The sequence below is a fragment of the Thalassovita gelatinovora genome, assembly GCF_001458355.1.
GTDB classification, from domain to species: domain Bacteria; phylum Pseudomonadota; class Alphaproteobacteria; order Rhodobacterales; family Rhodobacteraceae; genus Thalassobius; species Thalassobius gelatinovorus.
Window position 1 is genome coordinate 226553 of sequence record NZ_CYSA01000025.1, and the last position, 56709, is coordinate 283261.

At 60.7% G+C, this 56709-nt stretch carries 57 protein-coding genes (1 of these 57 running past the window's edge); 17 read left to right on the forward strand and 40 right to left on the reverse strand.

Annotated features, from left to right (window positions below; all coding sequences use genetic code 11):
* Positions 1–27: 27 nt before the first annotated feature.
* Complete coding sequence (locus tag TG4357_RS13380) at positions 28–1041, reverse strand: Hint domain-containing protein (protein WP_058263397.1); 1014 nt, start codon at positions 1039–1041, stop codon at positions 28–30.
* A gap of 181 nt (positions 1042–1222) precedes the next feature.
* Between TG4357_RS13380 and TG4357_RS13385 the strand changes: the two genes are divergently transcribed.
* Positions 1223–2002 (forward strand): SDR family oxidoreductase, encoded by a 780-nt coding sequence (locus tag TG4357_RS13385; protein WP_058263398.1) that lies wholly within the window; start codon positions 1223–1225, stop codon positions 2000–2002.
* A gap of 54 nt (positions 2003–2056) precedes the next feature.
* On the opposite strand, the gene TG4357_RS13390 is transcribed toward TG4357_RS13385, so the two are convergent.
* Complete coding sequence (locus TG4357_RS13390; RefSeq protein ID WP_058263399.1) at positions 2057–2539, reverse strand: MarR family winged helix-turn-helix transcriptional regulator; 483 nt, start codon at positions 2537–2539, stop codon at positions 2057–2059.
* Positions 2540–2755: 216 nt separating this feature from the next.
* Between TG4357_RS13390 and ectA the strand changes: the two genes are divergently transcribed.
* The 9 genes from ectA (at position 2756) to TG4357_RS13435 (ending at position 10336) form a co-directional block, all read left to right on the forward strand.
* Positions 2756–3286, forward strand: coding sequence for a diaminobutyrate acetyltransferase (ectA, locus tag TG4357_RS13395; RefSeq protein ID WP_082644150.1), 531 nt, complete (start codon positions 2756–2758; stop codon positions 3284–3286).
* A 57-nt stretch (positions 3287–3343) separates the two neighbouring features.
* Positions 3344–4630: a diaminobutyrate--2-oxoglutarate transaminase gene (gene ectB / locus TG4357_RS13400; RefSeq protein ID WP_058263401.1), complete on the forward strand. Its 1287-nt coding sequence runs from the start codon at positions 3344–3346 to the stop codon at positions 4628–4630.
* 5 nt (positions 4631–4635) lie between these two features.
* A complete protein-coding gene (locus TG4357_RS13405) occupies positions 4636–5037 on the forward strand; it encodes an ectoine synthase (protein WP_058263402.1) in 402 nt (133 codons plus the stop codon).
* Between the two features lie 4 nt (positions 5038–5041).
* The gene (locus TG4357_RS13410) at positions 5042–6466 is read left to right on the forward strand and encodes an aspartate kinase (RefSeq protein ID WP_058263403.1); all 1425 of its coding nucleotides are present in this window, start codon (positions 5042–5044) and stop codon (positions 6464–6466) included.
* Positions 6467–6654: 188 nt separating this feature from the next.
* Complete coding sequence (locus TG4357_RS13415; RefSeq protein ID WP_058263404.1) at positions 6655–7737, forward strand: ABC transporter ATP-binding protein; 1083 nt, start codon at positions 6655–6657, stop codon at positions 7735–7737.
* A 179-nt stretch (positions 7738–7916) separates the two neighbouring features.
* The gene (locus TG4357_RS13420; protein WP_058263405.1) at positions 7917–8129 is read left to right on the forward strand and encodes a twin-arginine translocase TatA/TatE family subunit; all 213 of its coding nucleotides are present in this window, start codon (positions 7917–7919) and stop codon (positions 8127–8129) included.
* A gap of 4 nt (positions 8130–8133) precedes the next feature.
* Positions 8134–8586 carry a Sec-independent protein translocase protein TatB gene (tatB, locus tag TG4357_RS13425; protein ID WP_058263406.1) on the forward strand — a complete coding sequence of 151 codons (453 nt, stop codon included), beginning with the start codon at positions 8134–8136 and terminating at the stop codon, positions 8584–8586.
* Positions 8583–9503: a twin-arginine translocase subunit TatC gene (tatC, locus tag TG4357_RS13430; RefSeq protein WP_058263407.1), complete on the forward strand. Its 921-nt coding sequence runs from the start codon at positions 8583–8585 to the stop codon at positions 9501–9503. Before tatB ends, tatC begins: the two co-directional genes overlap by 4 nt.
* A gap of 53 nt (positions 9504–9556) precedes the next feature.
* Complete coding sequence (locus TG4357_RS13435; protein ID WP_058263502.1) at positions 9557–10336, forward strand: ATP-binding protein; 780 nt, start codon at positions 9557–9559, stop codon at positions 10334–10336.
* A gap of 61 nt (positions 10337–10397) precedes the next feature.
* Here TG4357_RS13435 and TG4357_RS13440 read toward each other — a convergent pair whose 3' ends face one another.
* From TG4357_RS13440 to TG4357_RS13600, 33 genes are all read right to left on the reverse strand, one after another.
* Entirely contained in the window at positions 10398–12068 is a 1671-nt protein-coding gene (locus TG4357_RS13440) for a ribonuclease J (protein ID WP_058263408.1), read from the reverse strand.
* A complete protein-coding gene (locus tag TG4357_RS13445) occupies positions 12065–12844 on the reverse strand; it encodes a type III pantothenate kinase (protein ID WP_058263409.1) in 780 nt (259 codons plus the stop codon). Before TG4357_RS13445 ends, TG4357_RS13440 begins: the two co-directional genes overlap by 4 nt.
* Positions 12845–12855: 11 nt before the next feature.
* On the reverse strand, positions 12856–13605 hold the full coding sequence (locus tag TG4357_RS13450; protein WP_058263410.1) for a biotin--[acetyl-CoA-carboxylase] ligase: 750 nt from the start codon (positions 13603–13605) through the stop codon (positions 12856–12858).
* Positions 13606–13738: 133 nt separating this feature from the next.
* Complete coding sequence (gene nuoN / locus TG4357_RS13455; RefSeq protein WP_058263411.1) at positions 13739–15178, reverse strand: NADH-quinone oxidoreductase subunit NuoN; 1440 nt, start codon at positions 15176–15178, stop codon at positions 13739–13741.
* A 17-nt stretch (positions 15179–15195) separates the two neighbouring features.
* Complete coding sequence (locus TG4357_RS13460) at positions 15196–16743, reverse strand: NADH-quinone oxidoreductase subunit M (RefSeq protein ID WP_058263412.1); 1548 nt, start codon at positions 16741–16743, stop codon at positions 15196–15198.
* Positions 16743–18899: an NADH-quinone oxidoreductase subunit L gene (nuoL, locus tag TG4357_RS13465; protein ID WP_058263413.1), complete on the reverse strand. Its 2157-nt coding sequence runs from the start codon at positions 18897–18899 to the stop codon at positions 16743–16745. Before nuoL ends, TG4357_RS13460 begins: the two co-directional genes overlap by 1 nt.
* A gap of 5 nt (positions 18900–18904) precedes the next feature.
* Positions 18905–19210, reverse strand: coding sequence for an NADH-quinone oxidoreductase subunit NuoK (gene nuoK, locus TG4357_RS13470; RefSeq protein ID WP_058263414.1), 306 nt, complete (start codon positions 19208–19210; stop codon positions 18905–18907).
* Between the two features lie 51 nt (positions 19211–19261).
* Positions 19262–19408 (reverse strand): hypothetical protein, encoded by a 147-nt coding sequence (locus TG4357_RS19550; protein ID WP_158509080.1) that lies wholly within the window; start codon positions 19406–19408, stop codon positions 19262–19264.
* 34 nt (positions 19409–19442) lie between these two features.
* Positions 19443–20051 (reverse strand): NADH-quinone oxidoreductase subunit J, encoded by a 609-nt coding sequence (locus TG4357_RS13475; RefSeq protein ID WP_058263415.1) that lies wholly within the window; start codon positions 20049–20051, stop codon positions 19443–19445.
* Positions 20048–20455, reverse strand: coding sequence for a carboxymuconolactone decarboxylase family protein (locus TG4357_RS13480; RefSeq protein WP_058263416.1), 408 nt, complete (start codon positions 20453–20455; stop codon positions 20048–20050). The genes TG4357_RS13475 and TG4357_RS13480 overlap by 4 nt, the downstream gene beginning before the upstream one ends.
* Entirely contained in the window at positions 20452–20946 is a 495-nt protein-coding gene (gene nuoI, locus TG4357_RS13485) for an NADH-quinone oxidoreductase subunit NuoI (RefSeq protein ID WP_058263417.1), read from the reverse strand. The genes TG4357_RS13480 and nuoI overlap by 4 nt, the downstream gene beginning before the upstream one ends.
* Positions 20947–20951: 5 nt before the next feature.
* Positions 20952–21200 (reverse strand): hypothetical protein, encoded by a 249-nt coding sequence (locus tag TG4357_RS13490; RefSeq protein WP_058263418.1) that lies wholly within the window; start codon positions 21198–21200, stop codon positions 20952–20954.
* A gap of 4 nt (positions 21201–21204) precedes the next feature.
* The gene (nuoH, locus tag TG4357_RS13495; RefSeq protein WP_058263419.1) at positions 21205–22245 is read right to left on the reverse strand and encodes an NADH-quinone oxidoreductase subunit NuoH; all 1041 of its coding nucleotides are present in this window, start codon (positions 22243–22245) and stop codon (positions 21205–21207) included.
* Positions 22246–22252: 7 nt separating this feature from the next.
* Positions 22253–22645: a YNQ4 family lipoprotein gene (locus TG4357_RS13500; protein ID WP_058263420.1), complete on the reverse strand. Its 393-nt coding sequence runs from the start codon at positions 22643–22645 to the stop codon at positions 22253–22255.
* Complete coding sequence (nuoG, locus tag TG4357_RS13505) at positions 22645–24657, reverse strand: NADH-quinone oxidoreductase subunit NuoG (RefSeq protein WP_058263421.1); 2013 nt, start codon at positions 24655–24657, stop codon at positions 22645–22647. The genes TG4357_RS13500 and nuoG overlap by 1 nt, the downstream gene beginning before the upstream one ends.
* Positions 24658–24663: 6 nt before the next feature.
* The gene (locus tag TG4357_RS13510; RefSeq protein WP_058263422.1) at positions 24664–25074 is read right to left on the reverse strand and encodes a DUF5333 domain-containing protein; all 411 of its coding nucleotides are present in this window, start codon (positions 25072–25074) and stop codon (positions 24664–24666) included.
* A gap of 106 nt (positions 25075–25180) precedes the next feature.
* Entirely contained in the window at positions 25181–25525 is a 345-nt protein-coding gene (locus TG4357_RS13515; RefSeq protein ID WP_058263423.1) for a hypothetical protein, read from the reverse strand.
* Between the two features lie 6 nt (positions 25526–25531).
* Entirely contained in the window at positions 25532–26830 is a 1299-nt protein-coding gene (nuoF, locus tag TG4357_RS13520) for an NADH-quinone oxidoreductase subunit NuoF (RefSeq protein WP_058263424.1), read from the reverse strand.
* Between the two features lie 5 nt (positions 26831–26835).
* The gene (locus TG4357_RS13525) at positions 26836–27060 is read right to left on the reverse strand and encodes a DUF5337 domain-containing protein (protein WP_058263425.1); all 225 of its coding nucleotides are present in this window, start codon (positions 27058–27060) and stop codon (positions 26836–26838) included.
* 42 nt (positions 27061–27102) lie between these two features.
* A complete protein-coding gene (locus TG4357_RS13530) occupies positions 27103–28254 on the reverse strand; it encodes an NADH-quinone oxidoreductase subunit E (protein WP_058263426.1) in 1152 nt (383 codons plus the stop codon).
* 37 nt (positions 28255–28291) lie between these two features.
* Positions 28292–29515 (reverse strand): NADH-quinone oxidoreductase subunit D, encoded by a 1224-nt coding sequence (locus TG4357_RS13535; RefSeq protein WP_175473930.1) that lies wholly within the window; start codon positions 29513–29515, stop codon positions 28292–28294.
* 115 nt (positions 29516–29630) lie between these two features.
* Complete coding sequence (locus TG4357_RS13540; protein WP_058263428.1) at positions 29631–30236, reverse strand: NADH-quinone oxidoreductase subunit C; 606 nt, start codon at positions 30234–30236, stop codon at positions 29631–29633.
* A 19-nt stretch (positions 30237–30255) separates the two neighbouring features.
* On the reverse strand, positions 30256–30789 hold the full coding sequence (locus tag TG4357_RS13545) for a NuoB/complex I 20 kDa subunit family protein (RefSeq protein ID WP_175473928.1): 534 nt from the start codon (positions 30787–30789) through the stop codon (positions 30256–30258).
* The gene (locus TG4357_RS13550) at positions 30780–31145 is read right to left on the reverse strand and encodes an NADH-quinone oxidoreductase subunit A (protein ID WP_058263430.1); all 366 of its coding nucleotides are present in this window, start codon (positions 31143–31145) and stop codon (positions 30780–30782) included. The genes TG4357_RS13545 and TG4357_RS13550 overlap by 10 nt, the downstream gene beginning before the upstream one ends.
* A gap of 390 nt (positions 31146–31535) precedes the next feature.
* Positions 31536–32318: a crotonase/enoyl-CoA hydratase family protein gene (locus TG4357_RS13560; protein WP_058263432.1), complete on the reverse strand. Its 783-nt coding sequence runs from the start codon at positions 32316–32318 to the stop codon at positions 31536–31538.
* 20 nt (positions 32319–32338) lie between these two features.
* Positions 32339–32716: a hypothetical protein gene (locus TG4357_RS13565; protein ID WP_058263433.1), complete on the reverse strand. Its 378-nt coding sequence runs from the start codon at positions 32714–32716 to the stop codon at positions 32339–32341.
* A complete protein-coding gene (locus TG4357_RS13570) occupies positions 32713–33567 on the reverse strand; it encodes a hydroxymethylglutaryl-CoA lyase (RefSeq protein ID WP_058263434.1) in 855 nt (284 codons plus the stop codon). Before TG4357_RS13570 ends, TG4357_RS13565 begins: the two co-directional genes overlap by 4 nt.
* Positions 33564–35504 (reverse strand): ATP-binding protein, encoded by a 1941-nt coding sequence (locus TG4357_RS13575; protein ID WP_058263435.1) that lies wholly within the window; start codon positions 35502–35504, stop codon positions 33564–33566. The genes TG4357_RS13570 and TG4357_RS13575 overlap by 4 nt, the downstream gene beginning before the upstream one ends.
* An 81-nt stretch (positions 35505–35585) precedes the next feature.
* A complete protein-coding gene (locus TG4357_RS13580) occupies positions 35586–37190 on the reverse strand; it encodes a carboxyl transferase domain-containing protein (protein ID WP_058263436.1) in 1605 nt (534 codons plus the stop codon).
* Positions 37187–38764, reverse strand: a complete 1578-nt coding sequence (locus TG4357_RS13585; protein ID WP_058263437.1) for an AMP-binding protein — start codon at positions 38762–38764, stop codon at positions 37187–37189. Before TG4357_RS13585 ends, TG4357_RS13580 begins: the two co-directional genes overlap by 4 nt.
* A gap of 3 nt (positions 38765–38767) precedes the next feature.
* Complete coding sequence (locus TG4357_RS13590) at positions 38768–39931, reverse strand: isovaleryl-CoA dehydrogenase (RefSeq protein WP_058263438.1); 1164 nt, start codon at positions 39929–39931, stop codon at positions 38768–38770.
* 199 nt (positions 39932–40130) lie between these two features.
* The gene (locus TG4357_RS13595) at positions 40131–41324 is read right to left on the reverse strand and encodes a DegT/DnrJ/EryC1/StrS family aminotransferase (RefSeq protein ID WP_058263439.1); all 1194 of its coding nucleotides are present in this window, start codon (positions 41322–41324) and stop codon (positions 40131–40133) included.
* A gap of 31 nt (positions 41325–41355) precedes the next feature.
* Positions 41356–42033, reverse strand: coding sequence for an HAD-IA family hydrolase (locus TG4357_RS13600; protein WP_058263440.1), 678 nt, complete (start codon positions 42031–42033; stop codon positions 41356–41358).
* Positions 42034–42171: 138 nt separating this feature from the next.
* Here TG4357_RS13600 and glmU point away from each other — a divergent pair, with 138 nt between their 5' ends.
* The 3 genes from glmU to TG4357_RS13615 are packed head-to-tail and all read left to right on the forward strand — an operon-like array spanning position 42172 to position 46030.
* Positions 42172–43527 carry a bifunctional UDP-N-acetylglucosamine diphosphorylase/glucosamine-1-phosphate N-acetyltransferase GlmU gene (gene glmU / locus TG4357_RS13605; protein WP_058263441.1) on the forward strand — a complete coding sequence of 452 codons (1356 nt, stop codon included), beginning with the start codon at positions 42172–42174 and terminating at the stop codon, positions 43525–43527.
* Entirely contained in the window at positions 43527–45347 is a 1821-nt protein-coding gene (gene glmS / locus TG4357_RS13610; protein WP_058263442.1) for a glutamine--fructose-6-phosphate transaminase (isomerizing), read from the forward strand. Before glmU ends, glmS begins: the two co-directional genes overlap by 1 nt.
* Complete coding sequence (locus TG4357_RS13615; protein ID WP_058263443.1) at positions 45344–46030, forward strand: DNA alkylation repair protein; 687 nt, start codon at positions 45344–45346, stop codon at positions 46028–46030. The genes glmS and TG4357_RS13615 overlap by 4 nt, the downstream gene beginning before the upstream one ends.
* 63 nt (positions 46031–46093) lie before the next feature.
* Here TG4357_RS13615 and TG4357_RS13620 read toward each other — a convergent pair whose 3' ends face one another.
* Complete coding sequence (locus TG4357_RS13620; RefSeq protein WP_058263444.1) at positions 46094–46543, reverse strand: hypothetical protein; 450 nt, start codon at positions 46541–46543, stop codon at positions 46094–46096.
* Positions 46544–46627: 84 nt separating this feature from the next.
* Between TG4357_RS13620 and moaA the strand changes: the two genes are divergently transcribed.
* From moaA to TG4357_RS13635, 3 genes are all read left to right on the forward strand, one after another.
* On the forward strand, positions 46628–47635 hold the full coding sequence (gene moaA, locus TG4357_RS13625; protein WP_058263445.1) for a GTP 3',8-cyclase MoaA: 1008 nt from the start codon (positions 46628–46630) through the stop codon (positions 47633–47635).
* An 8-nt stretch (positions 47636–47643) separates the two neighbouring features.
* Positions 47644–48894, forward strand: coding sequence for a 3-deoxy-D-manno-octulosonic acid transferase (locus TG4357_RS13630; RefSeq protein WP_158509081.1), 1251 nt, complete (start codon positions 47644–47646; stop codon positions 48892–48894).
* 69 nt (positions 48895–48963) lie between these two features.
* Complete coding sequence (locus TG4357_RS13635; RefSeq protein WP_058263447.1) at positions 48964–49962, forward strand: polysaccharide pyruvyl transferase family protein; 999 nt, start codon at positions 48964–48966, stop codon at positions 49960–49962.
* Between the two features lie 19 nt (positions 49963–49981).
* On the opposite strand, the gene TG4357_RS13640 is transcribed toward TG4357_RS13635, so the two are convergent.
* Genes TG4357_RS13640 through TG4357_RS13655 form a run of 4 tightly spaced genes read right to left on the reverse strand, consistent with a single transcriptional unit; the run spans position 49982 to position 55316 of the window.
* Entirely contained in the window at positions 49982–51145 is a 1164-nt protein-coding gene (locus tag TG4357_RS13640; protein WP_058263448.1) for a M20 aminoacylase family protein, read from the reverse strand.
* Positions 51146–51159: 14 nt separating this feature from the next.
* Positions 51160–52320, reverse strand: coding sequence for a M20 aminoacylase family protein (locus TG4357_RS13645; protein ID WP_058263449.1), 1161 nt, complete (start codon positions 52318–52320; stop codon positions 51160–51162).
* 10 nt (positions 52321–52330) lie between these two features.
* The gene (argE, locus tag TG4357_RS13650; protein WP_058263450.1) at positions 52331–53488 is read right to left on the reverse strand and encodes an acetylornithine deacetylase; all 1158 of its coding nucleotides are present in this window, start codon (positions 53486–53488) and stop codon (positions 52331–52333) included.
* Between the two features lie 7 nt (positions 53489–53495).
* Entirely contained in the window at positions 53496–55316 is a 1821-nt protein-coding gene (locus TG4357_RS13655; protein WP_058263503.1) for an ABC transporter ATP-binding protein, read from the reverse strand.
* A 303-nt stretch (positions 55317–55619) separates the two neighbouring features.
* Here TG4357_RS13655 and TG4357_RS13660 point away from each other — a divergent pair, with 303 nt between their 5' ends.
* Positions 55620–56709, forward strand: partial view of a peptide ABC transporter substrate-binding protein gene (locus tag TG4357_RS13660; protein WP_058263451.1) — the 5' portion only. The gene runs 611 nt beyond the window's last position; the window shows 1090 of its 1701 coding nt (coding positions 1–1090); the start codon lies at positions 55620–55622; the stop codon falls past the right edge of the window.

Genomic DNA, 56709 nt, shown 5'->3' on the forward strand with positions numbered 1-56709 from the left:
GCGCAAAGCGCCTTTGTCGGCCCGTTATCAGCCGGTCGAGGCGCGGCGCAGCGTTTCGGTGATGTCTTCGTCGCTTTTGGCGGCTGAGGGCAGGTCGAAATCCAGATAGGACCGGTCGGAATGGCGCAGATGTCCCGATTGCAGACGTTCGGCCACCTCCGGCGGCAAGGCGGGCGAACTGCGCAGATCGGCCAGCAGGGTTTCGGCGGCGATGCCTTCGGCATAGATGATCTGATGATCGTCGAACAGCAATTGGTAATATTCGACAAACCCGCCATCGGTGCGGGTCACGGTGGTGCCATTGACCAGATTGCGCGCCTTGATCAGCAATTCGGACCGGCCCGCGCCCAATTCATCGGAGCGCTGATAGACAAACAGCCGGTGTTCCGGGCTGACCACAAGATCATTGCAATTGTGCAAGGCCCCGGCGGCAATATGGACCGGCGCGAATTCGCCCAGCGCACGGGCCGTGGATTGACCGATCCAGCGCAATTCCTGCGGCCCGTCATCGCGGGTCAGCACCCGGTCACCGGCCACCAGATCTTCGACCTTGCGCTGTTCGCCGGTCGCCATGGTGATATGGGTGCCACGGGTGAAGCTGACACAGGCAATTTCGCCCAGCTTGGTGCGGGCGTTTTCGGTATCGATACCGACCAGCACCAATTCATCCTTGGACCGCAGCGGCGCGAAGGGCAGCGCATAGATTTCGGCGACATGGCCCAGTTCATCGACTTCGACCAGCACCAGAACTTCGGTTGTGGCCCCTTCGGAGGACATGAAGGTCAGGCAACTGTCGAGATGGATCGTGGCCCCCGGGGTTCCGGTTTCGGTATTGGCGGTGATGGAAAACCGGCCATTGCGCCCCGGCGCGACGGCAAGACGGGCCGATCGCGCACCTGCGCGCACGAAATAGGTATCATCCAGCACCAGTTCATCGGCGAAGGACAACGGATCCCCCAAATTCGCCCCATGCGACACGACCAAAGCCGCCGAGCGATAGACCGGAAGCGTGAAGACGGAGCTGGGGATGAAGTCATTCATGGGCACAATACTTTCTTACCGATACAGAAGGCGTACTTACTGAGTATTCTTGTTAAGATGGGAATGTGGCGCAAAACGTACAATGGGACGGCCTTTTGCTGGCATTTGCCTTATGGAGGGGTCACTATACTTAACGGTAGTCACTACCGGCATTTTAGGAAGACTGAGGAGAATCCATAGCATGGATTTGGGAATTGCGGGCAAAAAAGCCCTTGTATGCGCATCGAGCAAAGGATTGGGGCGCGGCTGTGCCGAAGCCCTGGCGGAGGCCGGTGTCAATCTGGTGATGAATGCGCGCGGCGCCGAGGCGCTGGAAACGGCAGCGGAGGAAATCCGCCGGAAATATGGCGTCGAGGTTACAACTGTCGCCGCTGACGTCACCACCGAAGAGGGGCGTGCGCGGTTGCTGGAAGCGGCTGGCGAGGTTGATATTCTGGTCAATAATGCCGGTGGTCCGCCGCCCGGTCTGTGGACCGATTGGGACCGCGAAGATTTCATCAAGGCGCTGGATGCCAACATGCTGACCCCGATCGCGCTGATCAAGGCTTTGGTGCCGGGGATGATGGATCGCGGCTGGGGCCGCGTGGTCAACATCACGTCGCAATCGGTGAAAGCGCCGATCGCGGTGCTGGGACTGTCGAATTCGGCGCGGGCCGGGCTGACCGGTTATGTTGCCGGCACCTCGCGCCAGGTGGCGGGCAGCGGCGTGACGATCAACAACCTGTTGCCGGGCATTCATGCCACGGACCGCGCGGTGTCGCTGGACACCGGGGTATCACAGCAACAGGGGATCAGCATCGAGGACGCCAAGGCCAACCGCTGCAAGACGATCCCTGCCGGGCGTTACGGCACACCGGAAGAATTCGGCGCGATGTGCGCCTTCTTGTCGTCGCAACTGTCCGGGTTTATCGTCGGTCAGAATATCCTGCTGGATGGCGGCGGGGTGAACGCGACGCTGTAAGCGTTCGGGGGGCGAAATCCGGGTCGGATTTCGCCCTGTTTTTAGACCTGACCCCTAGATTTCCGTCACCCGGCGAATGTCACCGGTATCCAGAACCGGCGAGGCGTCGATATCTTCGGCATCCAGCATGGTGGCAACCCGTTCCAGCGATGCCACCAGCATCGCCTGTTCCCAATCTTCCATCGCGGAAAATTTCCGCACGAAGCGCTGTTGCAACGGATCCGGTGCATTGCTGATCGTTTGCCAGCCTTCTTCTGTCATCGCGATATTGGTCTGACGCCGGTCGGTCGAAGATTTTTCCCGGCTGACCAATTTCTGACGGACCAGTTTATCCACCAAAGACGTCACCGTGGCCTGCGACACCCGCATCCGCAGCGAAATTTCCTTGGCGGTGGTTTGTTCTTTTTCGGCAACGATCTGCAACACCCGGAACTGCACGGCTGTGACGCCCGAAGATTGCGCCAGTTCGCGACTGAAGAGTTCGGTTGCCCGCAAAATGCGGCGCAGAGCGATCAGGCTGACATCAACACGGTCCATAATTCGCCTCCTGCTGTGTGACTCACCAAATATAAGGAATAATACTTAGAAAGACAACGCGTCTTTCATTTAGAATATCGAAGCATTTATTCTGCTGATTAATAAAGATTTATTCGGAATATTGAACATGCGTGCGGCAATTTCGCTTCGCCTGTTGAAGTTTTTGCTTCCGCATGTTAGTTAGCCAATCAAAGCAATATGGAGGCACCTAGATCCATGCAACATACACGCGGAATGACAGGCACGGCTTTACCGGCCCTGCGCAAACCCGACGCAAAAGACGGGGCGGATATTTGGGAGCTGGTACGCAGCTGCCAGCCGCTTGACGAAAATTCGATGTATTGCAACCTGATCCAGTGCGATCATTTCCGCGATACCTGCGTGGTGGCCGAGCTTGATGGCGAAACCGTCGGCTGGGTTTCGGGTTATATCCTGCCCCACGATCCGGACACCTTGTTCATCTGGCAGGTTGCCGTCGCCGAACAGGCGCGCGGCATGGGGTTGGGCGCGGTGATGTTGCAAAACATTCTGGCGCGCGATGTCTGCGAAGATGTCGAGCGGGTCCAGACCACGATCACCGGCGACAATGCCGCGTCTTGGGCGTTGTTCCGCAAATTCGCCGGGATCAAGGATGCCGAACTTACTTCGCAGCCCTATTTCACGCAGGCGCTGCATTTTCGGGATCTGCACAAGACCGAAAACATGGTCACGATTTCGCTGAAGAACCGGATGCGCGCGGCGGCCTGAGCCATGCTGCGCCCCTCGGTTTTCAACTCACTGATAAACTTACCAAAAGGAAGTCATATGCTGACGTCTCCGTCCGATCCAATTGTATTTCAACGCCGTGAATCCGAAGCACGGTCCTATTGCCGCGGTTTCGACGCCGTGTTCGCAAAGGCCGCCGGGTCCGAGCTGATCGACGCTGATGGAAACCGCTATATCGATTTTCTGGCGGGCTGTTCGTCGCTCAATTACGGCCATAACGACCCCGATATGAAAACGGCGCTGATCGATCACATCGCCGGCGACGGAATCGCCCATGGTCTGGACCTGCATACCGATACCAAGGCGCGGTTTCTGGCGGCGCTGGAAACCCATATCCTGGAACCGCGGGAGATGGACCACAAGGTGATGTTTACCGGCCCGACCGGCGCCAACGCGGTCGAAGCCGCGATGAAGCTGGCGCGCAAAGTGACCGGGCGCACCAATGTGATTTCATTCACCAACGGGTTTCATGGCGTCACCATGGGGGCGCTGGCCGCGACCGGCAACAAATACCACCGTGGCGGTGCGGGCATGACGTTGAACGGCGTCACCCGGATGCCGTTCGATGGTTATCTGGGCGCCGATTTCGACACCAGCACCTTGTTGGAAAAGATGCTGTCGGATCCGTCTTCGGGGGTTGATGCCCCGGCGGCGATCATCCTGGAAACCGTGCAGGGCGAAGGCGGGCTGAATGCCGCGCGTCCCGAATGGATCCGCAAGGTAGCGGCGCTGGCCAAAGAGCACGGCGCGCTGTTGATCATCGACGATATTCAGGCCGGTTGCGGCCGCGCCGGTGATTTCTTTTCCTTCGACGGGATGGGGATCACGCCGGATATCATCACGATGGCGAAATCGATTTCGGGCTTCGGCCTGCCGATGGCGCTGATGCTGGTACGGCCCGAACATGACATTTTCGGCCCGGCAGAACATAACGGCACCTTCCGCGGCAACACCCATGCCTTTGTCACCGCGCGGATCGCGATTGAAAAATTCTGGGCCGATGACAATTTCCGCGACCAGTTGGCGGAAAAGGAACGGATGATCGTGGCGGCGTTGGCGGCGATTGCCGAAATGGTGCCCGGTGCGACGCTGAAGGGCCGCGGGCTGATGCGCGGGGTCGATGTCGGCTCGGGCGAGTTGGCCAGCGAAATCTGTAGCCGCGCCTATCAAGAGGGCCTGGTGATCGAAACCTCGGGCCCCAAGGATGAGGTGGTCAAGATCCTGGCCCCGATCACGACCCCGGACACGCTGTTGCGCAAGGGGCTGAACCTGCTGCTGAATGCCGTTTACGACAGCAGCGTCAATATCAAAATCGCGGCGGAGTAACCAAGATGATTGTCAGAGATTTCAACAAGATCGTTCAAGACGAGAAAGACCGCGTCGTATCGGACGCGCATTGGACCAGCGTGCGGATGCTGCTGGCCCAAGATGGGATGGGATTTTCGTTCCACATCACCTTTCTTGAAGCCGGATCGGAACACACGTTCGAATACAAGAACCATTTCGAAAGCGTGTATTGCATGCAGGGCAAAGGATCGATCACCGATCTGGCCACCGGCGAAACCCATGAAATCACCCCCGGTGTGATGTATGCGCTGAACAAGCATGACCGCCATATCCTGCGCGCCGAAGAAGAGCTGGTGATGGCATGCGTCTTCAACCCGCCGGTCACTGGCACCGAGGTTCACCGTGAAGACGGTTCCTACGCCCCGGCGGAGGCATTGGTGGACTGAACCAATGGCGCATACTGTTGAAAAAATCGGTGGCACGTCCATGTCGAAACTGGACGTGCTGAGAGACACGTTGTTCACCGCCGAGCGGAAAGACGAGTCGCTTTACGGGCGCGTTTTCGTGGTGTCGGCCTTTGCCGGAATCACCAACCTGTTGCTGGAACACAAGAAAACCGGCGAAGCTGGGGTTTATGCCCTGTTTGCCAATGCCGATTCCGATCACAGCTGGCATGAAGCTTTGGACCGGGTCGCGGTGGCGATGACCAAGGCACATGATGCGGTTCTGGATCACGATGCCGACCGCGAACGGGCCGGTGCCTTTGTGCAGGACCGGATCGAAGGGGCGCGCAATTGCCTGATCGATCTGCAACGGTTGTGTTCCTATGGCCATTTCCGTTTGGCCGAACATATGTTGCAGATCCGTGAATTGCTGTCGGGGCTGGGCGAGGCGCATTCCGCGCTGGTCACCACCTTGATGCTGCAACGCCACGGGATCAATGCGCGGCTGGTCGATCTGTCCGGTTGGCGCGACGATGGCGAAGTGACGCTGGAACAGCGGATCGGCAACGCGATGGACGGGATCGACCCGGCGGTCGAAATGCCGATCGTGACCGGTTATGCGCAATGCGCCGAAGGTTTGATGCGTGAATTCGACCGCGGTTATTCCGAGGTGACGTTTTCCTGTCTTGCCGCGCTGACGCACGCACGCGAAGCGATCATTCACAAGGAATTTCATCTGTCCTCTGCCGATCCCAAGCTGGTCGGAGCGGAGGCGGTGCGCAAGCTGGGCCGGACCAATTACGACGTGGCCGACCAATTGTCGAATATGGGGATGGAAGCGATCCACCCCAAGGCGGCGAAAACCCTGCGTCAGGCCGAGGTGCCGCTGCGCGTCACCAATGCCTTTGATCCCGGCGATCCGGGCACGTTGATCGACGATCAGCCAGCGGATCATCCCGGTGTCGAAATCATTACCGGGCTTGATATCATCGCGCTGGAATTGTTCGAACAGGACATGGTCGGGGTCAAAGGCTATGACGCCGCGATCCTTGACGTGTTGACCCGGCATGATGTGCGCATCGTGTCGAAAGTGTCGAACGCGAACACGATTACCCACTATCTCGACACCTCGCTGAAAGCGATGCGCCGGGTTGAAAAGGATCTGGCGGCGCTTTATCCGCAGGCCCTGATTACCAGCCGCAAACTGGCGCTGGCATCGGTGATCGGGCGCGATCTGAGCGGGTTGTCGGTATTGACCCGCGGGTTGCAGGCAATCGCGGATCACGGGCTTGAATCGATCGGTGCCAGTCAGGGGCCGCGCAATGTCGATACCCAGTTCATCCTTGAACGCGACGATCTGAAACCGGTGATCAAGGCGTTGCATGACGCGTTCATCACCGATGCGGCGCAGGCCCTGTGCAAGGCGGCCTGACCGGGACCAGAAGACATGCGAGGACAGCGGCGGTTTCCGCTGTCCGGCCGCGCCCCCTACCCCGGTTTGCTGTGTTTGGCCGGATTCGGGCAGCGCGGTTTGACATTTTGCCGACTTGTGCCCTGTCCCGAGGATTGCTAAGGAATTGGGAAACCCGATGAATTTGATCGGAAACCCAGGAAACGCCCTTGTCCGCCATCCCTCCCCGTCTTGAAATCCGCAATCTGATCCGTCGCTTCGACGGTCAGCCGGTGGTCAACGACGTGTCGCTGAAGGTCAGCCCGGGGCAAGTGACCTGTCTGCTGGGGCCGTCGGGCTGTGGCAAGTCCACCACGCTGCGGATGATCGCCGGGGTGGAAATGCAGGACGAAGGCGAAATTTACGTCGATGGCAACCTGATTTGCGACACGGTGTTCCGGGTGCCGCCCGAACGCCGCCATATCGGGTTGATGTTTCAGGATTTCGCGCTGTTCCCGCATTTGACCGTGGGCGACAACGTGGCCTTTGGTCTGGCCGGATCGAAAGAGCAGAAACGCGCCCGAGTCGAAGAATTGCTCGACAAGGTCGGGCTGACGCGGTTCATCGATGGCTATCCTTACCTGTTGTCGGGCGGCGAACAGCAGCGCGTGGCCTTGGTGCGGGCCCTAGCCCCCCGGCCAAAGATCATGCTGATGGATGAACCGTTTTCCGGGCTGGATAACCGGTTGCGCGACGATATCCGCGATCAGACGCTGGAAATTCTGAAACAGGAAGATGCGGCGGTTCTGCTGGTCACGCATGAACCCGAAGAAGCGATGCGGATGGCCGACGAAATCGCGCTGATGCGCGATGGCCGGATCGTGCAGCAAGGTGCCCCCTATAATATCTACAACGCCCCAAGGGACAAACAGGCGGTGGCCTTTTTCAGCGATATCAACGTGATCCGTGGCAAGGTCAAAGGCGCGCTGACCGAAACGCCGTTCGGTCAGTTTCTGGCCCCCGGGGTGCCGGATGGCAACGAGGTGGAAATCGTCATCCGTCCGCAGCATCTGAAAATCGAATTCGATCGCAGCGGCAAAGGCCCGCTGCCGACGCCGCAACACGGGGCGGCGGCGCGCGGCGAAGTGGTGCGGGCGCGGTTCATGGGGGCCGAAAGCCTGATCGAGATTCGGATGGATTACGACGGGTCGATCCTTAAGGCGACGGTGCCCAACGTGTTTTTGCCCAATCCGGGCCGGGTGCTGTGGCTGATGTTTCGGCGCGACCGCTGTTTCGTTTTTCCCGCCGGTTGATCCCAAAACCACAGATTTCCTGCGTAGTTTTGGGTACTGAGCCACCGCAGTCTTGAGCGTCAGGCAAAAAACCGCCCCCTTGCGGCGCTTTGGTTCTTTTAACCGGCCGCGTTCATCATTAAATACTCTAAGTGATTTATCAGGGCCCAGAGATGAGGCCCGGTCAAGGGAGAGACACAATGTTGAACAATATCGGCCTTCCCGGCCTTCTGCTGATCGCCGTCGTCGTTCTGGTGCTTTTCGGTCGTGGCAAAATCAGTTCGCTCATGGGTGAAGTCGGCAAAGGCATCACCGCCTTCAAGAAAGGCGTCACCGATGGCAGCAAGGAAATCGAAGATCAGGCCGCCGAGGCCAAAGACGTGACCCCGGAAAGCGAACAGGACAAGGTCTGAGCCAATGTTCGATCTTGGTGGGAGCGAGCTGCTGGTGATCGGCGTTGTCGCGTTGATCGTCGTGGGTCCGAAGGATCTGCCTGGGCTGTTCCGCACGGTCGGCAATTTCGTTGGCAAGGCCAAGGGCATGGCCCGCGAATTCAGCCGCGCGATGGATCAGGCCGCGGATGAATCTGGCGTCAAGGATGTGACCGCAGGCCTGAAAGCGGCGGCGAATCCTACCCAGTTCGGTCTTGATAAGGTCAAGGATGCCGCTGGCAGTTTCAAAGACTGGACCCCCGGGGCCGATGGCGACCTGGACGAAGACCGGGCCGATGCCGCCAAGAAAATCCATGATGCCAGCGCCAAGAAGGCACAGGCTCGTCTGGATGCCGAAGCCGCAGCCAAAGCCCCAACGCCCGACGTGACAGCCGACGCCCAAGCGGCAGAACAGCCCCCTGCCGAGGATAAGGCATGACCAACACCGATGATTTGGATGACAGCAGCGCGCCCCTGATCGAACATCTGGCCGAGCTGCGCACCCGGCTGATCCGGGCGCTGATCGCCTTTATCATCGGGATGGTGATCTGTTTTTCCTTTGGCGGTGCAATCCTTGATTTCCTGCTGATCCCGATCGAAAAAACCATGCGCGATCTGGGCAATCCCAATCCGGTGATGCAATACACCGCGCCGCAGGAATATTTCTTTACCCTGATCCGCATTTCGATGGTTGGTGGTCTGGCCTTGGCCTTCCCGGTCATTGCGCATCAGTTGTGGCGCTTTGTGGCGCCGGGATTGTACAGGAAGGAAAAAAGCGCCTTCCTGCCGTTCCTGATCGCGTCGCCGGCTTTGTTCCTGCTGGGCGCTTCTTTTGCGCATTTCGTGGTGATCCCGCTGGCGATGGCCTTTTTCCTTGGCTTTTCCGATTTTCCGTCTTTCGTTTCGGCGCTGTTGAGCGGTGAAGACGTGGCGCAAACCGTCGATAGCGGCATCGACATCGTGTTCAACGGCAAGGTCAATGAGACGCTCGACATCACGTTGAAGATGATCGTGGCCTTTGGCCTGTGTTTCCAATTGCCGGTCCTGCTGACGCTGATGGGCAAGGCCGGGTTGGCCACTGCTGCCGGTCTGCGCAGTACCCGCAAATATGCCGTCGTGGGCATTCTGGTGGTGGCCGCTTTGGTCACGCCGCCGGATGTGACAACGCAGGTGATCCTGTTTGTCGTGGTTTACGGTCTGTATGAAATTTCGATCTTCCTGGTCGCGCGGGTGGAAACCAAACGCGAAGACACGCTGCGCGCCGAAGGCTATTACGACGACGAAGACGAGGAAGACGACCCTCTGATGGCCGAATTCGATGCCGATGACGAGGCCGATAGCGAGGACAAGGCGTGAAGAAACGGTTGAAACGGATTGCCGAGGCGCTGGAACGGATCGCCCCGGCGCCGATGGCTGCGCCGGATTTCGACGCTGCCGACGCCTTTGTCTGGCATGTCGACCCGGACCGTTTGGAACCGGTGGACAAGGTCAACCGGATCGCGCTGGATCTGCTGATCGGGGTTGACCGGACCCGCGACACGTTATTGGCCAACACGTTGCAATTCGCCCAAGGGCTGCCGGCCAACAACGCGCTGCTTTGGGGATCGCGCGGGATGGGCAAATCGTCGATCGTCAAGGCGATCCATGCCGAGATTGCGACCCGCGGCCACCCGGTCAAGATGGTAGAGTTGCAACGCGAAGACCTGCCATCGGTGTCGCGGCTGATGAACCTGCTGCGCGGCAGCGGGCACCGGTTTTTGCTGTTTTGCGACGATCTGAGCTTTTCGCATGACGACCAGCATTACAAATCGCTGAAGGCGGTTCTGGATGGTGGCATCGAAGGGCGGCCCGACAACGTGGTGTTTTATGCCACGTCGAACCGCCGCCATTTGATGCCGCGCGACATGATCGAAAACGAACGGTCGAACGCGATCAACCCCTCTGAAGCGGTGGAAGAAAAGGTATCGCTGAGCGACCGGTTCGGGCTGTGGTTGGGGTTCCATCCCTGCACCCAGGACGAATATCTGGCGATGATCCGCGGCTATTGCGATGCCTACGGCGTGGCGGTGGAAGACGATGTGCTGCGGGCCGAGGCGATCGAATGGCAGGCGACGCGCGGGGCGCGGTCGGGCCGGGTCGCATGGCAATATTTCACCGATCTGGCCGGACGTCAGGGCGTGCGGATCTGAAACCGGAAAAAAAAGGGCGAAACCTGAAACAGGTTTCGCCCTTTTCGCGGTAATTTCGGCCCTAGGCGACCAAGCGGCTGATCACCACGGTGACTTCCGGTTTCTTGCCAATCTCCGATTGCGCGGTCTGGCGCACCGCCTTTTTCAGCGCCGTTTCCAGCTTGTCATCATCCATCATCGTCTTGCGGTCGGCGCGGCCGATGAATTGGCTCAGGTCTTCTTCCAGACAATCGACCAGCGGCGCGTTCGACGTTCCGGTTTCCGCCAGCCCGCGCAATTCGCACCACGGATCGCCCAAGGCTTCGTTGTCTTCGTCGAGGATCAACGTCACCAGAATATGCCCGTTCAGCGCCATCCGGATGCGATCGCGCACGATCCCGTCCATCGCGCCGATCTTGACCGACCCATCAAGATAGGTCCGCCCGGTTTCGACAAAGCCGCAGACCTTGGGCGCATGGCCGGTCAGGTCCAGCATGGTGCCGTTGACCGCGATGGTCGACGTATAACCGTTGCTTTGCGCCAGCTTGGCATGTTCGCGCAGATGCCGGTGTTCACCATGCATCGGAATGACCATTTCGGCATGGACCAGTTTGTGCATTTCGACCAGATCGGGGCGGTTGGCATGGCCCGATACGTGATAGCGCCCGGCGCTATCGTCGACCACATCGACGCCCATTTGCGAAAACTGGTTCATGATGCGGATCACGCCGCGTTCATTGCCGGGAATGGTTTTCGACGAAAACAGGAACAGATCGCCCTCTTTCAGAGTGATGCCGTTATATTTGCCATTGGCCAGTTGGGCGCTGGCCGCACGGCGTTCGCCCTGTGACCCGGTGACCAGCAGCATCAGGTTTTCACGCGGGATGCTGCGGGCATCTTCGACCGGCACCACCTTGGGGAAATCCGACAGCACGCCGGTGGTGATCGACGCTTCGATCATCCGCCGCATCGCCCGGCCCATCAGACAGATCGAACGACCGGCGCGTTCGCCAGCTTCGGCCAGGGTTTTGACCCGCGCCACGTTTGACGCAAAGGTCGTCGCCACCACCATGCCCGAGGCTTCTTCGACCAGCGCTTCGATTTCGCTGCCGATGCTGGATTCGGACCGGCCCGCCACCGGGGTGAACACGTTGGTGGAATCACAGATCAGCGCCTTGACCCCGTCCTTGGCCACCGATCCCCAAAGATCGGGATCATAGGCTTCGCCGACGATCGGCGATTTGTCGAGCTTGAAATCGCCGGTATGGATCACCCGCCCGGCGGGCGTGTCGATGACCAGCCCGGAACTTTCCGGGATCGAATGCGAAATCGGCAGGAAACCGACGCTGAACGGTCCGGCCTGTACCGTTTCGGGCCAGGCCGACGTGGTGCGCACCACCTTGTCGGACAGACCATATTCGGCCAGCTTGCCACGGGCGATATTGGCAGTGAAGGCACGGGCGTGGACCGGTGCGCCCAGCCGCTCATAGAGGTGACCCACCGCGCCGACATGGTCTTCATGCGCATGGGTGATGAAAATCGCTTCCAGCCGGTCCTTGCGTTGCTCCAGCCAGGAAATGTCGGGCATGATCAGATCCACCCCGGGCGATCCGTCCATATCCGGGAAGGTCACACCGAGATCGACCAGGATCAGCCGTTCCTTGTCTTCCGGCCCATAGCCGAAGACGTAACAATTCATTCCAATTTCCCCGGCGCCGCCGAGGGGGAGGTAGATCAGACGGTCACTGCTCATAGGTTGCCCTGGTCCTTGTTATATTTGTGGATCACGGTCAGGCCGTGCATGGTCAGGTCGTCTTCGATCACATCGAACAGCGGTTCACCAGTGGCAAAAAGCGGTGCCAGCCCGCCAGTGCCGACAACTTTCATCGGACGGGCGTATTCGGCCTTGATCCGGTCGGTGATCCCGTGGATCAGCCCGACATAGCCCCAGAAGATCCCCGACTGGATACAGGCGACGGTATTGGTGCCGATGACATGTTCGGGCTGGCTGATATCGACATGGGGCAGCGCCGCCGCGCCCTGGTGCAACGCCTCCAGGCTCAGGTTCACCCCCGGTGCGATCACCCCGCCGACATAGGCGCCGTCTTCGGCCACCACGTCGAAATTCGTCGCGGTGCCAAAATCGACGACAACCACGTCGCCGCCATGACGGTCAAAGGCCGCGACCGCGTTGGCCAACCGGTCCGGCCCGACCGCTGTGCCGGCATCCACCCGCGGCGGGATCGGTAGCAGGCAATCGGGTTTGCCCACCACCAAGGGCCGGCAGCCGAAGAACCGATCGCTGAAGACCCGCAGGTTGAACACCACCCGCGGCACTGTCGAGCTGATGATCACATCGCTGATATCGGCCTTGATGCCGTAATGGTTCACCAGCGTCGAATACCAGGTGAAATAGGCATCCGCCGTGCGCGCATGATGGGTCGAGGTGCGCAGGGTGCAGAGGAATTTTTCGCCATCCCAGACCGAAAAAACCGTGTTGGTGTTGCCACAATCGATAGCCAGAAGCATACCCGCCCCCTTCAGAAAAAAATCTCGGCCGCCGGGATCGCGACGCGGCCTTGGGCCGTGGATAGGACAAGATTGCCTGCCGCGTCCACTGTTTCAAATGTCCCGGTCTGTTCGTGACGCAGGGTCCGGGCGGTGATCACTTCGCCCAACCGGGCCGCGCGGTCAAGCCACAGGCGACGGATCGGGGCAAAGCCATAGCTGCAAAACTGCGCTTCAAGGCGAGCATAGGCCGGTGCCAGCAGGCCAAGAAAGTCTTCCGGGGGGATGGCGATCCCGGTTTCGCCCAGTAGCGACACTGGTCGCAGCGCCCCGGGTTCCACCGCGCCGGGATCGGGGGCGTTTTTCAGGTTCACGCCAATGCCGATGGCAATATGGCTGACCCCGCCGGAATGGCCGGAGCTTTCCAGCAGGATACCGGCCACCTTGCCGCCATTGAGCAAAACGTCATTGGGCCATTTCAACGCCAAGCCATCGCTGCGCCCGGTGGCGGCGGCGAAAGCATCGTACAAGGCCAACGCGGCCACGAAAGACCGCAGCGCCACCTGGTCGGGCGTTTCGGTCGGACGCATCACCAAAGTGGCGGCGAAATTACCCGCCGGATCGGCCCAGGCCCGGCCACGGCGGCCGCGCCCGGCGGTCTGTTCCAGCCCCAATATCCATTCCGGCCCGGCCAGATTTGGTGCGATCCGCGCCGCTTCGGCATTGGTGCTGTCGATTTGGGCCAGCACCCGCTTGCCATATCCTGACGGCCAGTCGTTCATTGCGCGTTCCTGTTTTTCATCGCTTCCGAAATGCTCCCGCCGGAGGCATCGCGCCCCCACCTGAGGCACCCCTTAAAATAAAGCGACGCGCCAAAGGCGCGTCACCATTTGATAAGCTACGGCAAGCCGGGGATCAGTTGACCAGCGTCGCCGCCGCCGCCGCCGCGATGCCTTCGACTCCGAACATGTTGACGATCCCCACGACCATCACCGCCGCCGAAGCCATCAGGAACCCCCACAGGATCGGCGACCGGGTCTTGTCCAGCGGTTCGGCTTCGGTTCCGAAATACATGTAGTAGACGATGCGCAGGTAATAGAACGCACCGATCACCGACGCGACCACGCCCAGCACCGCCAGCCAGATCAGGCCGGCATCATAAGCCGCTTTCACCACATAGAATTTGCCAAAGAACCCCAACATGGGCGGCACCCCGGCAAGCGAGAACAGCAGCACCAGCATCGCCAGCGCCTTGCCCGGCTCGGCCTTGGAATAAAGGTTCAGCGCCTTGATATCGGTGACCGGTGCGCCGTCTTTTTCCAGCGACATGATGAAGGCGAACGTCCCCACATTCATCGTCACATAGATCGCCATGTAGATCAGCAGCGCCTGCACGCCAAAGGCGGTGCCTGCGGCCAGCCCCATCAGCGCATAGCCCATATGGGCGATCGAGGAATAGGCCATCAGCCGCTTTAGATCGGTCTGCCCGATCGCCGCCACGGCGCCGACGAACATCGACAGCAGCGACAACAGCGCGATCACCTGGCTCCAGTCGGCGGTGACACCGCCGAAAGCGTCATGCAGCACCCGCGCCAGCAGCCCCATCGCGGCCATTTTCGGCGCGGTGGCGAAAAACGCGGTGACCGGGGTCGGTGAACCTTCGTAGACATCCGGTGTCCACATGTGGAACGGCACCGCCGACACCTTGAAGGCCAGCCCCGAGATCACGAAGATCAGGCCGAACAGCATCCCCAGCGAAGCATGACCGTCCGAGGCGGCTTCGATGATGCCGGAAAACAGCGTGGTGCCGGCAAAGCCATAGACCAGCGATGCACCATAGAGCAGCAGGCCGGAGGACAGCGCACCGAGCACGAAATATTTCAAACCGGCCTCGGTCGATTTGACGCTGTCGCGGCGGATCGCGGCGACGACGTAAAGCGCCAAGGATTGCAGTTCCAGCCCCATGTAAAGCGCCATCAGGTCACCGGCGGACACCATCACCATCATGCCGACCGCGGCCAGCGATATCAGGATCGGGTATTCGAACCGCAACATGTCTTTGCGCGCCATGTAATCCTGGCTCATCACCAGAACGGCCGCAGCGGACAGCAGGATCGTCACCTTGGCGAAACGGGCAAAGCCGTCATCGTTGAACATGCCGCCGAAAGCGACATGATCGCCCTGCCCGGTCAGCCCAATCAGCGCCGCCAGCAGCACCATCACCAAAGCGGTGGTCCAGGTCAGCAGCCCGGCCAGTTTGTCCTTGCCGGTATAGACCGCCGCCAGCAGTGCCAGCATCGCGTAGACCGCCAGCAGGATTTCGGGAAGGATAATGTTCAGATCTGCCTGGATCATCTCTCAGGGCTCCCGTTTTAATGCGATGCGGCGACTTGGGTCGCGTGAGACGCGTCCGCAAGAGCCAGGTCGTAATTGTGAACCAGCGCCTCAACCGAGGGGCCGATGATATCGGTGACAAGCGACGGATAGACGCCCAAGAGCAGGGTCATCGCCACCAGCGGGGCAAAGATGCCTTTTTCCCGTGGGCTCATGTCCTGAATGGTTTTCAGGCTTTCCTTGATCAAATCGCCGAACACCACCCGGCGATAAAGCCAGAGCGCATAGGACGCCGACAGGATCACGCCCGACGCGGCCACCATGGCGACCCAGGTATTGACCTGGAAAATCCCCATCAACACCAGGAATTCACCGATGAACCCGGAGGTCCCCGGCAGGCCGACATTGGCCATGGTGAAGAACATGAAGATCAGCGCATAGGCCGGCATCCGGTTCACCAGACCGCCATAGGCGTCGATGTCGCGGGTGTGCATCCGGTCATAGATTACCCCAACGCAGAGGAACAACGCGCCCGCGATGAAGCCGTGGCTGATCATCTGGAAAATCGCGCCGTCGACACCTTGCTGGTTGGCGGCGAAGATGCCGATGGTCACATAGCCCATATGGGCGACCGAGGAATAGGCGATCAGTTTCTTCATGTCTTCCTGAACCAGCGCCACCAGCGACGTATAGACGATGGCAATCGCCGAAATCCAGAATACCAGCGGCGTCAGAACCTCGGAACCGACAGGAAACATCGGCAACGAAAAGCGCAGGAACCCGTAGCCGCCCATTTTCAGCATGATCGACGCAAGAACCACCGACCCGGCGGTCGGGGCCTGCACGTGGGCATCGGGCAACCAGGTATGAAACGGCCACATCGGCATTTTCACCGCGAAGCTGGCGAAGAAGGCCAGGAACAGCATGGTTTGCAAACCGCCCACCACCTGAATGCCAAGGATGCTGAAACCTTCTGATCCGAACTGATGGTTCATCAAGGTCGGAATATCGGTGGTGCCTGCATCGGCATACATCGCCACCATCGCCACCAGCATCAGCACCGAGCCGAGGAAGGTATAGAGGAAGAACTTGAACGAGGCATAAATCCGGTTCTTGCCGCCCCAGATGCCGATGATCAGGAACATCGGGATCAGACCGCCTTCGAAGAACAGGTAGAACAGCACCAGATCCAGCGCCATGAAGACGCCCAGCATCAGCGTTTCCAGCAGCAGGAAGGCGATCATGTATTCCTTGACCCGCTTTTCAACGCCCCAGCTGGCCCAGATGGTCAGCGGCATGATGAAGGTGGTCAGCATCACGAACAGCACCGAAATGCCATCGACCCCCATCTTGTATTTCAAGCCCATTAGCCATTCGTGTTCTTCGACATATTGGAAGCCGGTGTTGGACGGGTCGAATTCCGCCAGGATGAACAGCGACACCAAGAAGGTGACAACGGTTGCAATCAGCGCCAACCATTTGGCGTTTCGTTGCGCGGCCGCATCTTCGCCGCGCAGGAAGATGGCGAGGATCGCCGCCGCCAGCGCAGGCAGGAAGGTGACCAGAGAGAGCAGACTGTCGTTCATTAGTGCGCTCCTCCGCTGAGCGTCATCCAGGTGATCAGGACAACGATGCCGATCACCATGGCAAAGGCATAGGTGAAGATGTATCCGGATTGCGCCCGGCCCGCGAGGCGGGTGAAGAAGGGAATGATCCCCATCGCCACGCCGTTGATGGTGCCGTCGATGACGTTGCCGTCACCGCGTTTCCAGAAGAAGCGGCCGACCGCCTTGGCGGGCTGCACGAAGAGGAAATCGTAGATCTCGTCGAAATACCACTTGTTCAGAAGGAAGCGGTACAGCACCGGGTTGGCCTCGGCAATTCTCTGGGGAAGATTGCCTTGGTGAATACGAACTTTCAGGCCCGCGAAGTATACAGTGCCGTCGCTTACATACATTATCCATGCCACCACGAAACCCAGCACCATCGCGACGAACGGGCTGACCTTGACCCAGGTGGGCGCGTGGTGCGCGTCGTCCATCACGTGGTTGTCGGGATGCATGAAGATCGCCCCCTGCGGCGCCATGCCGTGATCGGCTGCGGCATGCGTGTCCGCTTCGGCCGGGGCCGCCTCGCCATGGGTTTCGGCGGTTGCGTGTTCGTCTGTCGCTGCGGCGTCGCCGTGGCCCTCGGCCGCGGCTTCGGCATGCACCGGGATGCCGAAGAAGGCGTTGACCCTGTTATGGTCGCCGAAGAACGACCCGTACCAGATCATCCCCGAGAACACCGCGCCAAGCGCCAGCACGCCCAGCGGCACCAGCATCACCTTGGGGCTTTCATGCGCGTGTTCGTGGGTGTGCTTGTTGCCGCGCGCCTCGCCGTAGAAGGTCAGGAACATCAGCCGCCAGCTGTAGAAGCTGGTGAACAGCGCCGCGATGACCAGCATCCAGAAGGCATAGCCGCCATCGGTGCCCGCCCAGGCGCTTTCGATCACCGCGTCCTTCGACAGGAACCCGGCGAACCCGATATGGGTCAGCGGGATGCCGACGCCGGTGATGGCCAGCGTGCCCAGCATCATCGCCCAGAACGTATAGGGCAGTTTCTTGCGCAGGTTGCCGTAATTCCGCATGTCCTGTTCGTGGTGCATGCCGTGGATCACCGACCCCGCGCCGAGGAACAGCATCGCCTTGAAGAAGGCGTGCGTCAGCAGGTGGAACATCGCCACCGAATAGACGCCAACACCGGCGGCGACGAACATGTAGCCAAGCTGCGACATGGTCGAATAGGCAATCACCCGTTTGATGTCGTTCTGCACCAGCCCGATGGTGGCGGCGACGAATGCCGTCGTGGCACCGAGGAAGGTGATGAAGGCGGTTGCTTCGGGCGCGTATTCCATCAGCGGCGACATCCGGCAGACCAGGAACACCCCGGCAGTCACCATGGTTGCCGCGTGGATCAGGGCCGACACCGGGGTCGGGCCTTCCATCGCGTCGGGCAACCAAGTGTGCAGGAACAGTTGCGCCGATTTGCCCATCGCGCCAACGAACAGCAAGAAAGCCAGCAGGTTGGCGGCGTTCCAGTCGGTCCACAGGAAGCTGATCTGAGTTTCGGCCAGTTGCGGCGCGGCGGCGAAGACATCGTCGAAGCGGATGCTGTCGGTCAACAAGAACAACCCGAGCATCCCCAGAATGAAGCCGAAATCACCGACCCGGTTGACCACGAACGCCTTGATCGCGGCAGCGTTGGCGCTTGGTTTCTTATAATAGAAGCCGATCAGCAGGTAGGAGGCGACCCCCACCCCTTCCCAGCCGAAGAACATCTGGACCAGGTTGTCGGCGGTCACCAGCATCAGCATGGCGAAGGTGAAGAAGGACAGGTAAGCGAAGAACCGCGCCTTGTAGCTTTCGCCTTCGGACCAGTTATCGTCATGCGCCATGTAGCCGAGGCTGTAGAGATGCACCAAAGCCGACACCGTGGTCACCACGATCAGCATGATCGAGGTCAGACGGTCCAACCGGATCGACCATTCGGCGCTCAGGCTGCCCGATTGCACGTAATCAAGGATATGGATGTGTTTCACCACAGCCGGATCATGGGTCAGGAACACCACCCATGACAGCAGGCAGGCCAGAAACAGCAACCCGGTGGTAAGATATTGTGCGCCCTTTTCGGAAATGACGCGCCAGCCGAAACCGGCGATCAGTGCGCCAGCAAGCGGGGCGAAAAGAATGATCGTTTCCATCTGGCTCAGCCTTTCATCACGTTGACGTCTTCGACGTCGATGGTGCCGCGGTTTCGGAAGAAGCAGACCAGGATCGCCAGACCGATGGCAGCCTCGGCGGCGGCCACGGTCAGCACGAAGAGCGTGAAGACCTGACCGACCAGATCGCCAAGGAAGCTGGAAAAGGCGACGAGGTTGATATTCACCGCCAGCAACATCAGTTCGATCGACATCAGCAGGATGATAATGTTCTTCCGGTTCAGAAAGAGACCGAAGATGCCGATGACGAACAGCGCGGCGGCCACCGTCAGGTAATGTTCAATTCCTATCATGTCTGTCCCTCCGGGCCTGTGCCCGTCTTTTGTCTGGGGCCAAGGCCCCGTTTATTCCAGTTCGCCATTGCGACGCGACCGCCACCAGCGCAGCGCGACCCAACCGAGCCCCGCCTTTACAATCCAGATCGCAGCGATTGCCGCTGCCCCGACCGACCCAATGGCCGCTTTGGCCTGGACGATCAGATCAATCATCATTCCGCCAGTCCGAGGCTGGCGAGTCGGGCCGGGGTCACAACCCCTGCCCCGGTTTCACGTCCTTCAATTCCATCGCCTTGGCCGGATCGCGCCACATTTGATGCAGCACGTTCTGGCGCTTGATATTGCTGCGATGGCGCAGCGTCAGCACAATCGCGCCGATCATCGCCACCAGCAGGATCAACCCGGCCAGTTGGAACAAAAGGAAGTATTTGTCATAGATCAGCTGCCCCAGGGCGGCGGTGTTTTCCACCCCTTCGGGCGTGACCGCAGCGCGCGCATCAGCGGCGTGTTCCGCGTAATCCCAAGCGCCGTAAGCCATGGCGAATTGCATCAGCAAGACCACCCCGATCAGCAGCGCCAAGGGAAGGTATTTCGCCATTTCCGCCTTCAGTTCGGCGAAATCGACATCCAGCATCATCACCACGAACAGGAACAGCACCATGACCGCCCCGACATAGACAATGATCAAAAGCATGGCGACGAATTCCGCCCCCAGCAACACGAACAGCCCCGCCGAAGACAGGAAGGCCAGGATCAGCCACAGCACCGAATGCACCGGATTGCGGCTGATCACAGTGAACAGCCCCCCGGCGATGGCGCAGATCGCGAACAGATAGAATGCCAGCGCTGCAATCGTCATGTTTCTTTATCCTCTTTATCGTCCATGACCTCTTTGGCCAGTTCCATGCCCTTGGTCATGGCGGGTATACCGGCAAACATCGACATCTGTGCGATGGTTTCGGCGATTTCATCCTTGCTGGCCCCGGCTTCGAGTGCGTGGCGCACCGTCATCCGGAACCCGGTATCATTTTGCGCCCCCTGCATGGTCAACCCCGCCAAGGTCAGCAGCAGCCGGGTTTTCGCATCCAGCCCGTCCTTGCTGATGCCCTTGCCGAAGGCCATTTCCATCATGTCCTTGGGCATGGTCGGCCACAGCGTTTCGAACCCTTTTGGCGAAAAGGATTCAAGCGCCGGGTTCATGGCTTTCGCCATCGCCTGGGCCTGCTTCATCATCAGCTCGAAAGGGTTGCTGGGATCGGTCATCGGTACGGGGCATCCAGTTCCAGGTTACGGGCAATTTCGCCTTCCCAGCGGTCGCCGTTTTCCAACAATTTTGCCTTGTCGTAAAACAGTTCTTCGCGGGTTTCGGTGGCGAATTCGAAATTCGGACCTTCGACAATCGCATCCACCGGGCAGGCTTCCTGACAGAAGCCGCAATAGATGCATTTGGTCATGTCGATGTCATAACGGGTGGTGCGGCGGCTGCCATCGTCGCGCGGTTCGGCATCGATGGTGATCGCCTGCGCCGGGCAAATCGCTTCGCACAGTTTGCACGCGATGCAGCGTTCTTCGCCGTTGGGATAGCGGCGTAGCGCGTGTTCCCCGCGGAACCGCGGGGAAAGCGGGCCCTTTTCATGCGGGTAGTTCAGCGTCACCTTGGGGGCAAAGAAGTATTTCAGCCCCAGCCGGAAACCTTTGACGAAATCCGCCAGCAGGAAATATTTGGCCGCGCGGCCGTAATCGATCTGAGTCATCTTGTTTACTCCGCTCCAGACAGGACTTGGAGGCCGTTGGTCCAGTTGTCTAAGTTCGCCAAATCCTCAAGGATTTTATCGTTTACGCCTTCAAGCTTTTTACCTTCTACAGCAACTTTGATGGCATCATCTAAAGTCTCGTGGTGTCCCAGATTTTCATTTTGTTCTGTCAGCAAGAAGCGGCCATCATGTCGCCAAATAGTAAAATCCAGATCATTCCGGGCGTAGGAGTAGAATTTAGTGAATGAGGTCATTTAATCAGCCCCCAATCGCCCAGCGGGCATAGGCGCCGCCGAAAGCTTCGAATTTTGCAAGGAACGCCACGATCACGACCCAGACCAGCGACATCGGCAGGAATACTTTCCAACCGATCCGCATCAGTTGGTCGTAGCGGTACCGCGGGGTGATCGCCTTGACCATCGAGAAGATGAAGAAAGCGAAAAGCATCTTGCCCATCATCCACAGGATGCCATCAGGCAGGCCCGGGATCGGCGACAGCCAGCCGCCGAAGAACAGCAGCGACACCAGCGCGCACATCAGCACCACCGCCACCAGTTCGCCGATCATGAACAGCAGGAACGGGGTCGAGCTGTATTCGACCTGATAGCCGGCGACCAGTTCGCTTTCGGCTTCGGGCAGGTCAAACGGTGGACGGTTGGTTTCGGCCAGCGCCGAGATGAAGAACAAGAACAACATCGGGAAATGCGGCAGCCAGTACCAGCTGAACAGCCCGTAAGCCCCATCCTGTGCCCGCACGATGTCGCCGAAATTCATCGATCCGGTAGAAATGATCACGCCGATGATGATCAACCCGATCGAGACTTCGTAAGAAATCATCTGAGCGGCAGAGCGCAGGCTGCCCAGGAACGGGTATTTCGAGTTCGACGCCCAGCCGCCCATGATCACGCCGTAGACTTCCAACGAGGAAATCGCGAAGACGTAAAGAATGGCGACATTGATATCGCTGATCACCCACCCATCGTTGAACGGGATCACCGCCCAAGCGATCAGCGCCATCACGAGGCTGATCATCGGGGCCAGCAGGAATACCACCTTGTCGGCCCCGGCGGGAAAGACGACTTCTTTCACGATGTATTTCAGGAAGTCGGCGAAGCTTTGCAGCAGACCGAAGACGCCCACCACGTTGGGTCCGCGGCGCATCTGCACCGCAGCCCAGATTTTCCGGTCGGCATACATCAGGAAGGCCAGCGCCACCAACAGCGGGATGACGAGCAGGAAAACCTGTCCGATGATCACCAGCGCCATGCCTAGATATGTGTTCGCAAAGAAATCTGCCATTTGGTCCTCACACCATCGGTATTCCGTTTTCCGCGCAATGCGCGACGACGACTTCGGCGTCTATCGTCTTGGATCCGCGGGGCAGCGAGGGCGAGATGGTATAGATCGCATCTGCGCGCCACAGGCCGCCTGTTTCATCGACATTCGTGCGCAAGTGGCGCGCGAAGCCATATCCCCGGATCAGCGTATATTGCGCAGCTGCGCATTGTGCATAATCCGCTACATCTTCACCCGAACGGGCACCGGTCATTTCCACCACGAAGCCGACCAGATCGCCTTCGAGAAGCCGCGTATCGACACCCTTGTAATCGGGGCGGAACGCCTGCCTCTCCGGTTGCGCTTCGACGCAACCGGCGATCGGCAGCGCCGCCAGAAGGGATATGATCGCGGCCCGCTGCATCACTCGGCGGCCACCGGGGTTTCGCCGCGCGCTTTGCTGTTGGCCGAAAGTTCCGCCATCAACTGGCTGGCCCGTGCAATCGGGTTGGTCAGGTAGAAGTCCTTGATCGCTTCGCCAAAGGCGGCCGGTTTCAGCTTGGTCACTTCCAGCGGTTGCCAGTCGTTTTCGATCACCTGGTCGATCTTCTTAAGATGCGGCACTTCGGCGACGAGCGCCTGACGCAGCTGGGCCAGGCTGTCATAGCCAAGCGTTGCGTCCAGTTCGGCCGACAAGGCCCGCAGGATCGCCCAGTTTTCCTTGGCTTCGCCCGGTGCGAACCCGGCACGCAGGGCCAGTTGCGGGCGGCCTTCGGTATTGACGAACAGACCGTTTTCTTCGGTATAGGCCGCGCCCGGCAGGATCACGTCGGCGCGGTGTGCGCCGCGGTCGCCATGGCTGCCTTGATAGATCACGAAGGGGCCTTCGGCGATATCGATTTCGTCGGCACCAAGGTTATAGACCACGTCTGCCCCGTCCAGCGCAGCGGTCATGCCGCCTTGGGTCACGGCCCCAAGATCCATTGCGCCAACGCGGGAGGCCGCAGTGTGCAGCACCAGCATCTTGCCGCCCAATTTTTCGGTCAGCTGCATTGCCTTGCCCAGAACCGCCGCACCGTCGCCTTCGGTGATGGCGCCCTGCCCGACGATCACAAGCGCGCCTTCGGTTGCTTCGACCGTGTCGGCCAGATCGTTCAGCGGTTTGCGGCCCGGACCATGCCATTCGTAATCATAGGTCAGATCCATGCCTTCGGTGCCGAACACATGCACGTTGGCCCCGTTGATCCACGCCTTGCGCAGGCGGGCGTTCAGAACCGGGGCTTCATTGCGCGGATTCGACCCGATCAGGTAGATTTCCTTGGCCGCGTCGATGTCTGCAATCGCGGCGGTGCCGACATAGGCCGACCGGTTGCCGTCTGGCAACACAGCACCGTTAGTGCGGCATTCGATCGACCCGTCGAGCGTTTCGACCAGTTGTTTCAGCGCGAACACGGCTTCGACCGGGGCCAGATCGCCGACCAGAGCGGCGACTTTTTTACCCTTCATCGCGGCGGCGGCGGTGGCGAGGGCTTCGCCCCAGCTGGCTTTGCGCAGCTTGCCGTTTTCACGGATATAGGGCGTATCCAGACGTTGCCGGCGCAGACCGTCCCAGACGAAACGGGTCTTGTCGGAAATCCATTCTTCGTTCACGCCATCGTGGTTGCGCGGCAGGATGCGCATGACTTCGCGGCCCTTGGTATCGACCCGGATGTTCGATCCAAGCGCATCCATCACGTCGATGGTTTCGGTCTTGGTCAATTCCCAAGGCCGGGCGGTGAAGGCATAGGGTTTGCTGACCAGCGCGCCCACCGGGCACAGGTCGATGATGTTGCCCTGCATGTTGCTGTCGAGCGTTTCACCCAGATAAGAGGTGATTTCGCTGTCTTCGCCGCGCCCGGTCTGGCCCATCTGGGTGATGCCGGCGACTTCAGAAGTGAAGCGCACGCAGCGGGTGCAGGAAATACAGCGGGTCATGTGGGTTTCAACCAGCGGGCCCAGATTCAGATCGTCCGCCGCCCGTTTCGGTTCGCGGTAGCGCGAAAAATCGACGCCGTAGGCCATTGCCTGATCCTGCAGGTCGCATTCGCCGCCCTGATCGCAGATCGGGCAATCCAGCGGATGGTTGATCAGCAGGAATTCCATCACCCCTTCGCGGGCTTTCTTGACCATCGGTGAATTGGTTTTCACCACCGGCGGCTGACCTTCGGGACCAGGGCGCAGATCGCGCACCTGCATCGCGCAGCTTGCTGCCGGTTTCGGCGGACCGCCGACCACTTCGACAAGACACATCCGGCAGTTGCCGGCGATCGACAGGCGTTCATGGTAACAGAAGCGCGGGATTTCCACCCCGGCCTGTTCACAAGCCTGAATCAGGGTCATTGCCCCTTCGACTTCGATCTCCTGGTCATCGATGACGATCTTGCGTAGGTCCGACATCTGGCCTCACTTTGCTTTCAACAGGACACCGATTTGGCTGTTTCGTGCAATTTCGGCATGGCCGAGAGTACACAGATCGCCGGTATCGGCGGGGTTCAACCCCATGGATTTTACATAGGCTTCGCCGCGGTTCCGCATGCGGGCCTTTTCTTCATCGCTTTTGACGTAATCGTTGATTTCCGCATCGCTGTAACCCATCGCCTTGGCGGTTTTCTTCAGCGAATTGAGAAACAACAGCCCTTTGAGGGTGCGCGGTTTGATTTCGTCGCATTGGTCGCTGATTTCGAGGGCCAGAGCCACCCACAGCATATTGTCGTCGATTTTCGGAACATCGCGCAACGCCGCCTTGGCGCTGGCGGCACAGCCCATCCCAATGGTTAGTACGGCGGCGGTGGTGAGGGTCGAAATCATACGCATGTCACATCTCCTTGGATCACAGCGGAACGCTGTGACGAGATGCGGTCACACCCGGCTGTTATGCAATAACAGCCGGGGTAACGCGTTGATATGACCGAAAAACCGTTCATCCAGAACACCGTCCCGATAAATGCAGCGTGTCTTCGATGATGGTCAGCTTATCCGCGTCGGCGTCCGGGCCTGCGGCCCAGTCGACTTCGGAATTGCCGAAATTTCTGACGCAATATTTGGTCGCTTCATAGCGGCCTGCTTCGCGCGCCGGGTCCAGCCCCAAACCGACCGGGGCGACGGTGACGGTAAAGGACAAAGGGTCATCCTTGTCGGCGCTGAGCTGGGATTTGAAATAGACCCCGTCAAAGGCCACGCGGTTATTGGCGCCCTGGATTTTATCCCGAACGCCGCAACCGGCCAACAGCCCTGCTGTCAGAAGAAGGATGAAAGCGCCCCGCATGCCCCGTTACTCCGCCGCCATCGCGCCGGTGCGGCCGGTTTTCTGCGCCTTGATGCGGTCCTCGATTTCTTCGCGGAAATTGCGGATCAGGCCCTGGATCGGCCAGGCCGCCGCGTCGCCGAGGGCGCAGATTGTGTGGCCTTCGACCTGCTTGGTCACATCCCACAGCATGTCGATTTCTTCCGGCTCGGCTTCGCCCTTCACCAGGCGGTCCATCACCCGCATCATCCAGCCGGTGCCTTCGCGGCAGGGGGTACATTGACCGCAGCTTTCGTGCTTGTAGAATTTGCTGAGCCGCCAGATCGCTTTGACGATGTCGGTGGATTTGTCCATCACGATCACCGCTGCGGTGCCAAGGCCGGAGCCGAGTTCGCCGCGCAGGTAATCGAAATCCATGATCGCGTCGCGCATGTTTTCACCGCGCACGCAAGGCACCGACGACCCGCCGGGGATCACCGCCAGCAGGTTGTCCCAGCCGCCGCGGATGCCGCCGCAATGCTTTTCGATCAGTTCCTCGAACCCGATCGACATCGCTTCTTCGACGACGCAGGGATTGTTGACGTGGCCCGAGATCGCGAACAGCTTGGTGCCCGCGTTGTTGGGACGGCCGAAACCAGCGAACCATTCTGGGCCACGGCGCAGGATGGTCGGCACGACGGCGATGGATTCAACGTTGTTTACCGTGGTCGGGCAGCCGTACAGACCGGCACCGGCCGGGAATGGCGGTTTCATCCGCGGCATGCCCTTCTTGCCTTCGAGGCTTTCGAGCAGCGCAGTTTCTTCGCCGCAGATATAGGCCCCTGCCCCGTGATGCAGGTAGAGATCGAAATCCCAGCCCGACCCGGCGGCGTTCGGCCCCAGCAGACCGGCGTCGTAGGCTTCGTCGATGGCGGCCTGCAATGCTTCGCGTTCGCGGATATATTCGCCGCGAATGTAGATATAGGCGGCATGGGCATTCATCGCGAAAGACGCGATCAGCGCGCCTTCGATCAGCGTGTGCGGATCGTGGCGCATGATTTCGCGGTCTTTGCAGGTGCCCGGTTCGGATTCGTCGGCGTTGATCACCAGATAGGCCGGACGGCCATCGCTTTCCTTCGGCATGAAGGACCATTTCAGGCCGGTCGGGAAGCCCGCGCCGCCACGACCGCGCAGACCCGATGCCTTCATCTGGTCCACGACCCAGTCGCGGCCCTTTTGGATGATGCCAGCGGTGCCATCCCAATGTCCACGTGCCTTTGCCCCCGCCAGATTGCGGTCATGCATCCCGTAGATATTGGTGAAGATACGGTCCTGGTCCTTCAGCATGCGTGCTACCTTTGTGCATCCTGGCGCAGACGCCAGAGTTGATAGATGTTGACGATCGCCCAGATAAACGCGGCAATCACACCGAGATAGATCAGCATCTCGTAGCGGATTGCCAAGCCGAGGCTTTGCACGATCCAAGGCGCAAAGACCGTAAGCAGACCCGCCCCGGCGATCACCGCCGCGATGATCCGCCCTTTTCGGGCCATTGCCTTGTCACGCTCGTCGTTCATCGTTTTCCGTCACATTTGCCCCCGCGCCCGGCGCGGCGGCCCTCAATCGTACAGTTTGTCTTTTTTCGCCCGTTTGGCGAAATCAGTTTCTTCGCCGGCGGCAAGCTGTTTGGCTTGCTCGATCCAGCCGTCGCGTTCAATCCGACCCTTGAATGTCAGCCGGTTGTCGACCCAAGCCACTTCGGCCGGTCCCCAGGCTGCGATCTGGTCGAAATGGTAGAAGCCAAGATCATTCAGGGTCTGTTCCAGCTTGGGACCGACGCCTTTGAGCATCTTGAGATCATCCGCCCCACCCGCGCGGGCGGCAGTCAAAACCTCCGGCGCGGTTTCTTCCACCGTATCAGCGGCGGGGGCCGCTTTGGCGGCGGGTTTTGCGGCGGCTGGGGTCGCAGCCGGTTTCGCCGCCGGGGCCTTGGCCTTGGGGGCCGGTTTGGCGGTCGGCGGAACGGTGGCCGTTTTCGACGCTGCCACGTCGACGGCATCCTTGCCCTTCATCCACGGGGTCAGGATCGGCACTTCGGTTCCATCGATCCGCTTGACCGTGTCGCCCAGATCGACCGCGCGTTGGGCCGAGGCGTTATACTGGGTCTTGCCGCTGTCGAAATCTTTCAGCGAGGTCAGGCCGGATTTGGGTTCCGAGGAAAAACGACCGTTCTGCGGTCCCGGCACCGGCACCTTGCCAGCGCTGAGTTCGTCGAGGATTTCGGCGAAGCGGTCCGTGGTCAGGTCTTCGTAATAGTCCTTGCCGATCTGCACCATCGGCGCGTTGGCGCAGGCGCCAAGGCATTCTACTTCTTCCCAGGTGAATTTGCCATCCGCCGACAGGGTGAACGGCTTGTCCGCGATCTTGTCCTTGCAAACATCGATCAGCTTTTCCGCGCCGCAGATCATGCACGACGTGGTGCCGCAGACCTGAACATGGGCGATCGAGCCGGTCGGGGTCAGTTGGAACATGAAGTAGAACGAGGCCACTTCGAACGCGCGGATATGGGCCATGCCCAGCATATCGGCGACATATTCGATGGCGGGCCGGGTCAGCCAGCCTTCTTGTTCCTGGGCACGCCACAAGAGCGGAATAACCGCCGATTGCGCCCGGCCAGCGGGATATTTGGTGATCTGCGCCTCGGCCCATTTCAGGTTTTCGGGCAGGAAAGCAAAGCTTTCGGGCTGATCGTGATAGAGACGGCGTAGCATCAGGCACAGGCTCCGAGTGTCAATTCAATTCCGGTCATCAGCGGTCAATCTCCCCGAACACGACATCCATGGTGCCGATGATGGCGGCGATGTCGGCCAGTTGGTGGCCGGTGCTGACGTGATCCATCGCCTGCAAATGCAGGAAGCCCGGCGCGCGCAGCTTGGCGCGGTAGGGTTTGTTGGACCCGTCCGATTTGATGTAGACGCCGAATTCGCCCTTGGGCGCTTCGACGGCGGCGTAAACTTCGCCCGCAGGCACATGGAAGCCTTCGGTGTAAAGTTTGAAGTGATGGATCAGGGCTTCCATCGATTGCTTCATCTCGGCGCGTTTCGGCGGTGTCAGTTTGCCCCGCGCCAGCACGTCACCGGGAGTTTCGCGCAGTTTCACGATGGCCTGACGGATGATGCTGGTCGATTGCCGCATTTCTTCCATCCGCACCAGATAGCGATCATAACAATCGCCATTCTTGCCAACGGGGATCTGGAAATCGAATTCGTCATAGCATTCGTAAGGCTGCGACCGGCGCAAATCCCAAGCCAGCCCCGAGCCGCGCACCATCACGCCGGAAAAGCCCCATTCGAGGATATCTTCTTCGGTCACGATGCCGATATCGGCGTTACGCTGCTTGAAAATGCGGTTTTCGCTCAGCAACCCGTCGATATCGTCGAGAACCGCAGGGAATTCCAGCGCCCATTCTTCGATATCGTCAAGCAGTTCATTGGTCAGATCCTGATGCACACCGCCGGGACGGAAATAGGCCGCGTGCAGACGCGCGCCACAGGCCCGTTCATAGAAGATCATCAGCTTTTCGCGTTCTTCGAAGCCCCAGAGAGGCGGCGTCAGCGCACCGACATCCATCGCCTGCGTGGTGACGTTGAGCAGATGGTTCAACACCCGGCCGATTTCACTGTACAGAACCCGGATCAGGCTGGCGCGGCGCGGCACTTCCACCCCGGTCAGTTTTTCGATCGCCAAGCACCAGGCATGTTCCTGATTCATCGGCGCCACGTAATCGAGGCGGTCCAGATAAGGCAGGTTTTGCAGGTAGGTGCGGCTTTCCATCAGCTTTTCGGTGCCACGGTGCAGCAGGCCGATATGCGGATCGCAGCGTTCGACGATTTCGCCGTCCAGTTCCAGCACAAGGCGCAGCACGCCGTGGGCCGCCGGGTGCTGCGGGCCGAAGTTGATGTTGAAATTGCGGATTTTCTGTTCGCCTTGCAGCGCGTCGACGCTGCCGTCGTCAAATTTGGAGCCGTCCATCATTTCGCCCCCTTCACTTTGGGCGCACGCGCCAAGGCACGAGCCTGTTCAACCTTGGCGGTCAGCATGCCGAGACCGGCAATGAGCAGCGTCAGGGTCAGGATGAATGCGAGTTTCATTTCGCCTCTCCTTTCTCGTCGCCGGGCAGGATGTAATTGGCCCCTTCCCAAGGCGACATGAAGTCGAACTGGCGGTATTCCTGCACCAGCTTCACCGGTTCATAGACCACACGCTTGAGTTCTTCGTCATAGCGCACTTCGGTATAGCCGGTGGTCGGGAAATCCTTGCGCAGCGGATGACCGCGAAAGCCGTAATCGGTCAACAGGCGGCGCAGATCGGGGTGGCCCGAGAACAGGATGCCGAACATGTCGAACACTTCGCGTTCGAACCAGTTGGCCGAAGGATGCACGTCGATGATCGAGGGCACCATGTCTTCTTCGCGGACCGACACCCGCAGGCGGATGCGGTGGTTCTGATACATCGACAGGAAATGATAGACCACGTCGAACCGCTTGGCCCGTTCGGGGTAATCGACGGCGGTGATATCCACCAGCGACGAAAATTTGCAGTTCGAGTCGGTTTTCAGGAAGTCGACGAAATCGACGATATTGGCCAGGGCCACGTCGATATTCAGCTCGCCATACGCGATATCCCAGCCAATTACGCAATCGGGCCGCTTCAGCTCGATATGGGTGGCCAGTTCGGTCAAGGCTTCGGTCATAATCTCTGTCCCTCCCGCGTCAGCGCACGATGGTGCCGGTGCGGCGGATTTTGCGTTGCAACTGCATGATGCCATACATCAGCGCTTCGGCGGTGGGCGGGCAGCCGGGCACGTAGACATCGACCGGCACCACGCGGTCACAACCGCGCACGACCGAATAGCTGTAATGGTAATAGCCGCCACCATTGGCGCAGGACCCCATCGAGATCACGTAGCGCGGTTCCGGCATCTGGTCATAGACCTTGCGCAGCGCGGGGGCCATTTTGTTGGTCAGCGTGCCGGCAACGATCATCAGGTCGGATTGGCGCGGGCTGGCGCGTGGCGCGGTGCCGTAGCGTTCCAGATCGTAGCGCGGCATCGAGGTGTGCATCATTTCGACCGCACAACACGCCAGACCAAAAGTCATCCAGTGCAGCGACCCGGTGCGGCCCCAATTGACGATGTCTTCGACCGTGGTCAGCAGGAACCCTTTGTCCTGCAATTCGCGGTTCAGCTCCTGCGTGGCGACCTCGCGGTCGGCCCCGGCAGTATTGGCCCCGGCCATCACTCCCATTCCAGCGCCCCTTTCTTCCACTCATAGGCAAAGCCTGCGGTCAGCACGCCGAGGAAAACGATCATCGACCAGAAACCGACCATCGAGAGATCCTTGAACGCGACAGCCCAAGGAAACAGCATGGCGATTTCGAGATCGAAAATAATGAACAGGATCGAGACCAGATAGAACCGGACATCGAATTTCATCCGCGCGTCGTCAAAGGCGTTGAAACCGCATTCGTAAGCCGACACCTTTTCGGGGTCCGGATTGCGAACAGCAATAACAATGGCGGCGAGGATCAGGACAAGGCCAAGTACAATCGCAATGGCCAGAAAGACGAGGATGGGAAGGTATTCCCTCAGCATCTCTTCCACGGTGGCTCCTTTCATGCGCGGATGGGCGCAGTCAGTAGGCTGCTTTAGCTAGGCAGGGTTTACTCCTGCCCCTTGGCAGGGTCAACCGAACCGGGGACACATTCAAATAAATGAAGATGATGCATTTTTCCCGGTATACAACTGCACACGCAGCCTTTCCCATGCTGTCACGCAGCAAAGATATTCAGTTTTTTTTACGTTACGCCGAATTTCCGTCTGCTGGCATGGAAAAGCCGCCCTCCGGGGCGGCAGCGATTCTTTTTCAATGGCGGGGCAAGCGTTCGCGGCCAAAGGATTAAAGAACGGGCAAACGGCGCCCGATAGGGGCGCCGTTGGTGATTTCAAAAGAACAGATTCGCGCGGCACAATCCGGCTGAACGGTCAGGCCGGTCAGCCCTGCCAGCCGGGTTTGCGTTTATCGAAGAACGCGCCGATCCCTTCGGGGGCTTCGGTCCCTTCCCAGCAAGCGGCCAGTTCGGACGCGGTGTGTTGAATAACGTCTTCGTCGATGCGCGGCCCCAGCGTGCGCAGCAGCGCCTTGGCGCGGGCCACGGCCCCCGGGGCGCAGTCCAGATAGGGGGCGATTTCGGCCTCGACGGCGGCCTCCAGATCTTCGGCTGGCACCGATTTGGCCAGCAGGCCCAGGTCGACCGCTTCGGCGGCATCGAAACGACGGCCCGACATGAACACCCGGCGCGCCCGGGCTTCGCCCATCCGGGCGCAGACATAGGGCCCGATGGTGGCCGGGATCAGGCCCAGCCGGGTTTCGGTCAGCGCCATCGTTACCTGGTCGCTGCCAATGGCGATATCGCAGACGCTGGCCATGCCGACGCCGCCGCCAAAGGCATTGCCCTGCAGTCGCCCGATCAGCGGTTTCGGCAAGGTGTTGAGCGCCTGCAACATGCGGGCAAGCTTGGTCGCTTCGACCATCCGGGTTTCACGATCAGCGTCGAATTGGCTGCGCATCCAGCCCAGATCGCCGCCAGCGCAGAAGGTTTTGCCCTTTGCGGCCAACACCACGACGCGCACGCTGTCATCCGCCGCCAAGGCATCGGCCCCGGCGTGAATTTCGGCGATCATCTGCGCCGACATCGCGTTGTGTTTTTCCGCCCGGTCCAGCCACAGGGTGGCAACGCCACGCGCGTCGGTCCCGATCTCGATAGTGTCGTACATCCTGTCCTCCTCCGGCCGGTTCAGGCCGCCATGATCATCACATAGGCCGCCAGCGCCAGCATCACCGTGGTGATCGGTGCCCACAGCCTGCGTTCTTTGCGCGACCGGGTGATCCAGTTCAACGTGCAGGTCATTGCCGACAGGCCAACCGCCCCCCAGCCCGTCCAGCGCGGCCAGAAGCCGCCGGCAAATCCCGCCGCCGACAAGATCGACAGCGCCATGAACGCCAGCAGCAGGATCGACAGTGCCGCCAGCACCCGCCCGCTTGGGGGCAGCGCGCCCTTGCGCTGACCGCCTTGGGTGTATTCGCCCAGCGGCAGCCCTGCGATCAGCAGCAGCTGGAACGCGACCGTAGCCAGGCACATCAGGGCGTAAAGCTGAGCCAGCAGCACCGTCATCCGACGCGCATCTTCCGTGCCATGTCTGCCGCGCGATCCAACACAGAGGTATCAAGCCCGGTCTGGTATCCCAGTTCGGTCAGCCGCGCCTGCACCGCTTCGGTCGCCACGTTGCCCGCAGCCCCCGGCGCGTAAGGACAACCGCCCAAGCCGCCGACGGCGGCGTCGAACACCCGCACTCCCTTTTCCAGCGACACTTCGATATTGGCCAGCGCCCGGCCCGCCGTGTCGTGGTAATGCCCGGCCAGGCGATCCGCCGGGAACACGTTCAACACCGCGTCGAGCATCGCCGCGATGGTTTCCGGTGTCCCCTGCCCGATGGTGTCGCCCAGACTGATTTCATAACACCCCATGGCGTTCAGCGCCTCGGCCACGCGGGCCACCTGCGCCGGGTCGGTCGGTCCGTCATAAGGGCAATCGGTGACGCAGGAAATATAGCCGCGTACCGGTAGCCCCGCCTGTTTCGCCGCATGGGCGACCGGTTCGAACCGATCCAGGCTTTCGGCGATGGTGGCGTTGATATTGGCCTTGGAAAACCCTTCGGAGGCCGATCCGAAAATTGCCACTTCATCAGCACGGGCGGCCAGCGCACGTTCCAGCCCCTTCATGTTCGGGGTCAGCGCGGCATAGGACACGCCCGGTTTGCGTTTGATCCCGGCCAGAACGTCGCCGCTATCGGCCATTTGCGGCACCCATTTGGGGCTGACGAAGCTGGCCACTTCGATCCGTTTGAACCCGGCTTCGGACAGGCAATCGACCAGCGCGATCTTTTCCGCCGTCGGGATCAGCCGTTTTTCGTTTTGCAGCCCGTCGCGCGGACCCATTTCGAAGATTTCAACGGTGCCGGTCATGCGTCTTGGTCCTCCAGCCGGATCAGCGCCGCGCCCGCTTCGACCTGCGCCCCCGCCTGTGCCAGCACTTCGGCCACGACGCCGTCGCGCGCGGCCAGCAAAGCATGTTCCATTTTCATCGCTTCGAGAATGGCCAGCCGGTCGCCTTCGCGCACCTGTTGACCGGCTTCGGTAAACACTGCCTTGACCAGACCGGGCATCGGCGCTTCGATCAGGTTGCCGTCGCCGCTGGCGCTGGTGGCGACATCGAGCGGGTCGATGCGGGCAAATCCCAGCCCGGACTCCGCAAAGACTGTGATCAGGTTGCCGGTCACCACCACGTCAGGGGCGGGAACGCCGTCCAGCATCCAGCGCCCGCCGACAGTGCTGGCGCTGACCGTTGTGTCGCCGATGGTGACGCTGTGACGGTCCGGGCCAAAGCTGCGGATATCGGCATTGCAAACCTCGCCGTCGAAATCCAGCGCCACGTGATGCACCAGCGGGTCCCACAGGGTGAAGCCGGTATCATCGCCCGCGCGGTCGAGCAGGCCCAGCGCCGCCAGAGCGGCCAGCGCGCGGTGTTGCGGCGTCGGCACCGCCGGGCGCACCAGATCGTCAAGATCGCGGCCAATCAGGCCGGTATCGACCTGCCCCGCCGCAAAGCCCGGATGGGCGCAAAGCGATGACAAGAAGCGCAGATTGGTAACGGTGCCGGCCACCTGACACTTGGCCAGCGCCGTTTTCATCCGCGACAAGGCGATGGCGCGGGTCGGGCCGGAGGTGATGATCTTGGCGATCATCGGGTCGTAGAACGGGCTGATGGCATCGCCGGCACGCACGCCACTGTCGGAGCGGGCCCCGTCGGGGAAGGCCAGATGTGCCAGCGTCCCGGTGGCGGGCAAGAACCCCTTGGGCACGTCTTCGGCGTAAAGCCGGACTTCGAAACTGTGACCGGTCAGCGGGATGTCGTCCTGCGCCAGCGGCAGCGCTTCGCCTGCGGCGACGCGCAATTGCCATTCGACCAGATCGATGCCGGTGACGGCTTCGGTGACCGGGTGTTCGACCTGCAACCGGGTGTTCATTTCCATGAACCAGAACCCGTCGGGGCGCAGCCCGTGCGATCCGTCGACGATGAATTCGATGGTGCCCGCGCCTTTGTAGTTAATCGCCTGCGCGGCGCGCACCGCCGCCTGCCCCATTGCCGCGCGCATGTCTTCGGTCATGCCCGGTGCCGGGGCTTCTTCGATCACTTTCTGATGGCGGCGTTGCAGCGAACAATCGCGTTCATACAGGTGAACGGCCGTTTGCCCGTCGCCAAAGACCTGCACTTCGATATGGCGCGGTTTCTGGATGTATTTTTCGATCAGCACGTCCGGGTTGCCGAAAGAGGTCTGCGCTTCGCTTTGCGCACTTTTCAGCGCCTCGTTGAAATCCTTGGGGTCTTCGACCAGCCGCATGCCCTTGCCGCCGCCACCCGCTACCGCCTTGATCAAGACCGGGTAACCGATGGTGTCGGCCGCGCCGGACAGGTGTTCGGGGTCCTGATTGGAGCCGTGATAGCCGGGCACCACCGGCACACCGGCGGCTTCCATCAAGACCTTGGCGGCATCTTTCAGTCCCATTTTGCGGATCGCGTCCGCCGAGGGGCCGATAAAGGTCAGCCCGGCCGCATCGACCGCGTCGACGAATTCGGGGTTTTCAGACAGGAAGCCATAGCCGGGATGGATCGCCTGTGCGCCGGTTTGCAACGCGGCTTCGATGATGCGGTCGGCCCGGAGATAGCTGTCCGCCGGGGCCGAGCCGCCGATATGCACCGCTTCGTCGGCGGCGGCGACATGGGCGGCGGCGGCATCGGCATCGGAATAGACCGCGACCACCTTGACGCCCATATCGCGGGCGGTGCGGGCCACCCGGCAGGCGATTTCACCACGATTGGCGATCAGGATCTTGTCAAACATCGGTTTGGTCCTTTTGGCTTGGTCCGGAACGGGGGCTGCCTGCCCCCGGACCCCCGGGGATATTTTTGAACAGAAGAAAGATTACATCCGGAACACGCCGAACCGCGTGTCTTCGATCGGCGCGTTCAGCGAGGCGCTGAGGCTGAGCGCCAGCACGTCGCGGGTTTTGCGCGGGTCGATGACGCCATCATCCCAGAGCCGGGCAGAGGCGTAGAGCGGGTGGCTTTGCTGTTCGAACATGTCGATGGTGGGGCGTTTGAAATCGGCTTCTTCTTCTGCCGACCAAGTGCCGCCCTGCCGCTCGATGCCATCGCGTTTGACGGTGGCGAGAACGCCGGCGGCCTGTTCGCCGCCCATCACCGAAATGCGACTGTTCGGCCAGGTCCACAGGAAGCGAGGCGAATAGGCCCGACCCGCCATGCCGTAATTGCCCGCGCCAAAGGAGCCGCCCACCAGCATGGTGATTTTCGGCACCTTGGTGGCGGCGACGGCGGTGACCATTTTCGCCCCGTGCCGCGCGATGCCTTCGTTTTCGTATTTACGCCCGACCATGAAGCCGGTGATGTTTTGCAAGAACACCAGCGGGATCTTGCGCTGGCTGCACAGTTCGATGAAATGCGCGCCCTTCTGGGCGGCTTCGGAAAACAGCACGCCATTATTGGCGACGATGCCGACCGGGCAGCCTTTGACATGGGCGAAGCCGGTGACCAGCGTTTCGCCGAAGCGCGGTTTGAATTCGTCAAAGCGCGACCCGTCGACCACCCGGGCGATCACTTCCCGGATGTCGTAAGGCGTGCGCAGATCGGCAGGCACCACGCCGAAGATTTCATCGGGGTCATAGGCCGGGTCTTCGGGGCTTTGCCATTGCACCGTCTGCGGCTTGGCGCGGTTCAGGTGGCTGACCGCGCGGCGCGCCAGCGCCAGCGCGTGGGCGTCGTCTTCGGCCAGATAATCAGCGACACCGGACAGACGGGTATGCACATCGCCACCGCCGAGGTCTTCGGCGCTGACAACTTCACCGGTGGCGGCCTTGACCAGCGGCGGACCGGCAAGAAAGATGGTGCCCTGATCCTTGACGATGATGGTGACGTCGGACATCGCGGGCACGTAAGCGCCGCCAGCGGTGCAGGACCCCATCACCACGGCAATCTGCGGGATGCCCTTGGCCGACATGTTGGCCTGATTATAAAAGATCCGGCCGAAATGGTCGCGGTCGGGGAACACTTCGTCCTGCTGCGGCAGGTTGGCACCGCCTGAATCAACAAGGTAGATGCAGGGCAGATGGTTCTGTTCGGCGATTTCCTGCGCCCGCAGGTGCTTTTTCACCGTCATCGGGTAATAGGTGCCGCCCTTCACCGTGGCGTCGTTGCACACCACCATGACTTCTTGGCCATGGACCCGGCCGATCCCGGCAATGACACCGGCGGCGGGGGCGGCATTGTCATACATGTCATGCGCTGCGGTGGCGCCGATTTCGAGGAAGGGCGACCCGGCATCAAGCAGGTTGGCGACCCGTCGGCGCGGCAGCATCTTGCCGCGCTCTTCGTGCCGTTTGCGGGACCTTTCACCGCCGCCCAGCCGGGCGGCTTCGGCGGCGCGGGACACGGTTTCGAGCGCTTCGAGATGGCCGCGCAGATTGGTCTGGAAGGTTTCTGAAGACGGGATGGCTTGGGATTTCAGTTTCATGTGTCGCCCTCGGTTTCGCGCGCTGCGCGTGCTTTCAGTTCTTTTCGGATCACCTTGCCGGTCACGGTCATTGGCAGGGCATCGAGAAACGCGATTTCGCGCGGGTAGGAATGTTTGGCGACCCGGGTCTTGGCGAAATCCTGCAAGTCCCTGGCCAGTGCGTCGCTTGGGTCAAACCCCGGTTTGAGCACCACATAGGCCTTGACGATCTCGGTGCGCAGCGCGTCGGGTTTGCCGACCACGCCGACGGTGGCGACGGACGCGTGTTTCAGCAGACCGTCTTCGATCTCGCTTGGTCCGATGCGGTAGCCGGCCGAGGTGATCACGTCGTCTTCGCGCCCGACGAAGCGCAGGAAATCACCGTCCCAAGTGCCCCGGTCGCCGGTCAGCATCCAGTCGCCGATGAATTTCTCTGCCGTTTCTTCGGGCCGGTTCCAGTAGCCCAGCATCATGCTGGCCGCGCCTTTGCGGATGGCGATATCGCCCTCACCGTCGGTGGGATTGCCGTCCGCGTCAAGCACCGCGATGTCGAAGCCGGGCGCGGGTTTGCCAAGGCAGCCCGGTTTCGGGCTGAACAGGGCCGCGCAGGAGGACGCCACCATGTTGCATTCGGTCTGGCCGTAGAATTCGTTGATCTGCAAGCCAAAGGCACGGCGGCCCCAGTCGAGCATTTCCGCCCCCAAGGGTTCGCCGCCCGATGCGACCGAACGCAGGCCGGCAATGGCGGCGTCTTCTGCCTTCAACATGCGCAAAGCGGTGGGCGGGAAGAAGATGTTTTTCACCCCGGCCATGTCGACGATACGCTGACAATCGGCGACGGTGAACTTGTCCAGCCGCGCGGCGATCACCGGCACGCCCAAAGCCAGCCCCGGCATCAGCACGTCGAACAACCCGCCGATCCAGGCCCAGTCGGCCGGGGTCCACAGGCAATCGTCCGGCTGGCCCAGAAAATCATGACTGATCTCGACCCCGGGCAGATGGCCGATCAGCATCCGGTGACCGTGCAACGCGCCCTTGGGCGCCCCGGTCGTGCCGCTGGTATAGATCAGCACGGCGGCGTCTTCGGGGCCGGTTTGCACGGTATCAAAGCGGGTATCCGAAAGATCGCAATGTTCGGGGATCAGCGATTGCTGCCCTGCCCCCTTCAGCCATTCGGCCAGCCCTTCGGTGCCTTCGGGATCAGCAATGACCAGATCGACACCGGCATCTTGCAACCTTGTTATCAACGCCTCGGTGCCGAACAGCTTGAACAGCGGGATCGATATCGCGCCGAGTTTCCAGCAGGCGATATGCGCCGCCGCCGTCCACGGCGATTGCGACCGCAACACGCCGACCCGGTCGCCGCGTTGCACGCCGCGCCGGACCATGTCATGCGCCAAACCGTCGGCCATCTGCCGCAACCGGCCATAGCTGACGGTCTGACGGGTGCCCCCGGTCATGTCGATGATCGCCACCCGGTCGGGCGCACGCGCGGCCCAGTCATCGCAGACCTGAACCGCCATGTTCAGCCGCGCAGGGATGTCCCAGCGAAATCCCCGGATCAGCGCACCATAGCTGTCAACATGCGGCAGCATGGCTCAGCGCATCGCCGCCATCAATTCGCGGCCCACCAGCATACGGCGGATTTCCGAGGTTCCGGCGCCGATTTCCATCAGCTTGGCATCGCGGAAAATCCGGGCAACCGGGCTGTCGGACAGGAACCCAGCACCGCCCAGGGCCTGCACCGCCTGATGCGACACTTTCATCGCTTCTTCGCTGGCATAGAGCACGCAGGCAGCGGCGTCCTGACGGGTGACTTCACCGCGATCACAGGATTTGGCCACTTCGTAGACATAGGCGCGCGACGAATTCATCGAGGTATACATATCGGCGATCTTGCCCTGCATCAGCTGGAAATCCCCGATCGACTGACCGAATTGTTTGCGTTCGACCATGTAGGGCATGACTTCGTCCAGACAGGCGGCCATAATGCCGGTGCCGATCCCCGACAGCACCACGCGTTCGTAATCCAGCCCCGACATCAGCACCCGCACGCCCTTACCTTCTTCGCCCAGCACGTTTTCGAACGGCACTTCGACGTCTTCGAAGATCAGTTCGGCGGTGTTCGATCCACGCATGCCCAGCTTGTCGAAATGGTTCGAGGTGGAAAAACCGGTCATCGATTTTTCGATGATGAAGGCGGTGATGCCTTTCGATCCGGCCTCGGGGTCGGTTTTGGCATAGACCACCAGAGTATCGGCATCCGGCCCGTTGGTGATCCAGTATTTATTGCCGTTGAGCACGTAATAGCCATTGCGCTTTTCGGCCTTGAGCTTCATCGACACCACGTCGGACCCGGCAGACGGTTCCGACATTGCCAGCGCACCAATCGCTGTGCCGGAAATCAATCCGGGCAGGTATTTCTGTTTTTGCTCTTCATTGCCATTGAGCTTGATCTGATTGACGCACAGGTTGGAATGGGCGCCATAAGACAGGCTGACCGACGCCGAGGCGCGGGCGATTTCTTCGACCGCGATCACATGTGCCAGATAGGACATACCGGCACCGCCATAGGCTTCGGAGGTGGTGATCCCCAACAGGCCCAGTTCCCCCATTTCGCGCCACAACTCGTTAGGGAAGGCGTTTGAGCGATCGATTTCGGCCGCCATCGGCTTGACCCGCTCCTGCGCCCAGCGATGCACCATTTCGCGCAACGCATTCACATCTTCGCCCAGATCGAAATTCATCACTGCGTTGAACATGGCCCGGCTCCTCCATTCCGATTTAATGAACACTTGTTCAATAAAATGTCACAGCCCCCGAGTCGCGTCAAGGGCGCATGTGCCAGACGGCTGCGCCGCCGCCCGCAAAGACGGCAACCTTCTTCTGTTGTTTGCGAAATATCCCGGGGTGAATACGTTGAAAATCGCCGCGATTTTCAACGCAGAGGGGCGGCGCCCCTCAGCCTGCTTGCCACACAGCGCCGACCTCGGATTTGATGATCCGGGCCAGCACTGCGCAATCTTCAAGACTGAACGTCAGCGGCAGCCGCATGTCGACGATGCCTTTGAGCACCCGGTCGGTGGCTTGCATCGGGGGGCTTGGCGCATAGCGCCAGCTGTCATAGCGGCTGGTAAAGCCGCTGGGTTCCGCGCCGCCGAACCATTTCAATTCGACCCCACGCGCCAGACAGCGGCGCAGCAGGTCGGCGATCTGATCCTCGGGCCAGTCCAGCAACAGGAACTGGATCGACGATCCAACATAGTCTTCTGCTTCGGGCCGATCGATCACGGTCAGGCCGGGGGTGTGGCGCAATCCTTCTTCGACCACGCGGTAGCGATCATTCCAGCGGGCGCATTGCCGCCCCAGATCGCGCAATTGCACCCGCAGGATCGCGGCGCGCAGATTGTCCATCCGGCCCGAAATATTGGGGGTATCATATTTGATCGCTTCGAACACGGCCGGATCGGGCGCGGCCAGATGACGATCATAGAGCATATAAGACCCCGACAGCATCACCGCGCGGGCCATGATGTTGGGATCATCGGAAATCATCAGCCCGCCTTCGCCGGAATTCAGATGCTTGTACGTCTGGGTCGAATAACAGCCGATTACCCCGTCAGTGCCCGACAACCGGCCGCGCCAGCGCGCGCCCATCGTATGGGCGCAATCCTCGATCACCTTGACCCCCGCCGCGTTGCAGATCGTCATCAGCCGGTCCATGTCGCACAGATGGCCGCGCATGTGGCTGAGCATCAAGACATCCGCCTGCCCGGTCTTCGCGGCCAGATCGTCAAGGTCAATCACCAGGTCTTCGGTCACGCCGACGAACACCGGCACCGCGCCGACCGATGCGATCGCGCCGGGCACCGGGGCCAGGGTGAAAGCGTTGGTCAGAACCTTGTCGCCGGGTTTTACCCCGACCGCACGCAGGGCGCAGGCCAGCGCATAGCCGCCCGAGGCCACCGCCAGTGCATATTTCGCCCCCATCGCGGCGGCGAATTCCTGTTCCAGCAGCGCGACTTCTCCGGGATCACCCGCCGCCACGTTATAGCGGTGCAGACGGCCGCTTTTCATCACCGCGACGGCGGCTTCGATCGCCGCGTCGGGGATCGGTTCCTGCTGGGTGAAATTACCGGTGAATTTTTCGTTCATCTGCTTGTTCTGCGGCTTTGATCAATGGGCGTCAATCCGAAGGTGTGCCGATCAACCGCGCCACTTCGGCCGGCAGGGCGTCGAAATGGTCGATCATGCCTTCGGGTTCAAGCTGTGCCACCCCGCGCCCAGACGGGCCGAAAGTGACCAGAATGCAGGGCACGCCCAAGGCTTCGGCGGTTTTGCGGTCGGTGGCGGTGTCGCCGACAATCAGCGATTTCGCCGGATCGCCCCCGGCGCGCAGGGCCGCTTCGCGCAATGGCATCGGGTCTGGTTTACGCACTGGCAGGGTATCGGCCCCGATCAGAGAAGCGAACGCGCTGCGGATGCCCAGCCGGGTCAGCAAGATCTCGGCCAGATTTTCCGGTTTGTTGGTGCAAATCCCGATCTTGTAGCCGCTATCGCTGAGCCGCCCGACCGCGTCCATCGCGCCGGGATAGATCGTGGTATAGCGGTCGATCTGTTCTTCATAGGCCCGCAGCAGTTGCGGGTACCAGTTTTCCACTTCGCCCAGGACATCTTCCTGCGCGATCCGTTCCAGCCCCAGCGTCAACATCGCCCGACCCCCATGAAAGGCGGTCGCGGCATCGCCCACCGGGTCCAGCACATCGCCCTGCCCCATGGCCCGGAAACAAGCATTGGCCGCCGCGATCAGATCGCCGCTGGTATCGGCAAGGGTTCCGTCCAGATCGAAGATCACTGTTTGCATTGCTGCCCTCCGGGGAAGTTGTTGGCGCTTTTCCGCCAGACTGTGTTGCAAGCCGCAATCACACGTGAAGCAATCCGACCTTGCACCCTTGTGCCAAGCAGATAAAACGGGCGCAACGCAAATACGAAGAGTAACAGCATGAGCACGGCACTTGTCATCCTCGCGGCAGGCATGGGGACACGGATGAATTCGGACCTGCCCAAGGTCCTGCATCAGATCGCGGGGGCCCCCCTGTTGATCCATGCGATGAAATCGGGCGCGGCGGTCGATCCGGAAAAACAGGTGATCGTGGCCGGTCACGGGGCCGATCAGGTGGCCAAGGTGGCCCGCGATTGGGACGACCGCGCCGAAGTGGTTTTGCAAGACGAACAGTTGGGCACCGCGCATGCGGTGTTGCAAGCGCGCGCGGCGCTGGCGGATTTCGACGGCGATGTGATCGTGCTTTATGGCGACACGCCCTTCATTCAGCCCGAAACCATTGCCCGCATGATCGACGCAAGACAACATCACGATGTCGTTGTGCTGGGCTTCGAAGCCGTCGATCCGGGCCGCTATGGCCGTTTGGTCCTGCGGGGTGACCGGTTGGAAAAGATCGTCGAATTCAAGGATGCGACTGATCAGGAACGCGCCATAACTGTCTGTAATTCTGGTGTTATTTCAGCAAATTCCAAGACTTTATTCGCCCTGCTGGATAAAGTTGGAAACGACAATGCGGCGGGCGAATATTACCTGACCGATATCATCGGGCTGGCCCATAACGAAGGGTTGTCGGCCACCGCCGTCACCTGCGAAGAGGCCGAAACGCTGGGCGTTAATTCGCGCGCCGAACTGGCCGCTGCGGAAGCGGCATTTCAGACCCGCGCCCGCGCCGAGGTATTGGAGAACGGTGTCACCCTGACCGCGCCCGAAACGGTCTTTTTCGCCCATGACACGGTGATTGGCCGCGATGCCATCCTTGAACCCAACGTGATTTTCGGCCCCGGCGCGACGGTGGAATCCGGGGCTCGGATCCGCGCTTTTTCACATCTGGAAGGCTGCCACGTGTCGCGCGGCGCCACTGTCGGGCCTTATGCGCGGCTGCGCCCCGGTGCGGAATTGGCCGAGGACGTGCATGTCGGCAATTTCGTCGAAATCAAGAATGCCGTGTTGGATCAAGGGGCCAAGGTCAACCACCTGAGCTATATCGGCGATGCCCATATCGGCGAAAAAACCAATATCGGTGCCGGGACCATCACCTGCAATTACGATGGGGTGCTGAAGCACAAGACGGAAATCGGCGCGCATGCCTTTATCGGGTCGAACACAATGTTGGTTGCGCCGGTGCGCGTCGGCAACCGCGCCATGACCGGCAGCGGCGCGGTGATCACGACGGATGTCGAGGATGAGGCGCTGGCGATTGCGCGGGCCGCCCAGATAAACAAACCGGGTCTGGCGACCAAGCTGCGCGAGAAATTACAAGCCAAGAAGGCAAAACGGGATAAAGGGGCAGGATAATGTGCGGAATTGTCGGGGTTCTGGGCGAACACGAAGCTGCGCCCATACTGGTGGATGCGCTGAAACGGCTGGAATATCGCGGTTACGACAGCGCCGGAATCGCCACGGTGGACAATGGCCATCTGTCGCGCCGCCGGGCGGTGGGCAAGCTGGTCAACCTGAGCGATCTTCTGGTCCATGATCCATTGTCGGGCAAGGCCGGGATCGGCCATACCCGGTGGGCCACCCACGGCGCACCCAGCGTCGAGAATGCCCATCCGCATCAGGCCGGGCCGGTGGCGGTGGTCCATAACGGTATCATCGAGAATTTCCGCGAGTTACGCACAGAATTGTCGCAAAGCGGGATCGGGTTCAGCACCGAAACCGATACCGAAACCGTGGCGCTGTTGACCCAACATCACCTGAACCAGGGTCACAGCCCGGTGGAAGCCGCGCGCAAAACCGTGGCACGGTTGCACGGGGCGTTTGCGTTGGCGTTTCTGTTCGACGGCGAAGACGACCTGTTGATCGCGGCGCGCAAAGGCAGCCCGTTGGCAATTGGCCATGGCGACGGCGAAATGTTCGTTGGCTCCGATGCCATCGCTTTGGCACCGATGACCGACACGATCACCTATCTGGAAGAAGGTGATTTCGCGGTGATCACCCGGACGAGCCTTGAAATCCGCGACGCCAACGGCGAATTGGCCAACCGCGAAAAACGCATCATCCACATGGACGACGCCCGGGTCGACAAGGGTCTGCACAAGCATTTCATGGCCAAGGAAATCGCCGAACAGCCGCAGGTGATCGGTGAAGCGGTGCGCCATTACCTGTCCGAAGACGGCAATTCTGTGGACCTGCCTGGGGACTTGGATTTCACCCAGGTGGACCGGCTGACCATGGTCGCCTGCGGCACCGCCTTTTATGCCTGCCTGACCGCGAAATACTGGTTCGAACAGTTGGCGCAATTGCCAGTCGAGGTCGATATCGCCAGCGAATTCCGTTATCGCGAACCGCCCATCACCAAGGGCACGGTGGCACTGTTCGTCAGCCAATCGGGTGAAACCGCCGATACACTGGCGGCGCTGCGGTATTGCGAAGGCAAGGCCGACAGCATCGTGTCGGTGGTCAATGTTTCTGAAAGTTCGATCGCGCGGGCCAGCGACCTGTCGCTGCCGATTCTGGCCGGGGTCGAGGTCGGGGTGGCATCGACCAAGGCGTTTACCTGCCAATTGACGGTGCTGCTGATGCTGGCGCTGAAAGCCGCCGAACAGCGCGGCACGCTGAGCCCTGAGCGGATCAGCGACCTGCTGAGCCGGTTGCGGGCGACCCCGTCGATCCTGAACGCGGCGCTGGAACAGGATGGGGCCGTCGCGAAAGCCGCGCAGCAATTGTCGGAATCGTCGGACGTGCTGTTCCTGGGTCGTGGGTTGATGTATCCGCTGGCCCTTGAAGGTGCATTGAAATTAAAAGAAATCAGCTACATACATGCCGAAGCCTATGCGTCTGGCGAATTGAAACACGGACCAATCGCGTTGATCGACAAGACCATGCCGGTGGTCGTCATGGCCCCTTATGACGCGCTGTTCGACAAGACCCGGTCGAACATGCAGGAGGTTCTGGCGCGCGGTGGCAAGGTGGTCATGATCACCGATGAACATGGCGCACATGACACCGCCAGCGATGCTTGGTGCACCATCGTGATGCCCGAAATCGACCCGGTCCTGACCCCGATCCTCTATGCGATCCCGGCGCAGTTGCTGGCCTATCACACCGCAGTGGCCAAGGGCACCGATGTCGACCAACCCCGCAACCTTGCCAAATCGGTGACCGTCGAATGACCTTGGACGACGCATTGGAGGCGCTGAAGGCGCAGGTGGAACCGGGCCGCGCCGAAGGGTCGGCAGAATACCACAAGGTGCCGCGCGTCTATCTGGGCGTTTCCAACCCGGCGATCAACGATCTGAGCAAAGAATGGCGGCAGCAGTTGACGGTCGAACAGCGCGTGACGCTGGCACAGCAGCTGTGGGACACGAATATTTTCGAAGCCCGGCTAGCGGCGGCCAAGCTGCTGACGCAAGCGCGGATCAAGCCCGATCAGGCGGTTTGGGAGCTGATCAAAAGCTGGTTGCCCGATCTGGACAGCTGGGCGATTGCCGATCATGCGATGATGGCGGGGCAAAAACGGCTGATCGCCGATCCGTCGCGGGTGGCTGAGGTCGAAGACTGGACCCGCTCTGACAGTCACTGGATACGTCGCGCCGCGATGGTGGTCACCCTGCCCTGGACCAAACAGAACCACCCCAAGCCGCAGGATATGGAAATCCGCGAAACGGTGTTGGGTTGGGCCGCCGCCTATGTCAACGATCCCGAATGGTTCATCCAGAAATCGGTAGCGTGGTGGCTGCGCGATCTGTCGAAACACGATCCCGACCGGGTGATCGCGTTCCTGCGCGAACATGGCAAGGTTATGAAGCCTTTCGCGCGCAAGGAAGCGTCGAAATATTTGCCACCCAAAGCCTGAGTGCGACGTTTTCCGGCACTGGAAAAGCGGGCGAAACCTGGGTCAGGTTTCGCCGCAAATGGCTTAGTCGAGATAGACTTCGATCTTGGGCAGCCCGGACAGGGGCGCATCCAGCAGCCGCATAGCGCCCAGCGACAACCGACTGCCCGCAGTGACCGGCCCTTCGATCGGAAGCAGTTCGACCTTGACTTCGCGGCCATTGGCCGGATAGCGCACGCGGCCCCTGCCCGGAGCCGAAATCAGCGGAGTTTCGATCCAGAACCCGTCCCGGGCCGGATCGCCCAGCGAAGCGACCGTCATCCCCAAAAGCCCGCCGCTGCCCGGCTGGGCCGACCCGGTATCGGGCAGAGATGCGATTTCGATTTCATCGGGGGCTGGCAAGGTTTCTTCGGTCGGTTGCGAGACAACCGGCGGCTTTGCCTGGCGTTGCCAAGGCGGTGTGCCGAGAAGCGGAACATCGGTACAGGCCGACAGGGCGAAAGCGGGAACAAGGGTAAGGACAAGCTTTTTCATAGCGGCGAGGCTACGACCTTTCGACCGGCCAATCAATCATATCCGCCCTTGCCGTGGCAGGTTTCCGCCCCTAGGTTCATCGCTATGACAGCACCTCTTATAGACCCCTTTCAACGCGCCATCACCTATCTGCGCGTTTCCGTCACCGACCGGTGCGATTTCCGCTGTGTCTATTGCATGTCGGAAAACATGACCTTTTTGCCCAAAAAAGACCTGCTGACGTTGGAAGAACTGGACCGTATGTGTTCCAGCTTCATCCGTCTGGGGGTGGAAAAACTGCGGATCACCGGCGGCGAACCTTTGGTCCGGCGCGGAATCATGACGTTTTTCAACGCCATGTCGCGGCATCTGGACAGTGGCGCATTGAAGGAATTGACCCTGACCACGAACGGGTCGCAGTTGGAAAAATTCGCCGGCGACCTGTGGGCGGCGGGGGTGCGGCGGGTGAATATCTCGCTCGATACGCTGGATGAGACGAAATTTGCCGAAATCACCCGCTGGGGCCGGTTGCCGCAGGTTTTGCGCGGGATCGATGCCGCCCAGAAGGTCGGCATGCGGGTCAAGCTCAACGCGGTCGCGTTGAAAGGCTTCAACGATGTCGAATTGTTCGATCTGGTGGATTGGTGCAAGGACCGCGATATCGACCTGACCTTTATCGAGGTCATGCCGATGGGCGATATCGGCAACGAAGACCGGTTGGATCAATATTGGCCGCTGAGCGATCTGCGGGCGCAATTGGCGGATCGGTTCACCCTGACCGATCTGGACGAAAGGTCGGGCGGTCCGGCGCGCTATGTCCGGTTGGAAGAAACCGGGCAAAAGATCGGGTTCATCACCCCGCTGACGCATAATTTCTGCGAAAGCTGTAACCGGGTGCGGCTGACCTGCACCGGTGAAATTTATACCTGTCTGGGACAGGAAGGGATGCAGGACCTGCGCCCTGCCCTGCGCGATCATCCCGGCGACGATGCGCCGCTGGAACAGGCGATCCGGGCGGCCATCGGGTTGAAACCCAAGGGCCATGATTTCGATTATTCGCGTCAGGACGTGGCGGGCAAGATGTCCCGCCACATGAGCCACACCGGCGGATGACCCCGACCATGACCGGCCTGTTACGGCTTTATCTGGGGCTGACCGCGCTGGCACCTTTTCTGCTGACCCGCGCGGCGCGACGGGCGCATGAAAAACAACAAGCTGCCCCTGATCGGTTCGTTGAACGGTTGGGCAGGGCGACGGAGGCGCGACCCGAAGGGCGGTTGATCTGGGTGCATGCCGCATCGGTTGGTGAACTGCTGTCGGTGCTGCGGTTGGCCGATGAACTGGCTGCTGATACCGAGGCGCGGGTGCTGTTCACCACCACCACCACCACGGCGGCGCAGTTGGCGGCGGAACGGATGCCGGAGGGGGCCATTCACCAATATCTACCGGTGGACACACCAAAGGCGGTCCAAGGTTTTTTGAACCATTGGGCCCCTGATCTGGCGCTGTTCGTCGAAGGCGACCTGTGGCCAAGGTTGATCCTGCGAACCAAGGCGCGCGGCATTCCGATGGCATTGATCAACACACGGGTTTCGAAAAGCCGCGCCAGAGCGGCGAAAACCAGCGCCGCGCTGCTGGGCCGGTTCGATCTGATCACCGCGCAGGATGCGGCAGCGGCGGAGCAATTGAGCGGCTTGGGCGTGGCGGCGGAGCGGCTGCATGTGCCCGGCGATCTGAAAGCCGCGTTGCCACCGCCGCCGGTGGATCGGGCGGCGCTGACCGCGCTGCAACTGGAAATCGGCGCCCGCCCGGTATGGATCGCGGCATCGACCCATGCCGGGGAAGATGCGGAGGTTCTGGCCGCGCATCGGGCCGCCTTGGTGCAGCGACCCGACCTGTTACTGATCCTGGTCCCGCGGCACCCGGAACGGGCGGCGGAAATTCTGGCGCTGCCGGGGCTGGCCGGGATGGCGGTGGCGCAACGATCGAAAGGCACGGCGATCACCGCCCGGACGCAGCTTTATCTGGCCGATAGTCTGGGCGAAATCGGCCTGTTTCTCAGCCTGTCGCCGGTGGTATTTCTGGGTGGATCGTTCGGGCCGCAAGGGGGGCATAATCCGTTTGAACCGGCGCACTTCGGGGCGGTGGTGCTGCATGGGCCCAAGGTGGTGAATTTCGCCGACAGTTACGCCGAAATGGCAGCAGCGGGCATTGCCCACGAGGTCGCGGACGGCGCGGATTTGGGCCGCGCGGTGTTGCAGTGGCTGAGCGCGCCGGACCGGGACGCGACGCAAAGCGCCGCCCGTGCCTTCATGGCGGGGAAAAGGGCCATTGCCGCAGAAACCCGCGCCTTGGTGCGCGGGTTGTTATAGCGCCGAAACCCACCCTTGCCGTTGACCGCACCGCCGCCTAGGGTCGCCGCGCAAACACCGGAGCCCAGCATGATCAAAGCCGTTTTGATGAACGATACCGCGACGCGTTACCATCACGGCTGTGCCCGGGTGATGCGGTTGCTGGTGGCCGGGTTGCAGCGGCAGGGGGTCGAGGTGATCGCCCGCAGTGCCGCGCGCAACGATTGGGATCAGGACGAAGCGTTTCTGGCCGCGCTGGAGCGGGCCGATCTGATCGTGATCAATGGTGAAGGTACGCTGCACCATGGCAAGCCGGAGGGTGAAAAGCTGCTGAAAGTGGCGCTGCATCCGGCGCGTGGGCGCAGGCCTATCGCCCTGATCAACGCGCTGTATCAGGACAATCCGCTGGATTGGGCGCGCTATCTGACCGAAATCAATCTGATCGCGGCGCGTGACAGCGACAGCGCCAGATCGATGCAGCAGGCGACGCAAAACGCTGTGCGCTGGCTGCCGGATCTGTCACTGTCCGCCCCGGCTGAGGTGGCGCCCCTGCCCCGCCACGGCGTGATCGTCGGCGATTCCGTTCGGTTCGAAAAACGCCGGGTGCTGGCGCGGGCGGCGCAGCGCCTGGCAGAGGCACGGTTCATTCCGACCAAGACGCTGCGCGGTCGGATCTGGACCCTGCCGGTGATTGGGCCATTGGCACGTGCGGGGCTTTATCGGCTTTATAACGGGGTGTTGCCGCTGCGCGGTCCCCAGTTTGAAATGGCCCCGAACGAGGCTGCCTATCTGCGCGATATCGCGGCGGCCGAGCTGCATATCACCGGACGGTTCCACGCGGTGTGCCTGTCGATGTTGGTGGAAACGCCGTTTCTGGCGCTAAGTTCAAACGCGTCGAAGATCGAACGCTTGCTGCGCGATGCCGGGATGGACGCATCGCGGATCGTGGGCGAGGAGGCGTTGGAAACGCCGCCATCCGCAATGCCCTATTCGGACGAAGAATTGCGCCTGATCCGCGCGTTCTGCGCCAAAGCACAGAACGACGCCGACCAGTTGTTCAAGGATATTGCCGCCTTGGCGCAAGGCTAGGACAAGGCCGGGGCCGAATTCAGGCCGCAGGCATCCGTTTTTCCACCACTTCGGCCCACCAGCTGCATCCCGCCGGGATCGCTTCGTCGTTGAAGTTGTATTCGGGGTGATGCACCATCGCGGTGTCGCCATTGCCGACGAGGATATAGGCGCCGGGGCGTTCTTCCAGCATGAAGGCGAAATCTTCGCCGCCCATCACCAAAGGCGCTTCATCGCAGCTGCCGCTGATCGACCGGGCCACGTCAGCTGCGAAATCGGTCTGTTCCTCGGCGTTCATCATCACCGGGTAATTGCGGTGATAATCCAGTTTGGCGGTGCCCCCGAATGTGGCCGCGACGCCGTTGCAGATCTCACCGATCCGCTTTTCCGCCAGATCGCGCATTTCCGGACTCATCGTGCGCACGGTGCCTTTCAGCATCACCCGCTGCGGGATCACGTTGAACGCCTTGGACGAGGTTTCGAACGAGGTGACCGAAACCACCACCTGATCGACCGGATCGGCGTTGCGGCTGGCGATGGTTTGCAGCGACAGCACCGCTTGCGACGCCATCACCGTGGTATCGACGGTTTCATGTGGTTTGGCCGCATGGCCGCCGACGCCTTCGAATTCGATTTCGAACACGTCGGTGGCGGCGAAAAACGCACCGGGACGAATAGAAAAGCTGCCCACGGGGTGACCGGGCCAGTTGTGCATGCCGTAGACTTCCTGAATGCCCCAGCGGTCCATCAATCCGTCGTCGCACATCGCCTTGCCCCCGGCACCGCCTTCTTCGGCGGGTTGGAAGATGACCACCACGGTGCCGTCGAAATTGCGCGTCTCGGACAGGTATTTCGCCGCCCCCAGCAGCATCGCGGTGTGGCCGTCATGGCCGCAGGCATGCATCGCATTAGGGGTCTTGGAGGCATAGTCCAGCCCGGTCTGCTCATGGATCGGCAGCGCGTCCATATCGGCGCGCAATCCGATGACCTTGCCCGAACCGGTTTCCTTGCCCTTGATCACGCCGACGACACCGGTTTGGCCGATGCCAGTCACGACTTCGTCACAGCCGAATTCTTTCAGCTTGTCGGCAACGATGGCGCTGGTGCGGTGGGTGTCATAGAGGATTTCCGGGTTTTCGTGCAGGTCACGACGCCAGACGGTAATTTCATCCTGCAATTCTGCAAAGCGGTTCTTAACGGGCATAGGGGTGGTCCTTGTTATCCGCGCGGCATGCGTCGTTCGATCAGTTCCGCGAAGAAACTGCATCCCAACGGGATCGCCGCGTCGTTGAAATCATATGCGGGGTGGTGGCACATCGGAGTGTCGCCATTGCCAAGGAAGATATAGGCGCCGGGGCGGGATTCCAACATGTAGGAAAAATCTTCTGCCGGCATGATTGGCGGGGTATCGGTATCGACCTTATCGGTGACCGCCTGTGCCGCTTCTATCGCATAACGGGTCTGTTCATCCGCGTTCACCGTGGGCGGATAGCCGCGTTTGTACGTCACTTTCGCGGTTGCGCCATAGGCGGCGGCGGTGGCTTCGGCGACGGCGGTCAGCCGGTCTTCGATCAGATCGCGCACATCGTTGTCGAAACAGCGCACTGTGCCGCGCAATTTCGCGGTTTGCGGGATCACGTTCTGGGTGTCGCTTTCGGTCAGGAAAGTGGCCACGGTCAGCACCGCGTGTTGCACCGGATCGACATTGCGCGACACGATGGAATTGAGCGCCACCACAACATGGCTGGCCGCCAGCGTGGTATCGACAGATTCGTGCGGTATGGCGGCATGGCCGCCCTTGCCGGTCACGATGATGTCGAATTCATCCGCCGACGCCATCAACGGCCCGGACCGGATGGCGAATTCCCCCACCGGCACGCCGGGCATGTTGTGCAATCCGTAAACTTCCTGCACGTTCCAGCGATCCATCGCGCCGTCTTCGACCATTTTCAGGCCGCCCCCGCCGCCTTCTTCGGCGGGTTGGAACAGCAGCACCACGGTGCCGTCAAAATTGCGCGTTTCGGTCAGGTATTTCGCCGCCCCCAGCAGCATCGCGGTATGACCGTCATGGCCGCAGGCATGGGCCGCGCCGGGGATCTTGGAGGCATATTCGACGCCGCTGGCTTCGTGCATCGGCAGCGCATCCATATCGGCGCGCAGCGCGATGACCCGGTCGGACTTGCCCGCCTTGATCACCCCGACAACGCCGGTGATGCCGATACCTTCGACCACTTCATCGCAGCCGAAGGCGCGCAGCTTGTCGGCGACCACCCCGGCGGTGCGGTGGACATCGAACAGGATTTCGGGATGTTCGTGGAAATCATGCCGCCAAGCGGTGATTTCCCCCTGCATTTCGGCGAAACTGTTCTTGATCGGCATTGTCGCCCCCTTAGAGCCTATCGAGCAGGCGTTTCATGAAATCATGCCCGGCATTGAATTGCGCCACGGTGATAAATTCATCGGGCTGGTGCGCCTGTTCGATATTGCCCGGCCCGCAGACCACCGCAGAATAGCCACCGGTCTGAAAATGCCCCGCTTCGGTGCCATAGCTGACCACGTGGTTTTCGTTGTCGCCAGAAATCGCACGCACCAAGGCTTCGGCGTCACCCTGATTTTCCGGGGTCAGCCCCGGCAGGCTGAATTTTTCGCTGATCTCGATCCGGGTTTCGGGCACGACCGCCTGCATTTCGGCTTCGATCTCGGCAACTTTGGCCATGAACAATTCGCGCCACATGTCCGGGTCTTCATCCGGCAGAATGCGAAAATCGAAGCCGAATTCGCAATCCTTGGCAGTGATGTTATGGGCCGTACCACCGGAAATCTGGCCAACATGGACGGTGGTCCAGGGCGGTTCGAACAACGCGCCAACCTCGGACGGGTCCCGCGCCATGTTATCGGCGTTGATCTTGTTCGCCCAGTCGATCAGCTTGGCGCCGTACATGATCGCATTGACCCCGGTATGCATCAGCGAGCTGTGGACTTCAAACCCGTGCATATGGACCTGAAAGGCGCGGCCGCCCTTGTGGGCGCTGACCGCTTTCATCATCGACGGTTCGCCGACGATCACCGCAGAGGCTTGCGGCAGCGTTTCGAGCATTCGTTCGATCAGCGGCGGCGCACCGGTGCAGCCGATTTCTTCGTCAAAGCTGAGCGCAAGTTGCAAGGGACGCGAGACGCCACGATGATGCGCTTCGACCAATGCCCAGATTGCCAGCGCATCAAAGCCTTTCATATCGCAACAGCCGCGACCGAAATATTTGCCGTCGCGTTCCACCACGGTGAAGGGATCGGCGGCCCAGGGTTGGCCATCCACCGGCACCACGTCGGTATGACCGGACAGGACCACACCGCCAGCAACGCCGGGGCCGACATGGGCGAAGATCGCGGCCTTGTCGTTGGTTTCGTTATAGTAGCGATGGGCGGTGATGCCGTGGCTTTTCAGGTAATCGTCGACCCAGTCGATCAGCGGCAGGTTGGTGTCACGGCTGACGGTGGGGAACGCCACCAGGCGTTCCATGATTTCATAAGGCGATAATCGCGCTGGCATTGGGACCTCAATATCCGCTGTCTGTGGTCAGGATGAAATGACCGGGGGTGACTTCACGATATTCCGACGGGGCGGCTTCGTATCCGATCGGATGAATCGGCGACGGGATCGGTTTGAAGTTCAGGTCGCGTTCGGATTTGCGACGGCGCGGATCGGCCACCGGAACCGCTTTCATCAGCGCCTGAGTATAGGGGTGTTGCGGGTTTTCGAACACGGCCTGACGCGGCCCCATTTCGACGATCCGGCCCAGATACATCACACCGACATCGTGGCTGACCCGTTCGACCACTGCCATGTCATGGCTGATGAACAGGAAGCTGAGGCCAAGATCGGCCTGCAATTCCATCATCAGGTTCAGCACCTGCGCCTGCACCGACACGTCGAGCGCGGAAACCGCTTCGTCGGCGATGATCAGTTTCGGGTTGAGCGCCAGCGCCCGGGCGATGGCGACGCGCTGCCGCTGACCGCCCGACAATTCATGCGGATAGCGGCGCATGAAGCTGCGCGGCAATTCAACCCGGTCGAACAGCATCGCGATACGGTCTTCGCGTTCGCTGCCTGAATGGGTGCCGAAGTTTTTCATCGGTTCGGCCACCGCCGCGCCCAGCTGCATCTGCGGATTGAGCGAGGCGAAGGGATCTTGGAAAATCATCTGCATGTCGCGTCGCGCGTCGCGCAGCGCGGAATGATCCAACGCCATGATATCGGTGCCATCCAGATCGATCTGCCCTGACAGCGGTTCAACCAAGCGCAGGATCGACCGGCCAGCGGTGGATTTGCCGCAGCCGGATTCGCCCACCAAGGACAAGGTGCGGCCCTTGTTGAGGGTAAAAGACAGGTCTTCGACCGCGTGAACATTGGCGATGGTGCGGCGGAAAAACCCGCCCTTGACCGGGAACCGGGTGATCAGGTTCTTGACCTTGAGCAACGGTTCATCGGTGCCGGGGATCGGTTTGACCTCGCCCAGATCGCTGCCCAGCAGTTTCATCGGTTCGGGCAAGGGTCTGCCGGTCATTTCGCCCAGTTTAGGCACTGCGGCCAGCAGCGCCTTGGTATAGTCATGCTGCGGGTTTTCGAAAATCTGTTCGACGGTGCCTTCTTCGACCTTGTTGCCGCGGAACATGACCACGACGCGGTCGGCCATCTGCGCCACCACTGCCATGTCATGGGTGATGAACATCACCGCGGTGCCGGTTTCGCGTTTCAACCGGTCCATCAGCGCCAGGATTTCAGCCTGAATCGTCACGTCCAGCGCGGTTGTCGGTTCGTCGGCGATCAACAACCGGGGTTCGCAGGCCAGCGCCATGGCGATCACCACCCGTTGCCGCATCCCCCCCGACAATTCATGCGGATATTGCTTCAACCGCCGTTCCGGTTCCGGGATGCGCACCTGTTTGAGCAGGTCCAGCGCCCGCGCCGCGGCTTCGTTTCGGGACAGGCCCATATGCAGCCGCAAACCTTCGGTCAGTTGGCGTCCGACGGTGAACACCGGGTTGAGCGCGGTCATCGGTTCTTGAAAGATCATGCCGATTTCATTGCCGCGAATGGTGCGCATCAGATCCTGATCGGTTTGAGCAAGATCGATTTCCTCGCCGTCCTTGCGATCAAAAATCAGGCGCCCGCCTGCAATTTCGCCGCCGCCGAATTCCACCAGTCGCATCAGCGACAGGCTTGAGACCGATTTGCCCGACCCCGATTCGCCCACGATGCACACGGTTTCGCCGGGATTCACGCTGAACGAAACATCTTCGACCCCGACGACCGGGCCATCTTTTGTTTGGAATTCAACACGCAGATTTTCGATTCGAGCGATCGGTTGATCCAGCATCGCGTTCATCCTGTTTTTATTCGGCTGCCATCCACCGACGCTACAGACAGGTCGGACCCAGTGTCAAACCCGTAACATTACTGCCTTCGGGTCAGGTTGCTGGCCCCTTGCTTTTTTTGATCAATCGGTTTGAGATGCCACCAGTCGCGAACGGGCTGGGGACACAATTTCCAATAAAAACATATGGGAATCATGTTTCCAACCAACTTTCGCAGACAGAATCAAAATGGCCTTCGAGGCGGCCTTGGTCGCCACAACGAAGGAAAACGAGGCACATATGCTGTGTCCAACAAGGAGAGAAGTATGAAACTTAAATCCGTATTGCTGGGTGCTGTCGCTGCGACCGCACTCGCACCTGCTGCCTTTGCAGAACGCGGATCGGACGGCCATGTCAATATTATCTACTGGCAGGCCCCGTCGATCCTGAACCCTTATCTGTCCAGCGGAACCAAGGATATCGAAGCGTCGTCGCTGGTCATTGAACCGCTGGGCCGGTACGATCCCGATGGTGCATTGGTGCCCTATCTGGCCGCCGAAATTCCGACCGTTGAAAACGGCGGTGTGTCGGAAGACCTGACTTCGATCACCTGGAAGCTGAAAGACGGGCTGAAATGGTCGGACGGGTCCGCCATGACCTCGGCTGACGTAAAATTCACCGCCGATTACTGCATGCATCCCGAAGGCGGCTGCGCCCAGTTGGCTAAATTCGAAGGCGTCAGCAGCATCGACGTGATCGACGATCTGACCGTGAAGGTCAGCTTCTCGGAACCCAAACCGAACCCCTATGGCCCGTTCATGGGCGGTCAGTCCCCGATCCTGCAAAAGGCCCAGTTCGAAAACTGCATGGGTGCCAAGGCCCCCGAATGCACCGACGCCAATTTCAACCCGATCGGCACCGGGCCTTTCGCGGTCACCGATTTCCGTCCCAATGACGTGATTTCGATGGAAGCCAACCCGAATTACCGCGATCCGGCCAAACCGGCCTTTGCGACCCTGACCTTCAAGGGCGGCGGCGATGCCACCGCGGCAGGGCGTGCGGTGCTGGAAACCGGCGAATTCGATTATGCCTGGAACCTGCAACTGGCCCCCGATGTCATCGCCAATATGGAAAAAGGCGGCAAGGGCAAGACCGTGGCGGCGTTCGGGTCGCTGGTCGAACGGATCGAAATGAACATGACCGATCCGTCGCCGTCGCTGCCCGAAGGCGAGCGGGCGACTGCAAAGCACCCGCATCCGGCACTGTCGGATCTGGCCGTGCGCAAGGCATTGTCGATGGCCATCGACCGCGATCTTCTGGTCGAAGTCGGCTATGGCAAGGCGGGTCGCGCGACCTGTAACCTGGTTCCTGCCCCGGCGATTTATGCTTCGGGCAACACCGACTGCATGACCCAGG

Coding starts and splice junctions, on each gene's coding strand:
- TG4357_RS13380 (WP_058263397.1), bottom strand. CDS start 1,041: ATGAATGACTTCATCCCCAGCTCCGTCTTCACGCTTCCGGTCTATCGC.
- TG4357_RS13385 (WP_058263398.1), top strand. CDS start 1,223: ATGGATTTGGGAATTGCGGGCAAAAAAGCCCTTGTATGCGCATCGAGC.
- TG4357_RS13390 (WP_058263399.1), bottom strand. CDS start 2,539: ATGGACCGTGTTGATGTCAGCCTGATCGCTCTGCGCCGCATTTTGCGG.
- ectA (WP_082644150.1), top strand. CDS start 2,756: ATGCAACATACACGCGGAATGACAGGCACGGCTTTACCGGCCCTGCGC.
- ectB (WP_058263401.1), top strand. CDS start 3,344: ATGCTGACGTCTCCGTCCGATCCAATTGTATTTCAACGCCGTGAATCC.
- TG4357_RS13405 (WP_058263402.1), top strand. CDS start 4,636: ATGATTGTCAGAGATTTCAACAAGATCGTTCAAGACGAGAAAGACCGC.
- TG4357_RS13410 (WP_058263403.1), top strand. CDS start 5,042: ATGGCGCATACTGTTGAAAAAATCGGTGGCACGTCCATGTCGAAACTG.
- TG4357_RS13420 (WP_058263405.1), top strand. CDS start 7,917: ATGTTGAACAATATCGGCCTTCCCGGCCTTCTGCTGATCGCCGTCGTC.
- tatB (WP_058263406.1), top strand. CDS start 8,134: ATGTTCGATCTTGGTGGGAGCGAGCTGCTGGTGATCGGCGTTGTCGCG.
- tatC (WP_058263407.1), top strand. CDS start 8,583: ATGACCAACACCGATGATTTGGATGACAGCAGCGCGCCCCTGATCGAA.
- TG4357_RS13435 (WP_058263502.1), top strand. CDS start 9,557: ATGGCTGCGCCGGATTTCGACGCTGCCGACGCCTTTGTCTGGCATGTC.
- TG4357_RS13440 (WP_058263408.1), bottom strand. CDS start 12,068: ATGAGCAGTGACCGTCTGATCTACCTCCCCCTCGGCGGCGCCGGGGAA.
- TG4357_RS13445 (WP_058263409.1), bottom strand. CDS start 12,844: ATGCTTCTGGCTATCGATTGTGGCAACACCAACACGGTTTTTTCGGTC.
- TG4357_RS13450 (WP_058263410.1), bottom strand. CDS start 13,605: ATGAACGACTGGCCGTCAGGATATGGCAAGCGGGTGCTGGCCCAAATC.
- nuoN (WP_058263411.1), bottom strand. CDS start 15,178: ATGATCCAGGCAGATCTGAACATTATCCTTCCCGAAATCCTGCTGGCG.
- TG4357_RS13460 (WP_058263412.1), bottom strand. CDS start 16,743: ATGAACGACAGTCTGCTCTCTCTGGTCACCTTCCTGCCTGCGCTGGCG.
- nuoL (WP_058263413.1), bottom strand. CDS start 18,899: ATGGAAACGATCATTCTTTTCGCCCCGCTTGCTGGCGCACTGATCGCC.
- nuoK (WP_058263414.1), bottom strand. CDS start 19,210: ATGATAGGAATTGAACATTACCTGACGGTGGCCGCCGCGCTGTTCGTC.
- TG4357_RS19550 (WP_158509080.1), bottom strand. CDS start 19,408: ATGATGATTGATCTGATCGTCCAGGCCAAAGCGGCCATTGGGTCGGTC.
- TG4357_RS13475 (WP_058263415.1), bottom strand. CDS start 20,051: ATGACGATTGCAGCGCTGGCATTCTATCTGTTCGCGATCTGCGCCATC.
- TG4357_RS13480 (WP_058263416.1), bottom strand. CDS start 20,455: ATGACCGATCCCAGCAACCCTTTCGAGCTGATGATGAAGCAGGCCCAG.
- nuoI (WP_058263417.1), bottom strand. CDS start 20,946: ATGACTCAGATCGATTACGGCCGCGCGGCCAAATATTTCCTGCTGGCG.
- TG4357_RS13490 (WP_058263418.1), bottom strand. CDS start 21,200: ATGACCTCATTCACTAAATTCTACTCCTACGCCCGGAATGATCTGGAT.
- nuoH (WP_058263419.1), bottom strand. CDS start 22,245: ATGGCAGATTTCTTTGCGAACACATATCTAGGCATGGCGCTGGTGATC.
- TG4357_RS13500 (WP_058263420.1), bottom strand. CDS start 22,645: ATGCAGCGGGCCGCGATCATATCCCTTCTGGCGGCGCTGCCGATCGCC.
- nuoG (WP_058263421.1), bottom strand. CDS start 24,657: ATGTCGGACCTACGCAAGATCGTCATCGATGACCAGGAGATCGAAGTC.
- TG4357_RS13510 (WP_058263422.1), bottom strand. CDS start 25,074: ATGCGTATGATTTCGACCCTCACCACCGCCGCCGTACTAACCATTGGG.
- TG4357_RS13515 (WP_058263423.1), bottom strand. CDS start 25,525: ATGCGGGGCGCTTTCATCCTTCTTCTGACAGCAGGGCTGTTGGCCGGT.
- nuoF (WP_058263424.1), bottom strand. CDS start 26,830: ATGCTGAAGGACCAGGACCGTATCTTCACCAATATCTACGGGATGCAT.
- TG4357_RS13525 (WP_058263425.1), bottom strand. CDS start 27,060: ATGAACGACGAGCGTGACAAGGCAATGGCCCGAAAAGGGCGGATCATC.
- TG4357_RS13530 (WP_058263426.1), bottom strand. CDS start 28,254: ATGCTACGCCGTCTCTATCACGATCAGCCCGAAAGCTTTGCTTTCCTG.
- TG4357_RS13535 (WP_175473930.1), bottom strand. CDS start 29,515: ATGGACGGCTCCAAATTTGACGACGGCAGCGTCGACGCGCTGCAAGGC.
- TG4357_RS13540 (WP_058263428.1), bottom strand. CDS start 30,236: ATGACCGAAGCCTTGACCGAACTGGCCACCCATATCGAGCTGAAGCGG.
- TG4357_RS13545 (WP_175473928.1), bottom strand. CDS start 30,789: ATGGGAGTGATGGCCGGGGCCAATACTGCCGGGGCCGACCGCGAGGTC.
- TG4357_RS13560 (WP_058263432.1), bottom strand. CDS start 32,318: ATGTACGACACTATCGAGATCGGGACCGACGCGCGTGGCGTTGCCACC.
- TG4357_RS13565 (WP_058263433.1), bottom strand. CDS start 32,716: ATGACGGTGCTGCTGGCTCAGCTTTACGCCCTGATGTGCCTGGCTACG.
- TG4357_RS13570 (WP_058263434.1), bottom strand. CDS start 33,567: ATGACCGGCACCGTTGAAATCTTCGAAATGGGTCCGCGCGACGGGCTG.
- TG4357_RS13575 (WP_058263435.1), bottom strand. CDS start 35,504: ATGTTTGACAAGATCCTGATCGCCAATCGTGGTGAAATCGCCTGCCGG.
- TG4357_RS13580 (WP_058263436.1), bottom strand. CDS start 37,190: ATGAAACTGAAATCCCAAGCCATCCCGTCTTCAGAAACCTTCCAGACC.
- TG4357_RS13585 (WP_058263437.1), bottom strand. CDS start 38,764: ATGCTGCCGCATGTTGACAGCTATGGTGCGCTGATCCGGGGATTTCGC.
- TG4357_RS13590 (WP_058263438.1), bottom strand. CDS start 39,931: ATGTTCAACGCAGTGATGAATTTCGATCTGGGCGAAGATGTGAATGCG.
- TG4357_RS13595 (WP_058263439.1), bottom strand. CDS start 41,324: ATGAACGAAAAATTCACCGGTAATTTCACCCAGCAGGAACCGATCCCC.
- TG4357_RS13600 (WP_058263440.1), bottom strand. CDS start 42,033: ATGCAAACAGTGATCTTCGATCTGGACGGAACCCTTGCCGATACCAGC.
- glmU (WP_058263441.1), top strand. CDS start 42,172: ATGAGCACGGCACTTGTCATCCTCGCGGCAGGCATGGGGACACGGATG.
- glmS (WP_058263442.1), top strand. CDS start 43,527: ATGTGCGGAATTGTCGGGGTTCTGGGCGAACACGAAGCTGCGCCCATA.
- TG4357_RS13615 (WP_058263443.1), top strand. CDS start 45,344: ATGACCTTGGACGACGCATTGGAGGCGCTGAAGGCGCAGGTGGAACCG.
- TG4357_RS13620 (WP_058263444.1), bottom strand. CDS start 46,543: ATGAAAAAGCTTGTCCTTACCCTTGTTCCCGCTTTCGCCCTGTCGGCC.
- moaA (WP_058263445.1), top strand. CDS start 46,628: ATGACAGCACCTCTTATAGACCCCTTTCAACGCGCCATCACCTATCTG.
- TG4357_RS13630 (WP_158509081.1), top strand. CDS start 47,644: ATGACCGGCCTGTTACGGCTTTATCTGGGGCTGACCGCGCTGGCACCT.
- TG4357_RS13635 (WP_058263447.1), top strand. CDS start 48,964: ATGATCAAAGCCGTTTTGATGAACGATACCGCGACGCGTTACCATCAC.
- TG4357_RS13640 (WP_058263448.1), bottom strand. CDS start 51,145: ATGCCCGTTAAGAACCGCTTTGCAGAATTGCAGGATGAAATTACCGTC.
- TG4357_RS13645 (WP_058263449.1), bottom strand. CDS start 52,320: ATGCCGATCAAGAACAGTTTCGCCGAAATGCAGGGGGAAATCACCGCT.
- argE (WP_058263450.1), bottom strand. CDS start 53,488: ATGCCAGCGCGATTATCGCCTTATGAAATCATGGAACGCCTGGTGGCG.
- TG4357_RS13655 (WP_058263503.1), bottom strand. CDS start 55,316: ATGCTGGATCAACCGATCGCTCGAATCGAAAATCTGCGTGTTGAATTC.